Annotated in this window: 55 protein-coding genes; 31 read left to right on the forward strand and 24 right to left on the reverse strand. The window is 57.6% G+C overall.

The window, feature by feature from the left end; all coding sequences use genetic code 11:
- The 7 genes from tnpB to AC1D2P_RS12770 form a co-directional block, all read right to left on the reverse strand.
- On the reverse strand, positions 1-142 hold a 142-nt coding region (tnpB, locus tag AC1D2P_RS12740), incomplete at its 3' end, for an IS66 family insertion sequence element accessory protein TnpB (protein WP_019689103.1).
- Between the two features lie 280 nt (positions 143-422).
- Positions 423-2,177 (reverse strand): DUF7024 domain-containing protein, encoded by a 1,755-nt coding sequence (locus AC1D2P_RS12745; protein WP_477758472.1) that lies wholly within the window; start codon positions 2,175-2,177, stop codon positions 423-425.
- Positions 2,178-2,573: 396 nt separating this feature from the next.
- Positions 2,574-3,749, reverse strand: coding sequence for a hypothetical protein (locus tag AC1D2P_RS12750; RefSeq protein ID WP_477758473.1), 1,176 nt, complete (start codon positions 3,747-3,749; stop codon positions 2,574-2,576).
- Between the two features lie 860 nt (positions 3,750-4,609).
- Positions 4,610-5,020 (reverse strand): GtrA family protein, encoded by a 411-nt coding sequence (locus tag AC1D2P_RS12755; RefSeq protein ID WP_477758474.1) that lies wholly within the window; start codon positions 5,018-5,020, stop codon positions 4,610-4,612.
- The gene (locus tag AC1D2P_RS12760) at positions 5,017-5,973 is read right to left on the reverse strand and encodes a WxcM-like domain-containing protein (protein WP_477758475.1); all 957 of its coding nucleotides are present in this window, start codon (positions 5,971-5,973) and stop codon (positions 5,017-5,019) included. The genes AC1D2P_RS12755 and AC1D2P_RS12760 overlap by 4 nt, the downstream gene beginning before the upstream one ends.
- Positions 5,966-6,910 carry a glycosyltransferase family 2 protein gene (locus AC1D2P_RS12765; RefSeq protein ID WP_477758476.1) on the reverse strand — a complete coding sequence of 315 codons (945 nt, stop codon included), beginning with the start codon at positions 6,908-6,910 and terminating at the stop codon, positions 5,966-5,968. The genes AC1D2P_RS12760 and AC1D2P_RS12765 overlap by 8 nt, the downstream gene beginning before the upstream one ends.
- Positions 6,907-8,004 (reverse strand): DegT/DnrJ/EryC1/StrS family aminotransferase, encoded by a 1,098-nt coding sequence (locus tag AC1D2P_RS12770; RefSeq protein WP_477758477.1) that lies wholly within the window; start codon positions 8,002-8,004, stop codon positions 6,907-6,909. Before AC1D2P_RS12770 ends, AC1D2P_RS12765 begins: the two co-directional genes overlap by 4 nt.
- A 400-nt stretch (positions 8,005-8,404) precedes the next feature.
- Between AC1D2P_RS12770 and AC1D2P_RS12775 the strand changes: the two genes are divergently transcribed.
- From AC1D2P_RS12775 to fabF, 6 genes are all read left to right on the forward strand, one after another.
- Entirely contained in the window at positions 8,405-9,376 is a 972-nt protein-coding gene (locus tag AC1D2P_RS12775; RefSeq protein WP_477758478.1) for a UDP-glucose 4-epimerase family protein, read from the forward strand.
- Complete coding sequence (locus AC1D2P_RS12780) at positions 9,373-10,395, forward strand: MraY family glycosyltransferase (RefSeq protein WP_109787145.1); 1,023 nt, start codon at positions 9,373-9,375, stop codon at positions 10,393-10,395. Before AC1D2P_RS12775 ends, AC1D2P_RS12780 begins: the two co-directional genes overlap by 4 nt.
- A gap of 107 nt (positions 10,396-10,502) precedes the next feature.
- Entirely contained in the window at positions 10,503-12,497 is a 1,995-nt protein-coding gene (locus AC1D2P_RS12785) for a polysaccharide biosynthesis protein (RefSeq protein ID WP_109787144.1), read from the forward strand.
- Between the two features lie 112 nt (positions 12,498-12,609).
- Positions 12,610-12,945: a ComEA family DNA-binding protein gene (locus tag AC1D2P_RS12790; protein ID WP_477811458.1), complete on the forward strand. Its 336-nt coding sequence runs from the start codon at positions 12,610-12,612 to the stop codon at positions 12,943-12,945.
- A 205-nt stretch (positions 12,946-13,150) separates the two neighbouring features.
- Positions 13,151-13,945 carry an SDR family NAD(P)-dependent oxidoreductase gene (locus AC1D2P_RS12795; RefSeq protein ID WP_109787142.1) on the forward strand — a complete coding sequence of 265 codons (795 nt, stop codon included), beginning with the start codon at positions 13,151-13,153 and terminating at the stop codon, positions 13,943-13,945.
- A gap of 32 nt (positions 13,946-13,977) precedes the next feature.
- A complete protein-coding gene (gene fabF, locus AC1D2P_RS12800) occupies positions 13,978-15,252 on the forward strand; it encodes a beta-ketoacyl-ACP synthase II (RefSeq protein ID WP_477758480.1) in 1,275 nt (424 codons plus the stop codon).
- Here the strand turns inward: fabF and AC1D2P_RS12805 are convergent.
- Positions 15,249-15,806 (reverse strand): TetR/AcrR family transcriptional regulator, encoded by a 558-nt coding sequence (locus AC1D2P_RS12805; RefSeq protein ID WP_077431588.1) that lies wholly within the window; start codon positions 15,804-15,806, stop codon positions 15,249-15,251. The two genes, fabF and AC1D2P_RS12805, sit on opposite strands and share 4 nt — an antisense overlap.
- 175 nt (positions 15,807-15,981) lie before the next feature.
- Between AC1D2P_RS12805 and AC1D2P_RS12810 the strand changes: the two genes are divergently transcribed.
- The gene (locus AC1D2P_RS12810) at positions 15,982-16,635 is read left to right on the forward strand and encodes a GntR family transcriptional regulator (RefSeq protein WP_223522757.1); all 654 of its coding nucleotides are present in this window, start codon (positions 15,982-15,984) and stop codon (positions 16,633-16,635) included.
- 15 nt (positions 16,636-16,650) lie between these two features.
- Positions 16,651-17,502, forward strand: coding sequence for an urea carboxylase-associated family protein (locus AC1D2P_RS12815; RefSeq protein WP_046031775.1), 852 nt, complete (start codon positions 16,651-16,653; stop codon positions 17,500-17,502).
- 45 nt (positions 17,503-17,547) lie between these two features.
- Here the strand turns inward: AC1D2P_RS12815 and AC1D2P_RS12820 are convergent, their stop codons facing one another.
- Both AC1D2P_RS12820 and eat read right to left on the reverse strand, forming a co-directional pair.
- Positions 17,548-17,715 carry a DUF2897 family protein gene (locus AC1D2P_RS12820; protein ID WP_077431589.1) on the reverse strand — a complete coding sequence of 56 codons (168 nt, stop codon included), beginning with the start codon at positions 17,713-17,715 and terminating at the stop codon, positions 17,548-17,550.
- 124 nt (positions 17,716-17,839) lie between these two features.
- Positions 17,840-19,204: an ethanolamine permease gene (eat, locus tag AC1D2P_RS12825; protein WP_077431590.1), complete on the reverse strand. Its 1,365-nt coding sequence runs from the start codon at positions 19,202-19,204 to the stop codon at positions 17,840-17,842.
- A gap of 424 nt (positions 19,205-19,628) precedes the next feature.
- Between eat and kdpF the strand changes: the two genes are divergently transcribed.
- From kdpF to AC1D2P_RS12855, 6 genes are all read left to right on the forward strand, one after another.
- Entirely contained in the window at positions 19,629-19,718 is a 90-nt protein-coding gene (gene kdpF / locus AC1D2P_RS12830) for a K(+)-transporting ATPase subunit F (protein WP_007899818.1), read from the forward strand.
- 8 nt (positions 19,719-19,726) lie between these two features.
- Positions 19,727-21,421: a potassium-transporting ATPase subunit KdpA gene (kdpA, locus tag AC1D2P_RS12835; protein WP_109787140.1), complete on the forward strand. Its 1,695-nt coding sequence runs from the start codon at positions 19,727-19,729 to the stop codon at positions 21,419-21,421.
- A gap of 10 nt (positions 21,422-21,431) precedes the next feature.
- A complete protein-coding gene (gene kdpB, locus AC1D2P_RS12840; protein ID WP_046031778.1) occupies positions 21,432-23,489 on the forward strand; it encodes a potassium-transporting ATPase subunit KdpB in 2,058 nt (685 codons plus the stop codon).
- 143 nt (positions 23,490-23,632) lie between these two features.
- Complete coding sequence (kdpC, locus tag AC1D2P_RS12845) at positions 23,633-24,178, forward strand: potassium-transporting ATPase subunit KdpC (RefSeq protein ID WP_046031779.1); 546 nt, start codon at positions 23,633-23,635, stop codon at positions 24,176-24,178.
- 128 nt (positions 24,179-24,306) lie between these two features.
- Positions 24,307-26,958 (forward strand): sensor histidine kinase, encoded by a 2,652-nt coding sequence (locus AC1D2P_RS12850; RefSeq protein WP_223522759.1) that lies wholly within the window; start codon positions 24,307-24,309, stop codon positions 26,956-26,958.
- Positions 26,959-27,007: 49 nt separating this feature from the next.
- Complete coding sequence (locus tag AC1D2P_RS12855; RefSeq protein WP_046031781.1) at positions 27,008-27,697, forward strand: response regulator; 690 nt, start codon at positions 27,008-27,010, stop codon at positions 27,695-27,697.
- Between the two features lie 45 nt (positions 27,698-27,742).
- Here the strand turns inward: AC1D2P_RS12855 and AC1D2P_RS12860 are convergent, their stop codons facing one another.
- A complete protein-coding gene (locus AC1D2P_RS12860) occupies positions 27,743-28,783 on the reverse strand; it encodes a patatin-like phospholipase family protein (RefSeq protein ID WP_046031782.1) in 1,041 nt (346 codons plus the stop codon).
- Positions 28,784-29,008: 225 nt separating this feature from the next.
- On the opposite strand from AC1D2P_RS12860, the gene AC1D2P_RS12865 reads away from it, so the two are divergent.
- The 3 genes from AC1D2P_RS12865 (at position 29,009) to AC1D2P_RS12875 (ending at position 31,147) form a co-directional block, all read left to right on the forward strand.
- On the forward strand, positions 29,009-29,287 hold the full coding sequence (locus tag AC1D2P_RS12865; protein WP_046031783.1) for a hypothetical protein: 279 nt from the start codon (positions 29,009-29,011) through the stop codon (positions 29,285-29,287).
- Between the two features lie 46 nt (positions 29,288-29,333).
- The gene (locus AC1D2P_RS12870) at positions 29,334-30,101 is read left to right on the forward strand and encodes a CHAD domain-containing protein (RefSeq protein WP_046031784.1); all 768 of its coding nucleotides are present in this window, start codon (positions 29,334-29,336) and stop codon (positions 30,099-30,101) included.
- A 248-nt stretch (positions 30,102-30,349) separates the two neighbouring features.
- Positions 30,350-31,147: an acyl-CoA thioesterase gene (locus AC1D2P_RS12875; RefSeq protein WP_477758481.1), complete on the forward strand. Its 798-nt coding sequence runs from the start codon at positions 30,350-30,352 to the stop codon at positions 31,145-31,147.
- Here AC1D2P_RS12875 and AC1D2P_RS12880 read toward each other — a convergent pair whose 3' ends face one another.
- From AC1D2P_RS12880 to AC1D2P_RS12890, 3 genes are all read right to left on the reverse strand, one after another.
- Complete coding sequence (locus AC1D2P_RS12880; RefSeq protein ID WP_046031786.1) at positions 31,148-31,513, reverse strand: DUF962 domain-containing protein; 366 nt, start codon at positions 31,511-31,513, stop codon at positions 31,148-31,150.
- Between the two features lie 242 nt (positions 31,514-31,755).
- Positions 31,756-33,237 carry a methyl-accepting chemotaxis protein gene (locus AC1D2P_RS12885; RefSeq protein WP_077431593.1) on the reverse strand — a complete coding sequence of 494 codons (1,482 nt, stop codon included), beginning with the start codon at positions 33,235-33,237 and terminating at the stop codon, positions 31,756-31,758.
- Between the two features lie 118 nt (positions 33,238-33,355).
- Positions 33,356-34,165, reverse strand: a complete 810-nt coding sequence (locus AC1D2P_RS12890; protein WP_046031788.1) for a TatD family hydrolase — start codon at positions 34,163-34,165, stop codon at positions 33,356-33,358.
- 234 nt (positions 34,166-34,399) lie between these two features.
- Between AC1D2P_RS12890 and AC1D2P_RS12895 the strand changes: the two genes are divergently transcribed.
- The 3 genes from AC1D2P_RS12895 (at position 34,400) to AC1D2P_RS12905 (ending at position 36,916) form a co-directional block, all read left to right on the forward strand.
- Positions 34,400-35,821: an MltF family protein gene (locus tag AC1D2P_RS12895; RefSeq protein WP_046031789.1), complete on the forward strand. Its 1,422-nt coding sequence runs from the start codon at positions 34,400-34,402 to the stop codon at positions 35,819-35,821.
- Positions 35,822-35,924: 103 nt separating this feature from the next.
- Positions 35,925-36,359: a DoxX family protein gene (locus tag AC1D2P_RS12900; RefSeq protein WP_109787135.1), complete on the forward strand. Its 435-nt coding sequence runs from the start codon at positions 35,925-35,927 to the stop codon at positions 36,357-36,359.
- Between the two features lie 248 nt (positions 36,360-36,607).
- A complete protein-coding gene (locus AC1D2P_RS12905) occupies positions 36,608-36,916 on the forward strand; it encodes a hypothetical protein (protein ID WP_046031791.1) in 309 nt (102 codons plus the stop codon).
- Positions 36,917-36,919: 3 nt separating this feature from the next.
- Here the strand turns inward: AC1D2P_RS12905 and greB are convergent, their stop codons facing one another.
- From greB to AC1D2P_RS12920, 3 genes are read right to left on the reverse strand one after another with little or no spacing between them, the layout of a single operon-like run.
- Positions 36,920-37,417 (reverse strand): transcription elongation factor GreB, encoded by a 498-nt coding sequence (gene greB / locus AC1D2P_RS12910; RefSeq protein WP_477758482.1) that lies wholly within the window; start codon positions 37,415-37,417, stop codon positions 36,920-36,922.
- Between the two features lie 34 nt (positions 37,418-37,451).
- The gene (locus AC1D2P_RS12915; protein ID WP_477758483.1) at positions 37,452-39,956 is read right to left on the reverse strand and encodes an ABC transporter permease; all 2,505 of its coding nucleotides are present in this window, start codon (positions 39,954-39,956) and stop codon (positions 37,452-37,454) included.
- Positions 39,956-40,639 (reverse strand): ABC transporter ATP-binding protein, encoded by a 684-nt coding sequence (locus AC1D2P_RS12920; RefSeq protein WP_046031793.1) that lies wholly within the window; start codon positions 40,637-40,639, stop codon positions 39,956-39,958. The genes AC1D2P_RS12915 and AC1D2P_RS12920 overlap by 1 nt, the downstream gene beginning before the upstream one ends.
- Positions 40,640-40,649: 10 nt before the next feature.
- Between AC1D2P_RS12920 and AC1D2P_RS12925 the strand changes: the two genes are divergently transcribed.
- From AC1D2P_RS12925 to AC1D2P_RS12935, 3 genes are all read left to right on the forward strand, one after another.
- Positions 40,650-41,255, forward strand: a complete 606-nt coding sequence (locus tag AC1D2P_RS12925; RefSeq protein WP_258666677.1) for an arylesterase — start codon at positions 40,650-40,652, stop codon at positions 41,253-41,255.
- Positions 41,256-41,311: 56 nt separating this feature from the next.
- On the forward strand, positions 41,312-41,605 hold the full coding sequence (locus AC1D2P_RS12930) for a hypothetical protein (protein ID WP_003226812.1): 294 nt from the start codon (positions 41,312-41,314) through the stop codon (positions 41,603-41,605).
- 99 nt (positions 41,606-41,704) lie between these two features.
- A complete protein-coding gene (locus AC1D2P_RS12935; RefSeq protein ID WP_046031795.1) occupies positions 41,705-42,676 on the forward strand; it encodes a L,D-transpeptidase family protein in 972 nt (323 codons plus the stop codon).
- A gap of 124 nt (positions 42,677-42,800) precedes the next feature.
- Here the strand turns inward: AC1D2P_RS12935 and oprI are convergent, their stop codons facing one another.
- Positions 42,801-43,052, reverse strand: coding sequence for an outer membrane lipoprotei OprI (gene oprI / locus AC1D2P_RS12940; RefSeq protein WP_003199355.1), 252 nt, complete (start codon positions 43,050-43,052; stop codon positions 42,801-42,803).
- Between the two features lie 640 nt (positions 43,053-43,692).
- Here oprI and AC1D2P_RS12945 point away from each other — a divergent pair.
- Positions 43,693-43,974, forward strand: a complete 282-nt coding sequence (locus tag AC1D2P_RS12945; protein ID WP_046031797.1) for a GNAT family N-acetyltransferase — start codon at positions 43,693-43,695, stop codon at positions 43,972-43,974.
- A gap of 65 nt (positions 43,975-44,039) precedes the next feature.
- Here AC1D2P_RS12945 and AC1D2P_RS12950 read toward each other — a convergent pair whose 3' ends face one another.
- Together AC1D2P_RS12950 and AC1D2P_RS12955 are read right to left on the reverse strand one after the other, a co-directional pair.
- Positions 44,040-45,116, reverse strand: a complete 1,077-nt coding sequence (locus AC1D2P_RS12950; RefSeq protein WP_477811459.1) for a 3-deoxy-7-phosphoheptulonate synthase — start codon at positions 45,114-45,116, stop codon at positions 44,040-44,042.
- A gap of 118 nt (positions 45,117-45,234) precedes the next feature.
- Positions 45,235-45,678: a PilZ domain-containing protein gene (locus AC1D2P_RS12955; protein ID WP_046031799.1), complete on the reverse strand. Its 444-nt coding sequence runs from the start codon at positions 45,676-45,678 to the stop codon at positions 45,235-45,237.
- Here AC1D2P_RS12955 and AC1D2P_RS12960 point away from each other — a divergent pair.
- From AC1D2P_RS12960 to cysB, 5 genes are all read left to right on the forward strand, one after another.
- The gene (locus tag AC1D2P_RS12960; protein ID WP_046031800.1) at positions 45,677-46,063 is read left to right on the forward strand and encodes a YbbN family protein; all 387 of its coding nucleotides are present in this window, start codon (positions 45,677-45,679) and stop codon (positions 46,061-46,063) included. The two genes, AC1D2P_RS12955 and AC1D2P_RS12960, sit on opposite strands and share 2 nt — an antisense overlap.
- A complete protein-coding gene (locus tag AC1D2P_RS12965; RefSeq protein WP_477758484.1) occupies positions 46,060-47,016 on the forward strand; it encodes a putative 2-dehydropantoate 2-reductase in 957 nt (318 codons plus the stop codon). Before AC1D2P_RS12960 ends, AC1D2P_RS12965 begins: the two co-directional genes overlap by 4 nt.
- Before the next feature lie 24 nt (positions 47,017-47,040).
- Entirely contained in the window at positions 47,041-47,946 is a 906-nt protein-coding gene (locus AC1D2P_RS12970) for a 5'-nucleotidase (RefSeq protein WP_109787132.1), read from the forward strand.
- Positions 47,947-48,040: 94 nt separating this feature from the next.
- The gene (locus AC1D2P_RS12975; protein WP_109787131.1) at positions 48,041-48,544 is read left to right on the forward strand and encodes a universal stress protein; all 504 of its coding nucleotides are present in this window, start codon (positions 48,041-48,043) and stop codon (positions 48,542-48,544) included.
- Between the two features lie 113 nt (positions 48,545-48,657).
- Positions 48,658-49,632, forward strand: a complete 975-nt coding sequence (gene cysB / locus AC1D2P_RS12980) for an HTH-type transcriptional regulator CysB (RefSeq protein WP_046031804.1) — start codon at positions 48,658-48,660, stop codon at positions 49,630-49,632.
- On the opposite strand, the gene AC1D2P_RS12985 is transcribed toward cysB, so the two are convergent.
- Together AC1D2P_RS12985 and AC1D2P_RS12990 are read right to left on the reverse strand one after the other, a co-directional pair.
- A complete protein-coding gene (locus AC1D2P_RS12985) occupies positions 49,629-50,111 on the reverse strand; it encodes a GreA/GreB family elongation factor (protein WP_109787130.1) in 483 nt (160 codons plus the stop codon). The two genes, cysB and AC1D2P_RS12985, sit on opposite strands and share 4 nt — an antisense overlap.
- 2 nt (positions 50,112-50,113) lie before the next feature.
- The gene (locus tag AC1D2P_RS12990; RefSeq protein WP_477811460.1) at positions 50,114-50,521 is read right to left on the reverse strand and encodes a hypothetical protein; all 408 of its coding nucleotides are present in this window, start codon (positions 50,519-50,521) and stop codon (positions 50,114-50,116) included.
- A gap of 124 nt (positions 50,522-50,645) precedes the next feature.
- Here AC1D2P_RS12990 and earP point away from each other — a divergent pair, with 124 nt between their 5' ends.
- Positions 50,646-51,788: an elongation factor P maturation arginine rhamnosyltransferase EarP gene (earP, locus tag AC1D2P_RS12995; protein WP_109787129.1), complete on the forward strand. Its 1,143-nt coding sequence runs from the start codon at positions 50,646-50,648 to the stop codon at positions 51,786-51,788.
- Between the two features lie 48 nt (positions 51,789-51,836).
- Positions 51,837-52,406 carry an elongation factor P gene (locus AC1D2P_RS13000; protein WP_046031806.1) on the forward strand — a complete coding sequence of 190 codons (570 nt, stop codon included), beginning with the start codon at positions 51,837-51,839 and terminating at the stop codon, positions 52,404-52,406.
- Positions 52,407-52,571: 165 nt separating this feature from the next.
- On the opposite strand, the gene AC1D2P_RS13005 is transcribed toward AC1D2P_RS13000, so the two are convergent.
- Both AC1D2P_RS13005 and AC1D2P_RS13010 read right to left on the reverse strand, forming a co-directional pair.
- Positions 52,572-53,585, reverse strand: coding sequence for an alpha/beta hydrolase (locus tag AC1D2P_RS13005; protein WP_223522771.1), 1,014 nt, complete (start codon positions 53,583-53,585; stop codon positions 52,572-52,574).
- A 33-nt stretch (positions 53,586-53,618) separates the two neighbouring features.
- A complete protein-coding gene (locus AC1D2P_RS13010; protein ID WP_046031808.1) occupies positions 53,619-54,038 on the reverse strand; it encodes an organic hydroperoxide resistance protein in 420 nt (139 codons plus the stop codon).
- Positions 54,039-54,381 lie beyond the last annotated feature (343 nt).

Below are 54,381 nucleotides of genomic sequence, written 5' to 3' on the forward strand. Positions count from 1 at the left end.
GGAAGACGAAAAGCACAGGGTCGAATACAGCGACTTTGATATCCAGTTCGACCAGCGCGGCAAGGCCATCAATGGATTTTCGAAAGTCCACGGGTTTGGGGTAGAGATAGACTTTTTCGACTTTGGCATCGGGTCGCATCATGGCGGGCTGGCTCCTGAGGGAATCGGGAGCAAAGCATCCGGGATCAACTAAGCGCTTTGAATGTGGGGTTCATGGAGCGCTTACGCTATTTTTAACGGACTGCTCGTGTTCAGGAAAAGGAGTTGTATGGTTCGTCTTTGTTGAGGGGGAGGGGTTTTTGGCCGTTGAAATACTTAGGCTCGTGTGCGGGTTTTTATTTTTTTGATATCGACTAGAGAGGTGTTTAACTTTGCGTTGTATGAAGACAACATCCTTGTTGTCATCAGTTTGGGCTTGGCGCTTATTGCTGCAAAGAAGGTATTCTGAAAAGCACTACGTTCGCGTCGGAGCGTATCATTTCGGGAGCACCGAGCAGCTTAGTGAAATCCGCGATAAGAGATTCGGCGCCATCGTTGTATCCGCGTCGATCAATATAGATGGCAGAGAACCCTAAGCGTCGAACTTCTTCAAGTTGCTCGGAAGCGGTTTTTTTTTCTAGCGCTCTGTAAAAAAGGTCGCCTTCTCGGCCCATCATTCCCCCAAAGCTCCAATGTAGTGTCTTAGAGCTAAAGAATGCTGCACCGAGTGAATACACGGAAAGTTTGTTTTTGCTTGCTGACTCGGGAAATCCAAAGTAGGGCAGTTGATAAATTGCGGAGCCAGGTGGAAGTGCTTTCTCGATTTGCTTGATGAATGTCGAGTCTACTTTATATGATGCAAACGACTCATTCACTATCGAGCGGTAAGAGGTCGGCGTCTGATCGAGAATCCCGATAATAAGGATTGTGATTGACAATATTAGAGGTGTGTATTTGGCGCGATCATACAGTTTGTTAAGGTAAGAGTTTCCGTGCAGCGTTACTGCTAACGCTAGCAGGCAACCGAAATTAACAAAAATAGCAATGCGATCCCAGCCTCTGATGGCGGGCGTTACGAACATTGCAAACAAGACGCTGAAACCACCGGGAGAAGCCGTTAGTATTACTGCAAGAACAAGAACGGCTGCTAAGCCTATGCGGGCATCTATCACTCTGCCAGCAAGTGCGCCGATAATAGCGAACATAGCTACCAATAAACCTAATATGCCGATCACTCCAATGGAGGACGTGGTATTTGAAAGCGGAAATGTTCTTTGGTATGACCGTGTGAATTCGGAAAGGCCAGCGATTCTATGGTCTGGTTGAGGAAGGAGCAGGTGAATTGTTTTTAAGCTATAAATTTCGCTCTCTACTGCAAGTCGTTGAGCTACTTCAGGGTTGGGGGTGTGAGTGAGGCGATGAATTATGTTGGGGGTAAGATTGGCAGCCACACCAATAAAAATTGCTAATGAAAACAGAAGTCCTCTGAGGGGTGGTTTTGAAGATGTCTCTCGAATACCACCATATATACCGCTAATCATGATAATGATCGCGCCAAAAAAAGCGTAGTAAACGCCGAAAGAACTTAACAGTGCAACAACGACAATGAAAGATGCGATGCCAGTTGGTTTGCGGAAATCGAAAAGTGCGATGCCGTTCGAGAGTTTGTATCCGTAGTAATAAAATATGGGTACGCAAAAATACCAGGTATATAACAAGTGTCCGTAGAGGAAGCGTGCAAAATGAAATGGGGCGAATGTAAAAAGCATGGCGAAACAAAATGCATATGTTTTTCTTATTTGGAAGTATCTAAGTACAATGAAGGAGGCTAGAAATGCTGTAGGGAAGCTAAGTATGAAATGTAAGTTTACTGCTGGTATGGCGCCACCGGTGGCGATGCCAAGTATTTTATATATTAGAAAGTTTCCGGTGTCGGACCCAGGATAGTCCAAGAAGTTAGAGCCAAAAGGAAAGCCGCTTCTTGGGTTGTCAAATATCCATCCTTCAATTGCTCTCTGTGCCAGCCATTCGATTGCCAGTCCGTCTCCGGAGTAGAGATACGGTTTATGTATCGATATCGGTAAAAAGTTTGGCCAGCCAAACAGAACGAGACTTGCGAGGATGATAGAGGCTATGCCGCCCGCAAGTGCGTACTTCCACTCTGAGCGAGTTATAAGCCAAAGGCTTTGATTATACATATAACCTACCTGGTTTTAAATTTAGTGATGTTCTTTGTTTGGGTGACATGGCTAATCCTGCCGTTGTTGCTTTTTAACTTAATAGGGGCAGAGGTTTGTAATAGCTCTCCTGTGCCCATGAATCTTGTTTTGGGAGAGGGCTGGTCAGGCTAGTAGCGCATTCCGCGCTACAGTTACTGTTCGAGAGACTAACTATGGTCTGACCATAAAAACTCTGTCGTCAGTGGTTTTGCCTGGCTAGTTTCACCCAATCCAATCTGGCAGAAAGTCCGTAAAATTGATCATTCACTCCTGATACAAGCTCTATGACATTTCCTCCGGTCTGGAGTATATCCGTATTTATGCTGCCGCTGAAGCTGCCATAGGGACTCCACTGCACCGAAATCAAGTTCCCATTCACCAGGACCTGCATTTCATCGCGAATTTTTCGCTGGTGAATGCAGCGAATAGACCGCTGATGAAATAATCTCCGGGCGTTGGAGTCAGGTCCAAGTAGAGAGATGCGCGTGACGCATTTTTCCAGGCTGAGGAAGTATCGGAAAGCCCACTATGTTCCCACTCGGTGTTACGCCATCCAGACCCCGCGATAGGGACGTCTAGGCTCCACCAGGTGCCAAAATCCCAGAAGTATTCATCATTGTGTTCTTGGCGACTGAATTTGAAGAAATTAAACCCGGGAGTTGTTTCGGTGATGCCTCGGAAACGCGCGCTCATAGGGAGGGGGTTTGAGGCGAGGTCTCGGCGGTAGGCTTCAAGTTTTGGGCTGGCCGGCGTTGTCTCTGCTCTGCCGACGGCAACGGTGATCACGTCTGGTTTGGATAATTTTTTACTTGGCTGCTGAGTTGATGGTTCGACATCGCGGCCGCTTACTGAGGTGGGAAAGTTGAATGTCCAGCCTTCAGAGGTTTCTTCACAGGTTCCATTGCGCATCAGTGGGTCGGGCTGTTGCCACTCATGGCTAGGCATATAGCAAACTTCGACTGTGTCGACAGGTTTACCATAGAGGTAGTAAAGAGTCTCTACAAAATTGGGAGTCAGGAACATCCAATCATGGTTCAATGTGTTGGAGTAGTCGAGAATTACAAGGGCTTTATTAGTCGCATTACCGTCAAAGTTATGTACGATGTCTTTCAGTACAAATTGCTGTTTTTTCGAAATTTCAATGTAGTGTTGGAACTGAAATAGTTGGGCAGCCAGGCCGGTGAAGATGAGTACAGCGGTCAGCGCCGCAGTGACGATTTTCGTGCAGCGATCTACGATCAAAAACAGCGCCAAAAAGAACAGTGTGGCTCCTGGTGCTGTATGGAGGAATGTCCGCTGGCTGACCGTCATGTACATAATATTGAAAATGAACGGTAGATATCCAAGGCAGATTAGAACTACGCCCACGACAAGCATGCGGCTCAGTATTGCCCATTGTCGATTGGTTTCACAGCGTTGGGGAGTGGCTGTTGTTGATTTTCGGGCTACAAAAAAGATCAACGTAAGCAGGATGGTCGTAGCAATGGCGAGGTACCAATAGCTGCTTATTTCGGTGCGAGTAATTTCAATTGCATCAATCCATCCCCCCACTATGCTTCGTGCTAACCCAAGGCTGAAAATTTAGGGTAGTACATTGTTAGCGAGCTAAGAGCGCTGTCACCTACAACGGCACTTTGATAGGTTCGAACAAGTGGTGCGGTGTGGATCACGTAGCTAAGTTAAGCGAGGACTCTCGTGGCCCAGATTAGGTGTTGTCCATAAAAGGTTTTTATATTTGGGATAATGTTTTTGAAGCCGATCTGGATGAAGATTGCTAATGCGGGAAATGTAGCGAGCATTAATGAAACTTCATTCATAGCACAGCCGGCAGCCAGAAACATACTGCTTAGTGTGCTCAAGGTGAAAGACCGGACTTGGTTTTTTTGATCAAGGGCATGCAGAAAAATGACGCTTGCCAGTAAAGTCAGGCTTAAGGACCAGTTTATGTGAAGCGATCTGAATGAAAGCTGCATAGTGTCGGCGGGGAAAATTATTACTAGAATGCTGGCCAACATCCCCCATCTCAACGCGCCGGTGATTCGGGTCGTTATGATGCTAAGCGCCCACCCTTTGATGACAAGCGCAATAATCAGTAATACGTGCCAGTAATTAAAAGTGTTCGGGTCTAGGATGTATGCAAGGGCGTGAGGGAAAATGGTCAGGGTTCGCAGCGCATGCGCGGGCATTGCGCTGGATACATCTGTTAGGAAAAGCACGCCAATACGGCTGAATAGGCCAATAACGTCCCATTCCTCGAGCAATCCGGTCAGTGCGAAACCAAATGGTAGCCATATGAACAGGACCGTTAGTAACGCGGGCCGAAATGCGCCAGCCAGTTTAATGTTTTCCCATTATGTGACGGCGACGTCGCGGTGGACGCCGGTTTAGTGGGAGCTGTCATTGGTCGACCGTTAATCCTTCGAGGGCTTTATCTTGCGAGTGGCCTTCAGAACGACTTTATTTAAAAGGTAGCTAGAAGGCAGGAGTAGCAAGATGACCAGTATCGGGGCAATGGCCTTGTTAATATGCCAGTGTTCAACCAGAAGATTGAGCAGCATGGCCCCGAAGAGGTATTGCACAAGATAGATGGTCGGGTAGATGGCCATGCCGATCAACGACTGCTCTACCTTGAATACGACTTTCGAGTTGAAAAAATAAGCGAAGACTATTCCCGTCACATAGGCGATGGCATAGGCGGCTTGATAGTCGATCAGATAACTCAAAAGCAAGTAGAGGCAATACGTGAGCCCGGTATTGAGTCCGCCACCGATAAGGAAGCTGATCCAGCGGCGAACTCGGGGATTGTTTTTCAGGGCTATCACAACGGGGCTTTTTTACTGGTGAGTTTGATGAATTCGGAATAATCCCTGATGTAGTCGTCAGCCTCGTAGTAGTCCGAGGTGAATACCAGCAGCACAGCGTCTTCAGAGTATTTGTACTGAATACCCCATGTCAGAGGTGGCAGGTAGATCCCTTTGTTCGGTGCATCTAGCAGGACTTCGGCCCGGTTGGTGCCGTCATCAGCAACCACTGCGCAACTGCCTTTGACGCAAATCAGGAACTGGTGGCATTTGTGGTGAGCGTGTTCGCCACGAGTCTTCTGGCTCGGCACGTTGAATACCAAGAAATACCTTTTCGGTGCGAACGGGATTTCTTTGTGAAACTCGCCGACCGATAGATCGCCCCGCATGTCCGTAATGTATTTGAACTGATGCGTGGTCACATCGCCAACGCCAATCCTGACAACAGCGTCGTTTTGCTCGTCGGTTTTTTGCGCAGGGCTCTTGGCTGCATCACTGAATGCAGAGTTTTCCACGTAACCGGTAATTCTTGCCGGCGAACCAGTAACGATAGCGTAGGGAGGTACCGACTTGGTGACCACTGCGCCTGCACCAACCATGGCCCCGGTGCCGATGGTGATGCCCGGAAGAATGACCGCGCCGCCGCCAATAGAAGCGCCATCTTCAATCACGGTTTGTGAAAATGACTCCGGATATACTTTCGAGCGCGGAAATTTATCATTGGTGAACGTGGCATTGGGGCCGATGAACACATCGGAACCGATCCGCAGCCCATCCCAGACGAAGACCCCGGACTTGATGGTCGTGCGATCGCCGATGACGACATCGTTTTCGATCAAGGAGTGCGAGCACACGTTCACGTCGTCGCCAATGACAGCATCCGGGAAGACCACTACGTACTGCCAAATGCGAGTGTTTTTACCAATACTCTTGCTTTTGACGTCAGCGCTGGCGTGGATGAAGGGATCAGTCAATTGGATGCTCCTTGTTGTCGAGTTTCATGCACACAATAGCCAGTGGCCGTTGCTTGCTGTTTTCGTATGCTCGCCAGGCATAGGTGCCTACCAGTCCGAGTCCGAGTAAATTCAATGTTCCCAGCAGCAGGACGACGAGCATTGTAGCTGCGTAGCCCGGTACCTCAATGGCGCCCGAAAGGCGGGCAATGATGACCATCATGCCGATGAACAACGAAATGATCGAACCGATTGCCCCCATCCGGGTCAGCAATCGGATCGGGTAGTCGGTGAACGCGAAAACGCTGTCCATCATGTATTCCAGCTTTTTCTTGAACGTCCACGCTGACTTGCCTTCGAGACGGGTTTGCCGTTCGTACTCGATGAACTTACGCCGAAAACCCAGCCAGAAGATCAGGGCAATCAGCGAGGAGCGGGACTCGTTCAGTTTTAACAGTTGCTCGCGGAATGCTTTGTTGCAGCCGAAAATGTCTACTCCGCCCGCGGGCATGTCGTGCACGACCAGGCGACGGTATAGGCCCCAGAAGATCGAGGAAGCCATGCGACTGGACAGCGGGTCTTGCCGCGCATTACGCGTGCCGATGGCCACGTCGCATTCATCATTTGACAAAGACTTGAAGAAGCTGATCAACAGTTCCGGCGGCTCCTGCAGGTCGGCTGCCATCACGCCAAAATAATCACCTTTCGCTGCCATCAGGCCGGTACGAATGGCGGGGAATGAACCAAAGTTTCTTGAGTGAGCGAGTAGTTGTGCAGAGAAATTCATCGTGCCGAGTGCTTTTTTGAGCAGGGCAAACGAATCATCGGGACTGCCGTCCACTACAAAAACCACCTCGAGTTGATTCTCGAGGGTCTCGTTCATGTCCGTCAGTGCCTGGATCAGCCTGGGTATCGAATCAGCGTTTTTGTAGACTGGAACAATAACGGAAAATCTCATGCGTCCCATCCATTGACGGCTGCAATGACGTTGCTGACTTCTTTGTCGGTCATTTCCGGATAGCAAGGCAGTGTCAGAATTACCGACGCCAGATGCTCTGTATTTTTGAGTGAGAAGTCTGCGAACTGCTGGCCAAATATCGGCTGCTTGTAATCAGGAATAGGGTAATGAACATCTGATGCGATTTGGACCTCGCGCAGATGCTGATGCAGGGCCGCTCTTTTAGTCGACTGGATGACATACAAATGTGCAACCGAAGCCTTGCCCTGTTCTTGCGGGTGTTTGACTTCGCTGTGGTTGATCTCGGTGCGATAGCGCGTTGCAATCTCTCGGCGGCGGGCGTTTCCTTCATCGAGGTGCGGAAGGAATTCCAGCAGGATAGCGGCTTGCATCTCATCCAGTCGGCTGTTTCGAGCACCCGCCAGTTCAACGCAGTACTTGGAAGACCAACCGTATTGGCGTAGTTGAGACACACGCTGGGCGATTTCAGATGAGTTGGTGACAACTGCGCCGCCGTCGCCCAAAGCGCCAAGGTTTTTAGTTGGATAGAAACTGAAGCTGGAGGCGTCGCCGAATGTACCGACGCGCTTGCCATGACGCTCTGCGCCGTGGGCTTGGGCGCAATCTTCCAGAAGGGCAATTTTTTGCAATGTGCAGTAGGCGGCAATTTCCTGAATGTCAGGGATGGCCAAGCCGTACAGGTGAGTGACTACGACCGCCTTGGCTCCCGAGGCAATAGCTTTTTTTACGCTCTCAAGATTCACAACCTGCGTGTCAGGCTCAACGTCCATGAACACCGGGCTCGCGCCGATCGCCAGAATAGAAGTGGTGGTATACATGCTGGCGTTTGCGACCGTTGCAACCTGGTCGCCTTTATCAACACCCAAGGCCTTTAGTGCCAACTCGATTGCATCAGTGCCGTTGGCAACGGTAATGCAGTGGCGGGCGTTCAAATATTCAGCGAAGGCGGCTTCGAAACGTTTAACCTCTGGCCCCAAGATCACCCAGCCACTCGCGACGACGCGCTGAATCGACGCATTTATCTGAGTCTGGAATTTGCTGATCTTCGCTGCGAGGTTGTTGATTTGCTGCATGGGGCTCTCCGTTTCGAAGCAAAAAACGTATAAGTTATAATTTTTTAGCGGCAATCGCCGAAAATGTAGGTATGGAGTAGGCCTTGCCATGGATAGATAGCTGTTCCACTCCTTTTTCCGCATGGATTCTATCCCGAGCCCGAGCCAGCTCCAACCGGCAATGCGGAAATAACCTAACCCAGGGCCGACCGTCGTTCGCGGGTAGTGGGGTGTGCTCGATGACGTGCGGATCGGCAGCTGTATCCGGTATTCAAAGTGGCTAACGGTACGCCAATTCAATAAACTATCGGCCCCACGCCTTTTTCTGGTTCCATTTTTCATCGTCGGCGCGGTTGCTTGCCTGTCGTGATATTTAGCCAAGGTCGAGGCAACCAGGTTTACGTATTCCAAAAGGTCGCCAATGAGCACCAAGACATTTATGGTTACTGGCGGTAGTGGCTTTGTGGGAGGAGCGCTGATCAATCAATTGGTCTCGCTCTCGGGAGTATCGGTTATAGCGCCTGTCAGAAATCCTGCCACGAAGTTTCCGCCAGGGGTTCTGCCGATTCTAGTTCCCAATGTTGATGCGGAGTCTGATTGGAGTCAGGCACTGAAAGGCGTCGATGTCGTTATTCATTGCGCTGGACGTGTTCATGTCATGAACGAGGTCGCGACGGATCCATTGGCCGCGTTTCGCCAGACCAATGTTGAGGGCACTTTGCGTCTTGCTCATCAGGCAATCACTGCCGGTGTCAGGCGATTTGTCTTTATCAGCTCAATTAAAGTGAACGGAGAGGGGCGTGCGCGCGGGGAAACCTATAGTGCCGATGATGTTCCTGCTCCGGTCGATCCTTACGGAGTTTCGAAACTTGAGGCTGAGCAAGCGTTATTGGCGCTGGCAATAACGACAGGCCTGGAGGTAGTTATTGTTCGCCCAGTGCTGGTGTATGGGCCAGGTGTCAAAGCCAATTTCCTCAGTATGATGCGCTGGCTTAATCGCGGCGTGCCGCTTCCGTTTGGTGCTGTGCGCAACACTCGCAGTCTTGTCGCAATCGATAATCTGGTGGACCTTATCCTCACCTGTTCTCACCATCCGGCCGCAATCAATCAAGTGTTCCTGGCCAGTGACGGTGAGGATGTATCGACTACACAATTAATACGCAAGTTGGCCGCCGCGCTTGGCAAGTCGCCCATCTTGGTGCCGGTACCCGTCTGGCTAATGACTTCCGTAGCGGCGTTGCTGGGACGGCAAGCACTTTCGCAGCGTATTTTCGGCTCCTTGCAAGTTGATATAAGTAAAAATCGACAATTATTGAACTGGGTTCCTCCTGTTAGCCTTGACCACGCCTTGAGTCGGACGGCGCAACATTTTCTGGATTATCACACCTTATGATTGACGGATGGTTCATCCCGCTAGTTGGTTTGGTCTCATTCTTCCTGACCTCTGCTTTGCGGCGGTACGCATTGTCCCGCAGCCTTATAGATATTCCCAACGCCCGAAGTTCTCATTCGGTACCGACTCCTCGAGGTGGTGGCGTTGCAATTGTTCTGGCATTCACTTTGGCACTTGGGCTTTTGCTCTCGGCCAACCTGGTCACTCTTTTTGAATTTTGCGCAATTGCCGGTGCCGGTGCTTTGGTCGCGGTCATCGGATTTGTTGATGACCACGGGCACATCGCGGCTCGCTGGCGGTTATTGGGACATTTTTGTGCCGCGTCTTGGCTGTTGTTATGGTTGGGGGGATTGCCTGCGGTCCCATTTTTTGGGGGGGTAATCGATCTCGGCTGGCTGGGTCATGTGTTTGCAGTGTTTTATTTGGTGTGGCTGCTTAATCTCTATAATTTCATGGACGGAATAGACGGCATTGCTGGTGTCGAGGCTATTTGTGTCTGTCTCGGTGCTTGTCTGCTGTATTGGATTGGCGGCACGCCTCAGCTTATTTGGGCACCCTTGCTTTTGTCGGTGGCGGTGGCAGGTTTTCTGTACTGGAATTTCCCCCCCGCCAGAATTTTCATGGGCGATGCGGGAAGTGGATTTCTGGGCATTGTTCTGGGGGGGTTGTCGCTGCAAGCCGCCTCGGTTTCTGCCAACCTGCTCTGGGGCTGGCTGATCTTGCTAGGTGTTTTCATCGTCGATGCCTCATACACCTTGTTTCGTCGTCTACTCAGGGGCGACAAAATTTACGAAGCGCACAGAAGTCATGCCTATCAGGTTGCCTCTCGTCGGTTTGGCAGCCATTTAGCGGTTACTATGGCGGTTGGAGCGATCAATGTGCTTTGGTTGTTGCCTATATCGGTGTGCGTCACGCGCTATGGTCTGGATGGTAGTCTCGGTCTGGTTCTGGGCTATGCTCCACTGCTGGTTCTGACGATCAAGTTTCGTGCGGGAGAGCTGGAAAAGGCTTCCATATAGAACTGGATAACAGTTCTGTCATTTAGGTTTAGAGTGAAAGCGATACGCCTGCAGTTTCACCGTGGCGATTCAGTTGAAGGGAGAGAACTGAGGTGGTTGAAGAGTTTATGGTTAAGGTGAGGGAGTATCTTTTAGGGCTTCCCAGACGCAAAAAACGACTGATCCAGGTCAGTACTGACATTATTTTGGTCTGGGTCGCACTGTGGTTGGCGTTCATCGTCCGTTTGGGTATTGATGACATGTACAACCCCGTCAAAGTCCATTTCTGGCTCTTTGTCTGTGCCCCCTTCGTCGCCATCCCTCTGTTCATTCGCTTCGGCATGTACCGCGCGGTCATGCGCTATTTCGGCAACGACGCGTTGATTGCCATTATCAAGGCAGTGAGCCTGTCTTCGTTAATCCTTGTGGTCGTCGTTTACTGGTACAGCAACCATGAAGCCGTGGTGCCGCGGTCTATCATCTTCAACTACTGGTGGCTGAGCCTTGTCATCATTGGTGGGTTGCGACTGTGCATGCGCCAGTACTTTATGGGCGACTGGTTCGCTGCCGCTCAACATGTACCTTTTACCAACCGTGATGATGGTCTGACCAAGGTTGCCATTTACGGTGCGGGCGTTGCCGGGAATCAATTGGTTGCTGCATTGCGTATGGGGCGAGTCATGCGGCCCGTGGCATTCATCGATGATGATGCAAGTATTGCGGATCGCTCTATCTCAGGCCTTCAGGTCTACAAACCCAAGCACATTCAACAAATGATCGACGTCACGGGAGCACAGGAAATTCTCTTGGCGCTGCCTTCATCGACCCGTGCGCGGCGCAGGGAAATTCTCAATCTGCTCGAGGGTTATCCACTCCATATACGAAGCGTTCCGAATTTCACCGACCTGGCCAGCGGCCGGGTCAAGGTTGAAGACATTCAAGAGGTGGATATCGCTGACTTGCTGGGCCGGGATTCAGTGCCTGCACAGCCGGATTTACTTGCGCGCTGTATCAAAGGCAAGACTGTAATGGTGACTGGCGCCGGCGGGTCTATCGGTTCAGAGCTTTGCAGGCAGATTTTTGCGCTGGGGCCGACCACGCTTTTGCTGTTTGAACACAGTGAGTTCAATCTTTACAGCATTCTTTCAGAGTTGGAGCAGCGTGGCTGTCGTGAGGCAGTGCCGGTCAAGTTGTTGCCGATTCTGGGCTCTATTCGCCATCAGGACAAACTCCTGGATGTGATGAAGACCTGGCGCGTAGATACCGTTTATCACGCGGCTGCCTACAAGCATGTGCCCATGGTCGAGCACAACATCGCCGAAGGCGTTCTGAACAATGTGATCGGTACGCTCAATACGGCCCAGGCGGCATTGCAGTCGGGGGTTTCCAACTTCGTGTTGATCTCCACTGACAAGGCAGTCCGCCCGACCAATGTTATGGGCAGCACCAAGCGCCTGGCCGAATTGACGCTTCAGGCCCTGAGTCGTGAGATTGCGCCTGTTTTGTTTGGCGACAGGTCCAATGTGTCTCGGGTCAATAAAACCCGCTTCACTATGGTGCGATTCGGCAATGTACTGGGCTCCTCCGGTTCTGTGATTCCGTTGTTCCACGGTCAAATCAGATCGGGCGGCCCGTTGACCGTCACCCACCCGAAAATCACCCGCTACTTCATGACCATTCCCGAAGCCGCACAACTGGTTATCCAGGCCGGCTCCATGGGGCAGGGCGGCGATGTATTCGTGCTCGACATGGGTGAGCCAGTAAAAATTGTCGAACTGGCAGAGAAGATGATTCACTTGTCAGGCTTGAGCATCCGGTCAGAAAGGAATCCGCAGGGCGATATTTCCATTGAGTTTACGGGGCTTCGTCCAGGCGAGAAACTGTACGAGGAGTTGCTGATCGGTGACAACGTGTCGGCTACCCAACATCCAATGATCATGAGTGCTAACGAAGACCACCTGCCATGGGACGTGCTCAAAGGGCGCTTGACCGAGCTGCTGGTTGCCGTAGAACAGGACGACTATTCTCGTGTCCGCCAGCTCCTGCGCGAAACCGTCAGCGGCTACACCCCTGACGGCGAAATCGTCGACTGGATCTACCAGCAACGCCGTCTCGAACCCTGATTGTTTCACATCCTGCAATAGACACATTTTTGACAGTTCCACCACATCGCCTAAGTTTGGAGAGCAGCTTCGGAAAAGCTGCTTTCTCAAACGATGTCATGGAGCTTCAATTATGCGTACTGGCTATTTCTACTCCCTGGTTTTTGCCCTGCTTACCAGCGCTTCTGTTGCCACCATTGCCGCGCCTGCGGCAAAACCGGAAGCTGTCACCCCTCCGTTGGTACTGGACGTTTCCGCCAAGGCGCAATCTGGCAAAGTCGATCTCAATGAAGCCGATGCCCCGACACTGCAGCGTGAGCTGTCCGGCATCGGTGAGGCCAAAGCCAAGGCGATTGTTGCTTATCGTGAGAGTAATGGGCCATTTTCATCCGTAGATGAACTGTTGGAAGTGARGGGGATAGGTAAAGCGATACTGGACAAGAACCGCGAAAAACTTCAAGTGAACTAAGCTTGTAACTCAACGCCAGAGGCCGGTCATTGACCGGCCTTTTTGCATTCTGGCGACTGTAGAGGTGAGAAGCATTTCATCGTCCAGTAAAAAATTATGTCTATCATATTGCTCTTAAATTATGCCTATAATCCATTTGTCATGCGCCACGACGTGCTGGCATTTAGACGCTAACTTCCCTCAAGCCTCTCCCAGGAGCACAGTCATGACTTCTCCCCAGTCCCAAGGTACGGCCCTCGTCACCGGAGCGTCTTCCGGTATCGGTGCGATTTACGCTGAGCGGTTGGCAGCGCGTGGTTTTGATTTGCTTTTGGTGGCTCGCGATGAGCAGCGGCTGGAGGCTGCGGCGAGTAAATTGCGCGCCGAACATGGCGTTCAGGTGGAGGTGCTCAAGGCAGACCTGACGCAAAAGGATGATGTGTTGAAGATCGAGCAGCGTCTTCGCAGCGATTCAAGTATCAGCCTGTTGCTGAATAACGCTGGCGTCGCGGCAGATGGGCTGCTGGCGAATTCAGATATGGAACAGCTGGAGAAGTTGATTCAACTGAATGTCACCACGGTCACTCGATTGGCATCGGCGGCAGCCGCCAGTTTTGCCAAGGCAGGTCGGGGGGCGATCATCAATATCGCGTCGGTGGTGGCCTTGTTTCCAGAGCGCTTCAATGCGACCTACAGTGCCAGTAAAGCTTATGTGTTAAGCCTGACACAGTCCCTGAATGCCGAACTGGACGGGACCGGGGTCAAGGTTCAGGCCGTGTTGCCCGGCGTTACGCGTACCGAGATCTGGGAACGTTCAGGTATCGACGCTAGCCAGATTCCGGCGGACATGGTCATGGAAGCAGGTGAAATGGTCGATGCCGCCTTGTCGGGGCTGGACCAGGGTGAGTTGATCACCATTCCTTCGTTGCCAAACGCGTCCGAGTGGGACGACTTTGTAAAGGCCCGCCTGGTAATGGCGCCCAATCTTTCCAAAAGTAAGGCCGCCGCACGTTACAAATGAGGCACCTTCCATCGGCTTGAGGTAATAACGGCATGAGTGATCGTCGAGTAGTTGTAACCGGCATGGGCCTGGTGTCTCCGCTGGGTAGCGGTGTGGAGACTGTCTGGGAGCGTCTGCTGGCTGGGCGTTCGGGATTACGAAATTTGCCGGACGAGGTGGTCGCCGATCTGCCGGCGAAGGTTGGCGGAGTGGTGCCGACGTTGGCGGAGGATGCCGAGGCGGGTTTTGACCCGGATCGAGCGACACCCCCCAAAGAGCAGAAGAAGATGGACCGCTTCATTCTGTTTGCCATGGAGGCCGCGCGCCAAGCGTTGGAGCAAGCCAGTTGGCAAGCGCTGGAAGCACAAGCTCAGGAACGCACGGCTACTATTATCGGTTCGGGTGTCGGTGGGTTCGGTGCCATTGCCGATGCGGTGCGTACCACCGACAGTCGTGGTCCACGACGATTGTCGCCCTTCACCATTCCTTCGTTTCTGGTCAATCTCGCGGCGGGACATGTGTCGATCCAGCACGGATTCAAGGGCCCGCTGGGCGCCCCGGTGACGGCATGTGCGGCCGGGGTGCAAGCGATCGGTGATGCCGCTCGGTTGATTCGTTGTGGTGAAGCGGACATTGCCGTGTGTGGCGGCGCCGAGGCTTCGATTGATCGGGTCAGCCTGGCCGGGTTCGCGGCGGCGCGGGCCTTGTCCAGCGGTTACAACGACACCCCGGAGCGCGCTTCCCGGCCGTTCGACAGTGGGCGTGACGGCTTTGTGATGGGCGAAGGCGCGGGCCTCCTGGTGATTGAATCGCTGGAGCATGCCTTGGCTCGCGGGGCGCAGCCGATAGCCGAGTTGGTCGGCTACGGCACCAGTGCCGACGCCTTTCACCTGACAGCAGGCCCCGAAGATGGCAATGGTGCGCGCCGAGCGATGTCGTTGGCGTTGGCGCAGGCCGGGATTTCACCGTCTCAGGTGCAGCATCTCAATGCACACGCAACTTCGACGCCGGTTGGCGATCTCGGCGAGTTGGCCGCGATCAAATCGTTGTTCGGTTCTGACAATAAGGTGGCGGTGACATCGACCAAGTCGGCGACGGGGCATTTGCTCGGTGCAGCCGGCGGGATTGAGGCGATTTTCACGTTATTGGCGATTCGCGATCAGATCGTGCCGGCCACCCTGAATTTCGAGAATCCGGACCCGGCGGCTCAAGGCGTGGACATCGTCCATGGTAAGGCGCGGCCAATGGCGATCGAGTATGCGTTGTCCAACGGCTTCGGGTTTGGCGGAGTCAACGCCAGTGTGCTGTTCAAGCGCTGGCAGGGTTAATCCTGTGATCGCTTGAGGTAGGCGCGAGTCACGTCGAGGATCCGCTGAGCCAGTTCCGGATTCTCGACACTGCGCGATAGCAGAAGCGCCCCGACCAGCGTCGACATGATGACAATGCTGTGGTCGGCGGCGTCATCTCGGTCCAGGGTTCCCTGGATTTGATCGAGCCGGGCGTGGAGCACCACATCACTGGTCGGGCTCGGCTGCCCGCGCAAGCCAAGTTCCGACGACATGGTTGGCAACGGGCAACCTTCTTGAGGTGAGGTCTGGTGCCATTCAGATAAGTAAGCGTCGATGAATGCGTCCAGCGGGCGATCCTGGGCGAATAGCTCGGCACATTTGACGTCGACCTGATCGCCAGCGGCCTGGAGCGCCTTTTCCACCAGTTCATCTTTCGATTTGAAGTGCGAATAAAAACCGCCGTGAGTCAACCCCAGCGCTTTCATGAGTGGTTGCAGGCCTGTCGCACCAATACCGTCACGACGAAATCGCGCCGAAGCTTCCTTGATGATGCGTTTGTGGGTCTGGGCTTTATGGTCCTGCGAGTAACGCATGTGAAATCTCCGCAACAATGCGCCATCTTAACCAATGAAAATTGAATGGTGACTGTACTTCTACTTCTAAAAAGCATGCAGATGCGTCCAACTCCGTCCTGAGTGCGACAAAAACATGGCATGAATAGTGATTACTCGGTAACTGGAGATTGTTGAACAATCAAGGGCGAAGAGCATGAGCAACGGACAGTCCCTGGCCGACCAGATCACATTGGAATTGCGCGCCGACATCATTGGCGGTCGTTTGCTACCCGGCATGGCATTGGTCGAAAACGATCTTGTGCTTGCCTACAGCGCGTCCCGCAACACGATCCGCGAAGCCTTGCATCGGTTGGGGCAGGAAGGGTTGACCGTGTATGTACGCAACAAAGGTGTGAGGGTGCGCAGGCTCGGTGTCAAGGATGTGGTGGACCTGTTCAAGGTCCGTCGCACTCTGGAGTTACAGGCCATCAACGTCAGTCAGCCGTTGGGCGATGACCAGTCCGACCAAATGCTCCTGGCCCTTGAAGCTACTGAATTGGCCAGGGAGCGCGAGGACTGGCGTGCGGTCGGCACCTACAGCCTGGCGTTTCATCAACACATTGTCGGGTTGTTGCGCAGTCCACTATTCGATGAGTTCTTCACCAACGTTGTCGCGCAATTGCGCCTGGTGTTTTTCGTCGCCCCCGATGAGTCGCGTTTTCAATCACCCTGGCTTGCGCGTGACCAGCAGATCCATCAATTGCTGGCCGAAGGCGACCAGCGTGCGGCGATGGAGGCCATGAGCCTTTATCTCGACGACTCCGAACACCTCCTGTTGCAAATGCTTGCCTCTTCATCCCATCACTGATCGAGGACTCGTGCCATGTACAAAGACTATCCGGCGGCCTATCAAGTCAGCAAAGGCTCGGCACTGCAGGTGGACAAGCCGTTCTACGAACGGATTCGTGACGCAAAGGAGGGGCGCACACTGATCGAGCAGTTCGAAGTACCCATCCGCACCGGCCGCGCCTGGAACGTGCCGGCAGGTCATGTGTTTCGGGTGACCACACCGGTGGGCCCGCAAGTGGGAGACTTCAATGTGTGGAATGCACACGACCCACGGGAGCGCTTGTGGGCGGCGCGAACCCGTCAATTGCAAGGTGCCCACGTCAGCACCCATGACCGGCTCTGGTCGAACCTGCCTTTTTTGCGCCCTTTGGTGACCATTACCGACGACAGCCTGGCCAGTTATGGCATCGACGAACATGGCGGGCGCTTGCACGATTTACTCGGCACCCGCTGCGATCCTTATGTGAACAAAATGCTCACTGGCGAGGACTTTCATCATCACTGCCACTCCAACCTGACCCGCGCCGTGTTGCCACATGGCCTGACCGAGTTCGACGTGCACGACGTGCTGAATATTTTCCAGTGCACGGGCCTGAACCACGACGACCTGTACTTCATGAAAGCCTGTCCGGCGCAGAAGGGCGATTACCTGGAGTTTTTTGCCGAGATCGATTTGCTATGCGCACTCTCGACCTGCCCCGGCGGTGACCTGTCGCTGGCCATGTGGGGGCCGGATGCGCAGGATCCGCTGACCGTGTGCCGGCCACTGGGCGTGGAGATTTATCGGTTGGAGGATTCGTTGTTGCAAGGCTGGAGCCAGCCGGAGCGTGCGGCCTACAAGGGGCTGCATGGCTTGCACATCGCCAAGGCCGATTGGGAGCAGTAGACACGTAAAACCCTGTCATTCACTGAGAATGACAGGGTTTTTGGTTTAACGGTCCTGCGCTTCCTTGGCATCCATTTCCGCATTGCGTTCAGCGACGCGTTTACGTTGTTCGTCGCTCAGTTCGACCTTGTTGGCGGTGTCGCGCAACATCATCAATCCGCCAACGATCGAGCCGATGGCAACGATCAGAATCAACCAGGCATACCAGGGCATAGGGCTCTCCTTGAGGGCAGGCCGATTGACGGAGATCGTCAATCGATCGTGCATACCACTTTGAGYGATGAGGTTTCGCCGTGGTTCCATTCTATGCCTGATCTGGCCAGTGCACCTGCGCCGTTTATAGCCCGGTCAACATGGCGTCCGCCGGTGCATCCGCGCGCAACTGCGCGGTCATCAGGAAGTACACGAAACCCACCGCCATGAAACCGAGGAAAATCAGTCCGATCAAGGTGTTGAACCAGGCCATCGCCACCAGGCAGACCACTGCCAGCAACAACGCGATCATCGGCACCAGCGGATAGCACGGCGCGCGGAAAGTGCGTTCCAGGTTCGGTTCGGTTTTACGCAACTTGAACAGGCTGAGCATGCTCATGATGTACATCACGATCGCGCCGAACACCGCCATGGTGATCATCGCCGCGGTCAGCGTCATGCCACCGAGGTTGATCAGGCCATCGCTGTAAATCGCGGCGATACCGATCACGCCGCCCACGATAATGGCTCGATGCGGGGTCTGGAAACGCGACAGTTTGGCCAGGGAGGCCGGCAGATAACCGGCCCGGGCCAACGCGAAGAACTGCCGTGAGTAGCCGAGAATGATCCCGTGGAAACTGGCCACCAGGCCGAACAGGCCGATCCACACCAGCATGTGCAACCATCCGGAGCTTTCGCCGACTACGGTTTTCATGGCTTGCGGCAGTGGATCGTTGATGTTCGACAGGGTGCGCCAGTCACCCACGCCGCCAGCAAAAAACATCACGCCCATGGCCAGCAATACCAGGGTCAGAATGCCGCTGATGTAGGCTTTTGGAATCGTGCGTTTCGGGTCCTTGGCTTCTTCGGCCGCCATGGCTGCGCCTTCGATGGCGAGAAAGAACCAGATGGCGAAAGGGATTGCCGCGAACATCCCGGCTATTGCCGGGGCGCCAAACACGTCGGAACCGGCCCAGCCATTCAACGCGAAGTTACTGAAGCTGAACGCCGGGGCGACCACACCCATGAACACCAGCAGTTCTGCCACGGCCAATACGCAGACGACCAGCTCGAAGGTGGCCGCGAGTTTCACCCCGAGAATGTTCAGGCCCATGAACACAATGTACGCGCCGACCGCTGCGTGCTTAGGGTCCAGCGCCGGGAATTGCACGTTCAGATACGCACCAATCGCCAAGGCAATCGCTGGCGGCGCGAAGACGAATTCGATCAGCGTCGCCAGCCCGGCGATCAATCCGCCTTTTTCACCAAAGGCGCGACGACTGTAGGCAAACGGGCCGCCGGCATGGGGAATCGCCGTGGTCAGCTCGGTGAAACTGAAGATGAAGCAGGTGTACATGGTGGCGACCATAAAAGAAGTCACCAGAAAGCCCAATGTCCCCGCCACGCCCCAGCCGTAACTCCAGCCAAAGTACTCGCCGGAAATCACCAGCCCGACGGCGATTCCCCACAGGTGCAACGTGCCCAACGTGGGTTTGAGTTGTGTGTTCATGCGCTTGCTCCCTGAACGGTTTGGAATGCTCGGGGGAGGGCGTGTGCAGCGGGCGTGCCAGTGTTGTGATGGCAGTCGTAAAGCGCAAAAAGGTGTCGTATGGGGGATGTTCGCCACCGTATGAGCGTTTTTTATGCGCCAGTTGAGGGCGTTGTCGTCTGATCTGCCGTCATCGCGGGCAAGCCCGGCTCCCACAGGATTTGAGCCAACCGCATCATCTGGTTCCACCGCTGAACCTGTGGGAGCCGGGCTTGCCCGCGATGAGGCCCGTCGAGACACCGAAAAAACGGCCTGTAACAAACCCATAAACCCACTCTTTACGCTTTCTTTATGCCCCGCACACACCCTCGATCTCGTTCCTTTACAGCCTTCCTTCCGACAATGACTCCACACGCGGCAATACGCCGTAACACGGAGAACTTCCATGAGCGTTCTGGACGGAGTGTCACTGCTACTGGCAGTGGGGCTGTTCATTTATCTGTTGGTTGCGCTGTTGCGCGCGGACCGGAACTAGGAGCGGCTATGCACAGTTATGACTATTGGCTGATCCTCGCGTTTTTCGCGGTGGTATTGGTCCCGGCGCCGTTTCTGGGGCGCTTCTACTACAAGGTAATGGAAGGTCAGCGCACGTGGCTGACACCGATTCTCGGGCCGGTGGAGCGCGGCTGTTATCGCGTGGCCGGCGTTGATCCGCAGGTTGAACAGAGCTGGCAGAAATACACGCTGGCCTTGCTCGCCTTCAATCTTGCGGGCTTCTTGCTGTTGTTCGCAATCCTGTTGTTCCAGGATCACCTGCCGCTGAACCCGCAAAACCTGCCGGGTCAGGAGTGGACATTGGCGTTCAACACCGCCATCAGCTTCATGACCAACACCAACTGGCAGGCCTACAGCGGTGAAGCGTCGCTGAGCTACTTGAGTCAGATGGCCGGCCTCACCGTGCAGAACTTCGTCAGCGCCGCCACCGGCCTGGCGGTATTGGTTGCGCTGTGTCGCGGTATTGGTCGCAAGTCGACCAAGACCCTGGGCAACTTCTGGGTCGACATGACCCGCGCCACCCTCTACGGCTTGTTGCCGCTGTGCCTGCTGCTGGCGCTGTACCTGGTCTGGCAGGGCGTGCCGCAAACCTTCGCGCAGTACGTGAATGCCGTGACGATGCAAGGTGTCGATCAGGTGATCCCGCTCGGTCCTGCCGCCAGCCAGATTGCGATCAAACAACTGGGCACCAACGGTGGCGGCTTCTTCGGCGTCAACTCGGCGCACCCGTTCGAGAACCCGACGGCGTGGAGCAACTTGTTCGAAGTGGGATCGATCATCCTGATCCCGGTCGCGCTGGTATTCACCTTCGGCCACTACGTCAAAGACCTGCGTCAGAGCCGCGCGATCATCGCCTGCATGCTGGCGCTGTTCCTGATTGGCGGCGCGACTTCGCTGTGGGCCGAGTACCAACCTAACCCTGCGCTGAACAACGTCGCCGTCGAACAGACCGCGCCGCTGGAAGGCAAGGAAGCGCGTTTCGGCACCACCGCCACAGTGCTGTGGTCAGTGACCACCACGGCGGCGTCCAACGGTTCGGTCAACGGCATGCATGACAGCCTTAATCCGCTGAGCGGCATGGTCGCGCTGGTCAACATGATGGTCGGCGAAGTGATCTTCGGCGGTGTCGGCGCTGGCCTCTACGGCATGTTGCTGAACGTGTTGATCGCGGTGTTCCTCGCCGGCCTGATGATCGGGCGCACGCCGGAATACCTCGGCAAAAAACTGCAAGCCAAAGAAGTGCAGTTGCTGGTGGTGACGTTGCTGGTGATGCCGGTCGGCGTGCTGGTGCTCGGCGCGATTGCGGCGAGCTTGCCCGGTCCTGTCGCCGCCGTCAGCAACCCCGGTCCGCACGGTTTCAGCCAATTGCTTTACGCCTACACCTCGGCCAGCGCCAACAACGGTTCTGCGTTCGGTGGCTTCGGCGCCAACACCCCGTTCCACAACCTGATGCTGGGGCTTGGCATGTTGATCGGTCGCTTCGGTTACATCCTCCCGGTACTGGCCCTGGCCGGCAGCCTGGCGATGAAGAAATCCGCACCGATCGGCCCGAACAGCTTCCCGACCCATGGCCCGCTGTTTGTGACGTTGTTGACCGTGACCATTTTGCTCGTGGGTGGTTTGACCTTCTTGCCGACGTTGGCGCTGGGTCCGATTGCCGAACACTTGAGCTTGGGCTTCTGAGGAATCAATGATGAATATGCCCGCAACTAAAGCCGCTGCCGTCAAGGCGCCGGAACAACCGAAAACCGCAATCTCGGCCCTCTGGCGACCGGCGCTGGTGCAAGCCTTCGTCAAGCTCGACCCACGCCAATTGCAGCGTGCGCCGGTGATGCTGGTGGTCGAACTGACGGCCATCCTGACCACTGTGCTGTGCTTCATTCCCGACAGCAGCGTGCCGACCTTTGTCGCCGCGCAAATCGCCTTGTGGCTGTGGTTCACCGTGCTGTTCGCCAACTTCGCCGAAGCCTTGGCCGAAGGTCGCGGCAAGGCCCGCGCCGACAGCCTCAAGGCCGGCAGCGAAGGCTTGAGCGCCCGTCGTAAAACCAGCAACGGCACATTCCAGGTCGTGCCGGCCACGAATCTGCGCAAGGGCGATGTGGTGCGCGTCGAAGCGGGGGAAATGATCCCCGGTGACGGCGAGGTCATTGAAGGCATCGCTGCAGTCAACGAAGCGGCGATTACCGGTGAATCCGCACCGGTGATTCGTGAGTCCGGGGGTGACCGCTCGGCCGTCACCGGCAACACTCGCCTGGTGTCCGACTGGCTGCTGGTGAAGATCACCGCCAACCCCGGCGAGTCGACGCTGGACCGTATGATCGCGTTGGTCGAAGGCGCCAAACGCCAGAAGACACCCAACGAAGTCGCGCTCGATATTTTGCTGATCGGCCTGACCCTGATCTTTCTGCTGGTGGTCGTCACCCTGCAACCGTTCGCCCACTTTGCCAATGGCAGCCTGCCGCTGGTATTCCTCGTGGCGTTATTGGTCACGCTGATCCCGACCACCATTGGCGGTTTGCTGTCCGCCATCGGCATCGCCGGGATGGACCGTCTGGTGCGCTTGAACGTGATCGCCAAGTCCGGTCGGGCCGTGGAAGCGGCGGGGGACGTGCACGTCCTGTTGCTGGACAAGACCGGCACCATCACCTTCGGCAACCGTCGTTGCACGGCGGTGCATCCGGCACCGGGTGTCAACGCCAGGGAACTGGCCGAGGGCGCGTTGTTCGCTTCGCTGGCCGATGACACGGCGGAAGGTAAATCCATCGTCGAGTACCTGCGCGGCACTCAGCCTCAACCTGAACCCGCCACCGAATTGCTGACGGCCGTACCGTTCAGCGCTGAAACCCGCTTGTCCGGTGTCGACTATCAGGGCCGCGTGTATCGCAAGGGCGCGGTGGATTCGCTGCTGGCGTTTCTCGACCTGAAGCGCGCCGACCTGGCCGCGCCGCTGTCCCGGGAAATCGACAAAATCGCGCAGAGCGGCGGCACCCCGTTGCTGGTCTGCGCCGACGGTAAATTGCTCGGCGTGATTCACCTCAAGGACGTGGTTAAACCCGGCATCCGTGAGCGTTTCGCCGAGCTGCGCAAACTGGGGATTCGCACGGTCATGGTGACCGGCGACAACCCGCTGACCGCCGCCGCGATTGCCGCCGAAGCGGGCGTCGATGACGTGTTGGCCGAAGCCACACCGGAGAAAAAACTCGCGCGAATCCGCCATGAGCAAAACGACGGTCGCCTGGTCGCCATGTGCGGCGACGGTGCCAACGACGCCCCGGCCCTGGCCCAGGCGGACGTTGGTATGGCGATGAACGACGGTACACAAGCGGCGCGCGAAGCGGCGAATATGGTCGACCTCGACAGCGACCCGACCAAGCTGCTGGACGTGGTGCAGATCGGCAAGGAATTGCTGGTGACGCGCGGTGCGCTGACGACGTTTTCCATTGCCAACGACGTGGCCAAATACTTCGCGATTTTGCCGGCGCTGTTTGCCTCGATCTATCCGCAACTGGGTGTGCTGAACGTCATGCACCTGACCAGTCCGCAGAGCGCGATTCTGTCGGCCATCGTATTCAACGCCCTGATCATCGTGGTGCTGATTCCTCTGGCATTGCGCGGCGTACGCGTGCAGGCGGCCAGTGCGGCGGCGTTGCTGCGACGCAATCTGCTGATTTATGGGCTGGGCGGGATCGTGGTGCCGTTCGTGGGCATCAAGGCGATCGACATGCTGCTGACGGCGTTGCATCTGGTTTGACCGTGGCGAGCGCTTCGCGCTCGATCGCGGGCAAGCCTTGCACCTGCGACGCCAACCCGTAGGAGCAAAGCTTGCTCGCGATGAATGCACCACGGCGCAGCTGAATAAACGCTGACTTGTTCACTGATTACGAGGATTTTGAAATGACCACAATGATACGTCCGGCCTTGAGCCTGCTGGTGCTGATGACCCTGATTACCGGCGTTGCCTACCCATTGGTTGTCACCGGCGTCGCGCAGGTCGCGTTCCCTGATCAAGCCAATGGCAGTCTGGTGCGCGATGCCGACGGCAAGGTCCGGGGTTCGTCGCTGATTGCCCAGGACTTTGTCGGTGACGCCTGGTTCCACCCGCGTCCATCGGCCGGTGCCTTTGCCACGGTGTCGAGCGGCGCCAGCAACCTGTCGCCGAGCAATCCGGCGCTGGCCACTCGGGTGATCGACGAGGCCAACAAGCTTCTGGTGCCAGGGCAGGGACCCGTACCGTTGGCCTTGCTGACCACCTCGGGCAGCGGCCTCGATCCGCACTTGCCACCGGCCGCGATTGCCTATCAACTGGCGCGAGTTGCCGCAGCGCGTAATCTGCCGGTGTCTACGCTGCAACAATTGTTGGACGCGCACATTGAACAGCCGTTGGTGGGGCCGCCGGTGGTGAATGTGTTGGCGCTGAATATTGCGCTGGAAAAGTTGTAAATCGGTGGCGCTGTCAATCGCGGGCAAGCCCGCTCCCACATTGGAATGTATACCCTTTGTGGGAGCGGGCTTGCCCGCGATGACGGTAGAAAGGTCACCCCATCAACACCTGAATAAAGAGAGCAAGCATGAGTGACTCCGGCCGCGCCGACGCGCTGTTAGCAGACCTGCCCCGCGATGGTCGAGGCCGGCTCAAGGTCTTCCTCGGCGCCGCGCCCGGGGTCGGCAAAACCTACGCCATGTTGCAAGCGGCGCACACTCAATTGCGCCAGGGTGTGAAGGTCATCGCCGGTGTGGTCGAAACCCATGGCCGCGCCGAAACCGAAGCGCTGCTCGGCGGTTTGCCGCAGCAGCCGTTGGTGCGTTCGGAATACCGTGGCGTAATGCTTGAAGAAATGGACCTCGATGGTTTGCTCGCAGCCAAACCGAAACTGGTGCTGGTCGATGAGCTGGCCCACAGCAACGCCCCCGGCAGCCGCCATACCAAACGCTGGCAAGACATCCAGGAATTGCTCGCCGCCGGCATCGATGTCTTCACCACGGTCAACGTCCAGCACCTCGAAAGTCTCAATGACCAGGTCCGTGGTATCACCGGCGTACAGGTTCGTGAAACCCTGCCGGACTGGGTGCTGCAAGAGGCCTACGAACTGCTGCTGATCGACCTGCCTCCGCGCGAGCTGCTTGAGCGCTTGCGTGACGGCAAAGTCTACGTGCCGGAGCAGGCGCGAGCGGCCATCGATGCGTTTTTTACCCAGACCAACCTGACCGCCCTGCGCGAAATGGCGATGCAAACCGCCGCCGCCCAGGTCGACAACGACCTGGCCCAGGGTTATCGCCAACTCGGTCAGGCGGCGCCAGCGGTGCGTGGGCGATTGCTGGTCGGCGTCGATGGCGATGCACAGGCCGAGCGCCTGGTGCGCCACGCCAGCCGCGTTGCCCAGCGCCGGCATTTGCCGTGGAGCCTGGTGCATGTCGACAACGGCAGCGTGCGCGACGAGCAATCGCGCCTGCGCCTGCAAAGTGCCCAGCAACTGGCCGAACGCCTCGGTGGCGAGGTGGTGTTGCTGCGGGCAGGCGAGGTCGCGAAAACGCTGATCCAGCACGCCGCCGAACGCCGCGCCAGCCTGGTGTTGGTTGGCCAGTCCCGGCAACGTTTACGTCGGCGGTTGTTCGGCGGCGGCTTGGCGTCACGCCTGCTGCGTGATGCGCGCGGGCTGGAAATCAACGTCCTCGACAGTGCTCACACACCGCATCAGCCGCGCCAGCGGTCGGCGCAGACGCTGGTGTGGTTCGACTACGCACTGGCGGTGGTGGCAACGGTGTTGGCCAGTGCGCTGGCCTGGGGCGTGGCGAGTCTTTTGCCGCTGCCCAATATCTCGCTGGTGTTTCTCGCCGCCGTATTGCTGGTGGCGGTGCGCAGCAGCCTCGGCCCGGCGCTGGCCTGTGCGGCGCTGTCGTTTTTGACCTATGACTTCCTGTTCATCCCACCGAATTTTTCCTTCGCCATCCAGCGCGAAGAAGACGTGCTGACCTTGCTGTTCTTCCTGCTGATGGCGGCGCTCACCGGCAACCTCGCGGCCCGGCAACGGCGGCAATTGCAGGCGCTGCGTGACACTCAGGAAGAGACCACCGAACTGCTCGACCTGTCGCGCAAACTGACCGCCGCCACTGACCGTCAAGCCGTGGTCAGCGCCGCCGCACAACACCTCAATGGCTGGAGTGACCTGCAATTGTGCCTGCTCAATCAAGACGGGCAGGGTGGCTGGAAAGTTGAAACCGGCGGCCCGCTGGAGTTTTCCGAAGCCGAGCGCGCGGCCGCCGATTGGGCCTGGCAGCACGATCAACCCGCCGGTGCAGGCACCGGAACATTGCCAATGGGGCGTTGGTGGTGGTGGCCGTTGTCGGTGGAAGACGGGCCGTTGGCGTTGCTCGGCGTGTGCGCCAAAGAAGGCCAGACTTTAAGTGGCCAACGTCGGCGTTTGTTGACCGCGTTGAGCCAGCCGCTGGCGCAGGCGCTGGCCCGTGCGCAACTGGCCGAGGACCTCGAAGCGGCGCGACTGCATGGCGAAACCGAGCAACTGCGCAGTGCACTGTTGGCCTCGGTGTCCCACGATTTGCGCACACCGCTGACGTCCATGCGCGGTAGCATCGACAGCCTGTTGGCCCTCGGTGAAGCCATTCCACTGGAGGATCGCCAGGAATTGCTCGAAGGCACCCGCGACGAAGCCGAGCGCCTGGATCGCTATATCCAGAACTTGCTGGACATGACCCGCCTCGGTCACGGCGCGCTGAAACTGGCGCGCGATTGGGTGTCACCGGCCGACATTGTCGGCAGTTCGCTCAATCGACTGCGCGCAGTGCTGACGCCATTGCAGGTCAGCACTGAAGTGCCGGCAGAGTTGCCATTGCTGTTCGTCCACGCGGCGCTGATCGAACAGGCACTGGTCAACGTATTGGAAAACGCTGCACGATTCTCACCGGCGCATGGGCGTTTGCAGTTGCGCGCCGGGGCCGACGACAGTGAGCTGTTTTTCTCGGTGAGTGATGAAGGGCCGGGGATTCCGCAGGAAGAGCGGGCGAAGATTTTCGACATGTTCTACACCGCCGCGCGCGGTGATCGGGGCGGGCAGGGCACCGGGCTGGGGCTGGCGATTTGTCAGGGGATGGTGGGAGCGCATGGTGGGCGCATCAGCGTCGGCGATGGCATCGATGGGCGTGGGACCTGCATCACCCTTCACTTGCCGTTGCAGGAACAGCCTGCATTTGAGGGTGAGCGATGAAAGTGAAGCCTGATACCCTTTGGACATCTTCACGCCGCGATCAGAAACCATGAGCCAGACCGCGACCATTTTGGTCATCGACGATGAACCGCAAATCCGTAAATTCCTGCGTATCAGCCTGGTCTCCCAAGGCTATAAAGTGCTGGAAGCCGGCACCGGCACCGAAGGCCTGGCGCAAGCCGCGCTGAACAAACCGGACTTGCTGGTACTCGACCTCGGTCTGCCCGACATGGACGGCCAGCAAGTGCTGCGCGAGTTTCGCGAATGGTCGACAGTGCCGGTGCTGGTGCTGTCGGTACGCGCCAGTGAAGGGCAGAAAGTCGAGGCACTGGATGGCGGTGCCAATGACTACGTGACCAAGCCGTTTGGTATTCAAGAGTTTCTGGCACGGGTGCGCGCCTTGTTGCGTCAGGCACCGGTCGGGGAGGCTCAGCAAGCGGCGTTGACGTTCGGTCCGTTGACCGTTGACCTGGCGTATCGACGGGTGCTGCTCGATGGCAGCGAAGTCGCGTTGACCCGCAAGGAGTACGCAGTGCTGGCGCAGCTGGCGCGACATCCGGGGCGGGTGATTACGCAGCAGCAGTTACTCAAGGATATCTGGGGGCCGACCCATACCGAGGACAGTCATTACCTGCGGATTGTGGTGGGGCATTTACGCCAGAAGCTGGCGGATGATCCAACACAACCGCGGTTTATCGTGACCGAGGCGGGGGTTGGGTATCGGTTGCTTGATACCTGATCGCTGATCGTTCCCACGCAGCGCGTGAGAACAATCCTCAGAATCTCAGGGCTCGCGCTCATTCTCATAGCGGTCCAGCGTATCCCGCGCAATCTCCCGTCCCAGCGCGATCAGCTCCGGCGCCTTGTAGAACTCGAAAAACCGGCAGACCCGCTTCGGCACGTTGATCAGAATATCCGGTGGGTAACCGGCGATCTTGTACTGCGCCAGCGACGTTTGCATCACCTCGAAACTCTGGTTGATCAGGTCAAGCAGCGAGGCCGGGCCGACGTTGTCGATGATGAATGAGCCGGTGGCCGATTTCGGCGCACCGTCGCGTTCAGGGGCCGCGGCCGGTTGCTGCGCTGCGGGCTCGGCAGATTCGACCCAAGGGTTGATCTCGGCCGCTTCTGCCATCAGAGCTTCCTTCTCCAGCAGCAGCAATTGTTCGGCCTGTTTGCGGCGGAAGGGCAATTTGGAACCCAGCGAATTGATCAGGCTGTCGAAGCGGGTCTTGAACGCCGCCGGGCGCTGAATGACCGGCAGTTGATAATGGCGCTGGTTGGTGGAGTTGAGATTGACCGCGATGATCAGGTCGCAATGACTCGACACCACCGGCACGATCGGTAAAGGGTTGAGAATGCCGCCATCGACGAGCATCCGGTTGCCCTGCATCACCGGGGTGAAGAGGCTGGGGATCGCCGCCGAGGCGCGCATGGCCTGGTGCAGGCAGCCTTCCTGGAACCAGATTTCCTGCTGGTTGGTCAGGTCCGTGGCCACGGCCGTGTAAGGAATGCGCAGGTCTTCGATATTGATCTCGCCGACGATCTTGCGGATCTGCCCGAAGACCTTCTCACCGCGAATCGCGCCAAGCCGAAAGCTGACGTCCACCAGGCGCAACACATCGAGGTAATCCAGGCTTTCGATCCAGTTGCGATACTCGTCAAGTTTGCCAGCGGCATAAATCCCGCCAACCACCGCGCCCATGGAACAACCGGCGATGCAGGCGATGTCGTAGCCACGCCGTTCGATCTCTTCAATGACACCGATATGGGCATAGCCTCGGGCTCCACCTGAGCCCAGTACCAGTGCGATACGCTTTTTCATGAATCGCCCTCGTCTGACAAGGTTCAACAATGCACCCATTGAAGGGCGGGCTTCAATCGCCAAGGTCGCTCGATGGGCCGGGCGCGTCGTTTTTTCGACACTCCGTGGCGGCACATGGCTATTCTTCGCACGCTATAGTTTTGTTTGCCTTGTGTGGCCAAGGCACTTTTCACGTGCCGGACCGTCATACCTGCACGACTGTTGACCTATCTTGAGGTGGTATTGATGAAAGCCTGGATTTGCGTACCTTTGATTGCCCTGGCGCTCGCCGGTTGTGCCGGTAAAACGGCTTACCGCGAAAGCTGTGGAAGCCAGATCGATGCGGCGTGGCATGAGCTAGACTTGGCCAAGGCCGAAGGTTTCGCCGGGACCGTCAGCTACTCCAAGGCTCTGTCGTTGCTGACCGGTGCCAAGACCCAGCAACAATTCGAAGCTTACGAAGGCTGTGCCAGCAAGGCCCAGAAAGCACGGTTCTATATTCGTGAGTCTCGTGCCGGCCGTTGAAGGCATGACGTAGGCAAGAGGGGAAGTTCGACTCAGGGAGCAAGCGATGTCTGATTTGGTTGATCGGTTGGTGGCTCATGTCCTGGGCCTTGAAGTCCGCTTGTTGGCCTGTCAGGCACGCTTGAGTGCTCGCACTGACCCTGAAGCGTTACACGACCTGCGCACCACGGTTCGCCATTTGCGCAGCCTGTTGCGACCCTTGCGTGGGCTGCCCGGCGTCGAGCAGGTAGAGGCAGCGGCGGCGCGGGTCGGCGAACTGACCACGCCGTTGCGCGATCGTGAAGTACTGGCGGCCTATTTGCTTGAACACGGTCAGTCCGAAGCCGCACATTGGCGGTTGGCGCAAATGGTCGAGGCTTATCCGGCGGTGGCGGTCAGCCCCGAGCTGGCGCAGCTGCTGATGATCTTCGACGCCTTTCCGCGTTTTTTACGCGCGTCCCAGCGTCAGGGTTTGCTCAAGGGTTTGCGTAAGCGCATCGAAAAACGCTTGGGCAAACAGTGGAAGAAACTGGACGTGGCGTTGCACGATCCAGCCCATGACCGACACCGTTTGCGCCTGTTGATCAAGCGTGTGCGCTATGGCATCGAAGCCTATCCCGAGCTCGACCGTTTGCCGAAGTCCGCGTTGTCCCGATTGAAGTCGGCGCAGAGTGCCTTGGGTGATTGGCACGACAGCTGGCAATGGCTGGCCAGGGCGCAAGAGGAAGCTGATTTGCAGCCGTGTGTCGCCGTCTGGAAAACCACCTTGGCCGAGGCCGAAAGCCGCGCCGATCGCGTTCTCGACAAACTCAGCGCCCGCTGTTTCAAATCCTGAAAGCACAACCGATCAAAAATGTGGGAGCGGGCTTGCCCGCGATGGCGGCAGCACAGACACCTTAATAGTGACTGTCAGACCGCTATCGCGGGCAAGCCCGCTCCCACATTTGTTTTGTGTCGGGTGTGCAATCCGTGTTCGCACCAGTCACGGCCCTTCTGTCAGTGCTTTTGGCCGGAATAAGTGCTGTATCCACGTCGCTGGCTGGTTAAGATCCCTCTCTACTTTTTTCCGTCTCTGAGGTTTTCATGCGCTTTTGCGATCTGCTCGACGCCGTCCGCCGACAACCGCTGGAGCTGTCTATTCCGGCCGGATGGGCGCAGGGGCGTGCCAGTTTCGGTGGCCTGGTGGCGGCGTTGCAATACGAAGCCATGCGCGCAAAAGTCCCGGCAGACCGGCCGGTGCGTTCGCTGGCGATCACCTTTGTCGGCCCCGTTGAGCCTGACGTGCCTGTCAGCTTTGAAGTCGATGTATTGCGCGAAGGTAAGGCTGTCAGCCAGGTGCTCGGCCGGGCGATGCAGAAGGGGCAAGTGGTGACGTTGATTCAGGGCAGCTTTGGTGCCTCGCGGCCTTCCGAAGTGGCGATCGCGGCAAAACCGGCACCCGACATGAAGCACTGGGACGAATGCCAGGAGTTGCCCTTCATTCCCGGCGTGATTCCAGAGTTCATGCAGCATCTGGCGATGCGCTGGGCGGTAGGTGGTATGCCGTTCACCGGCAACGACTCTCGCGAAATGGGCGGCTGGGTGCGTTTGCGTGGGGACGTGAAGGAGGAGGCTGTCACTGAGTCACATATTCTCGCGCTGGTGGACGCCTGGCCGCCGTCCTTGTTGCCTCATTTGAAAAAGCCGGCAATGGGCAGCACGCTGACCTGGACCATCGAATTCGTCCAGCCATTGCTGCCATTGAGCACACTGGACTGGTGTAAATACCGGGTGGAAACCGAGCACGGCGCAGACGGCTACGGCCATGCGGCTGCAAAACTCTGGAGCGCGGACGGTCAGTTGATCGCCATGAGCCGGCAGACGGTCACGATTTTCGCCTGATCAGTGCCGACGGTGGCGCTCACGCCAGGCGCGCCACCAGCCGCCGCTCAGAAAAAACCGTGGGAACGTCAGGAACTGCTCGACCAGCAAGCGTGAGACCGCGTCTTTGCGATCACTGAACGGCTCGGAGGCTTGCGCCTCCAGACGGTGACCGTGACGTTGCAGGGCCAGGGCCGCGAACAGGCCGACCACACCGATGGCGATGTTTGCCAGGCTCAGGTTGAACACACCGGAAACAATCAATAGAAACGCCACAATGAACAGCGGCACGGCAATCAGGTGCAGCACCAGGTTGGTCGGGTGCTGATGATTGTTGGGGTACGCTCGCCATTGCCAGGCGGGTAGGTTGGGGTGACGTTTGCCCATGTTGGAACTCCTCAATCCGTGTTGACCATATGATTGAAGAATAGGCGGGGGGAGGACGGTCGGCGAATCGAGGTTGGCTATAGGGTTAATAGGTGGGCATGGCCAGGTTTGATGTGCCCCGGCTGACGCTATCGTCGGATCGCCGCCCGGACCAAGCCCGCTCCCACAGTGTATGTGTGTTGTCACCTAACGAGTGGTCACTGAAATCACATGTGGGAGCGGGCGTGCCCGCGATGGGGCCCTTACAATTTGAGCTGTCCGATCGCCTTACTCAATTCCCCGGCCAACGCCGCGAGTTCATGACTGGTGGTGGCTGAGTTTATGGTCTGCTGCACGGTGTTCTCCGTCACATCCCGAATACTCACCACCGCCCGGTTCATCTCTTCCGCCACATGGCTCTGCTGTTCGGCTGCCACCGCAATCTGCGTGTTGCTTTCACGCATCTGCGCCACGGCGCCGGTGATCTCCGCCAGCGCGGCGCCGGCCTCTTGAGCCTGCTGCACGCAGTCGTCGGCCTTGAAGGAGCTTTCCTGCATGAAGTCCACCGCGTCCCGGGTCCCGGCCTGCAAGGCGGACACCATCAAGGTGATCTCGTCGGTGGAGGTCTGGACGCTTTTGGCCAGGTTGCGCACCTCATCGGCGACGACGGCAAAGCCCCGGCCCATTTCACCGGCCCGTGCCGCCTCGATGGCCGCATTCAGGGCCAGCAGGTTTGTTTGCTCGGCGATGCTGTGAATCACGCTGACCACACCGTTGATTTTCTGGCTGTCCTCGGCCAGACGTTGAATCATCTCGGCCGTCTGCTGCACGCCGCTGGACAGCCCGGCAATCGACTTCTGTACCCTGATGACCACTTCCTGCCCGCTGCCGGCCAGGGTGTCGGCGGTTTGCGAGAGGTCGCGGGTCGCGCCGGCATGCTGGGCGATGTGGTGGACCGTCGCGGTCATTTCGTTGATCGCCGTGGCGGCCTGATCGGTTTCGCTTTGCTGGCCGAGCATGCCGTGGCGCACGTCGTTCATGCTTGAGGCCAGGCGTGCGGCGCCGATATCCAATTGCCGAGCCGTGCTGGCGACGGTGGTTACCACCCGTTGGTAACCGGCCTGCATCGCGTTGAAGGCATGCGCCATCTGCCCGACTTCGTCCTTGCTAGCCAGTGGCACACGGGCTGACAGGTCGCCGGTTTTCTCGACGTGAAGCATCACATCTTTCAGAGTGTTGAGCTGACTCAGCAGGAAGCGGATGAGCAGTTGCGATGCACCCAGCATTGCCAGCATCAGGATAAAAACGGCGACTGCGTAGTGGGTGAATCGCTCGCTGAATACCTGGTTCAGGCTCGGGCCAAAAGCGAGCAGCGCCACCTGCTGGCCATCGGGACGAGCGAACACTTCGGCGCCCATCAACGGGTTATCACCGAACAGCGGCATTGAGTTGATCTCGACCCAGCCATGGCTGTCCGTCAGTTCCAGCAGCGGCTGACCGTTCAGCAGCGGCGCCTGCCCGCGCCCGAAGGTCAACAGGTTGTCGGCCTTGGGTAGCGGTTGCCCGGATGGCCAGGCGCTGAGCAATCGCACTTGCGCCTGAGCGCTCGCCTGAGCGGCATGACTGCGCGCCTGTTGTTCGAGCTGCACGGCGTACAGCACCAGCAACAGGGTCGTGAAGAAGGCAACCGCGTTGACCGCCCAAAATTTGTATTTCAGCGAGATGTTGCTAAGCCAGGCACCCATGGAGGTCTTCTCTGATAGCGGAAACAGCATTGGCAAGGTGCCAGCATTGTGTCGCTATCGAGGGGTTCTGCATTTGATATGGATCAACAACCCTCACCGTCCCCTGTAGGAGTGGTGGTTACTGGGCGATGGTGGGCAGACCGAAGAATGCTCGTGCACAGGCGGTGCTGTGGGCGGCGAGATCTTCTTCGCTTTCCCCGCGATGCAACGCCACTTCCCGTAAAACTTCAGTCAAATACGCCGGTTCATTACGTCCATTTTTTGGCTTGGGCCGCAGGCTGCGTGGCAGCAGATACGGAGCATCGCTCTCCAGCATCAAGCGTCCGCGCTTGATCTCCTTCACCAACGGATGCAGGTGCGTGCCGCGGCGTTCATCGCAGATCCAGCCGGTGATACCGATGTGCAAATCCAGATCGAGGTAGCTGAACAAGGCTTTCTTTTCGCCGGTGAAGCAATGCACCACGGCGGCCGGCAATTGGTCACGGTAATCACGCAGGATTTCCAGCAGTCGCTGACTGGCGTCGCGCTCATGCAGGAACACCGGCAACTGCAACTCGACTGCCATCGCCAGGTGTTCTTCCAGGACTTTTTCCTGCTGTGGGCGGGGCGAGAAATCACGATTGAAATCCAGCCCGCATTCACCCACGGCCACCACGTTCGGCTCCTTGAGCAAACTGCGCAGACGCTGCGCGCTGTCAGCATTCCAGTCAGTCGCCGCATGGGGGTGAATGCCAGCAGTGGCGAACAGCCGTTGAGCTGTTTCGTCCAGTTGTTGGCACAGCTCCAGGGCTTGTTCACTGCCCTCGACATTGGTGCCGGTCAGTACCAATTGGCAGACCCCCGCAGCATACGCGCGGTCGAGTACGGCCTGGTGTTTGTCGGCAAAACTGGGGTTGGTCAGGTTGACGCCGATATCGATGAGTTGCATGGTGCTACCTCGGACCAAAGGCCGGAAAGCATATCAGAGCTGTAGATTTATAAGAAAAGCCAAGAACTACAACGAGTTGAAGCTGTCTCTTGATGCCGCGAGACAGGTCAGGGTGGTCAAGGTGCCATTACTGTGCCAGTCTTTCGCACTTTGCCAGCGCTCATGGCGCTCTGTTTCTGTCGTTCGATTCCATGAAACTTGAGGAGTCGGCCCAGTATTCTTTCCGGAGAGTGGATGATACGTCCCTCGATATTGCTATTGCTGTGCTGTTCGTTGCTGCTGCCGATGCCGGCGGTTGCGCGTCTGGCCGGGCCGCTGCAAGCCGTGCCGGCGGCGCAGGTGCGCGACCTGGCAGAAATACGCAGCAGCCGCATATTGCGGGTGCTGGTCAACCAGAGCCGCAACAGCTCCGGCGAAGTCCAGGGCCAGGCCATCGGTGTCGAATACCACCGCTTGCGCGCCTTCGAGCAATACCTCAACGGTCATGCCCGTGACGGTCAGGAAGTCACCCTCAAGATCATCCCCAAAGCCAAGGATCAATTGCTCGGTGCCCTGCAGCGTGGAGAGGGGGATCTGGTCGCACCGGGGGAGTTGCTTGATTTACAGCCGGGCCACGCAGTCAGCAGCAGTGAGCCGATCGCCAGCAACATCCCGTTGGTGCTGGTGGGGATTAAAGGCGAGCGTCGCTACACCAAGGTCGAACAACTCTCCGGCAAAACCCTGGCGTTGCCCACGGGCAGTGCGGCCGGGGATGCGGTGAGCCAGATCAATTCCAAACTCGCACTGCACAAGCTGGCACCGATTACGATCGAGTGGGTCGATCCCAGTCTTGCCGTCGAAGATGTGCTGGAGATGGTTCAAGGCGGGATCTTTCACCTGACCATCGTCGAGCAACCGATTGCCGAGCGCTGGGGCAAGATCCTGCCCAAATTGCGCTTCGACAAACAGGTGCTGATCAGCGACCCGGGCGAAGAGTTCTGGTTTGTGCGCCGCGATGCGGCAATGTTGCGGGCAAGCATCGATCGGTTTTTGACGACGTACAAGAAGCCTTCAGACCAGGACGTGGCGTTTCTGCGGATCTATCGGCGTCTGTACCAAGTGCACTATCCACTGGCCAAGGCCGATCGCCAACGCCTGGAAAAACTGCGGCCGGTGCTGCAGAAACACGCCGATGCCCAAGGCATGGACTGGTTGAACCTGGCGGCGCTGGCGTTCAAGGAGTCAGCCTTGCAGCCCAATGCCCGCGGCAGTGGCGGTCCCACCGGCCTGATGCAAATCACCCCGTCCGCCGCCCAGCGGGTCGGGGTCAACAACATTCAGGAGCTCGACGCCAATGTCCAGGCCGGTGCCAAGTACCTAGCCATGATCCGTCGCAAGTTCTTCGCCAGCCCCAAACTCAACGAACGTGAGCGCATGGCGTTTGTACTGGCGGCCTACAACATTGGCCCGGAGCGGGTTCAGGGAATGCGCGCCGAAGCCCGGCGGCGTGGACTTAACCCTAATCAATGGTTTTTCCAGGTCGAGCGCATTGCCATGGAGCAGGTGGGAATGGGACCCGTCAGCTACGTTAATAGCGTCAACAAGTACTACTTGGCATTCGATCGTGAGAGGGAATCGCTGGAGCCGCAGGGGCAAAAAGTTGTTTCTCGTAAATGATCGACTAAGCTGATTGTTATGGCGCAATTATTGCGCTTTTAGCATTCGTTTTATCGATTAATATGGCGCCCGACGAACACACACTGACAATGGATGACACAGCATGAGCTCACTGATCAACAAGGTACTGTTTACCCGCGCCGGTTTCGGCCTGACCGCCATACGGATCGTTGTCGGGATCATTTTTGCGGCTCATGGCGCACAGAAGCTCTTCGGCATGTTTGGTGGCTACGGCATCGCCGGCACCGCGCAATACATGGAAAGCGTGGGCCTTGCACCGGGTCATCTGATGGCGATTCTGGCCGGGGGGACGGAGTTCTTTGGCGGTCTGGCCCTGATTATCGGTCTGCTGACACGTCCTGCGGCGCTGGGGCTGACCATCCTCTCGCTGGTTGCGATTTTCTCCGTGCATATCCACAACGGCTTGTTCATGGCCAACAACGGCTATGAATTCGCCCTGGCCCTGCTCGGTGGCAGTATCGCGGTATTGATCGAAGGTGCCGGCAAGCTGTCGCTGGACGGTGCCATCACCGACTGACCGCTCTGGCTCAACTAAAAGGCCCGCACTGCGCGGGCCTTTTTTGTTGCGCGTGATTCTTGACACTGCTGTGTCGGCTTCTCTAGGATGCTGCTCATGCGCCGATTTAAACAGCTACTTGCGGGGCGCCAGGTGACTCATTCAGTTGCCGATAGAAGCTTGAAACAGGCTTCGAAATACCGCTAAAGCGCTGGTTCGGTGTTGCCTCTCACCTGCCATGCAGACTTTTGAGGCAGAGACACGACTCGATGAACGCACTTAGCCCTGTTGTACGTCCCGCGCCGATCACGGCACATCTCACCCAGCGCAATCCAAAAATCCTGCTTGGCGGTCAACATCAGCCGACACTTCTGCGTTATCTCGATGGCTGGCCACGCCGTACCGGCGGCCCTGCGGCATTTCTGATCCAGTTTGTCGAAGACGGTGAATCGCTGGCTCGATTTGCCAACGACAGCTTTGATCTGGCAGTGATTCAATCGCCGAGTCTTGAAGATGCCCCTGAAGTGATCAGGCAACTGACCCGCGTTGCCCGGCAAGGTTTGATTACCCGACGCTAAGGTTCAAAGGTACTCAATCGCCACGATATACACGCATTGCTCACCGGTAGGTGTCTGGACGCGAACTTCGGCGTCCAGCGCCTTGCCGATCAGCGCGCGAGCGAGCGGTGAGTCGATGCTGATCAGCCCCAGTTTCAGGTCTAGCTCGTCCGGGCCGACGATGCGGTAGCGCGACTCTTTGCCGTCCTCGCCTTCGATGGTGACCCAGGCGCCAAAATAGACTTTGTTCGGGTCGCTGGGTTTCTCGCTAACCACTTTGAGCGCTTCCAGCCGTTTGGTGAGGAAGCGCACACGGCTGTCTATTTCGCGCAGCATTTTTTTGCCGTAGGTGTATTCCGCGTTCTCGGAACGATCACCTTGAGCCGCGGCCTCGCTCACAGACTGCGTTACTTGCGGTCGCCGTACATGCCAAAGTTCGTGAAACTCGGCCCGCATCCGCGCTTCCCCTTCGGGGGTGATCAGCGCGGTGCCAGCGGTGCGGGGAGGGCGATAGCGGCTCATGACAACTTCTTGTGATGGAGAAGCCTTGAGTCTATCAACCCTCGCGCAACACTGTCAGTGGGCTGGCGTTCAAGGCTCGACGCGTACCGAACACACCGGCGCCGCCAATCAGCACTGCGCCGATCAATGGCAGCACCAACAACCACGGATGCGGATGCCACGGCAGGTCGAAGGCATAGCGGTAGAGCACCAGGCTCACCAGTTCCGACCCCAGTGCTGCCAATAGCCCGCTGACTGCGCCGAGTAATCCGAACTCGATCCGTCGGGCTTTCACCAGCAATTGCCGTTCGGCCCCCAGTGCTCGTAACAGGGCGCCTTGGCGAATGCGTTCATCGAGTGTTGCCTGCAAGCCGGAAAACAACACCGCCATCCCCGCTGCCAGTACAAACAGCAACACATATTCCACCGCCAGCGTGACTTGGGCGAGGATGCTGCGTAGCTGCTGCAGCAAGGCTTCGACTTGCAGAATGGTGACCGCCGGGAAGCTGCGCGACAGGTCGACAATCTGCTGGTCATGCCCGGCCGCCAGATAGAAACTGGTCAGGTAGGTCGCTGGCAAATCCTTCAGAGTGCCGGGCTGGAAGATCATGAAAAAGTTTGGCTGGAAGTTGTCCCAGTTGATGTCTCGCAGGCTGGTGACTTTCGCTTCACGGTTGACCCCGCCCACGGTAAACACCATGTGATCGCCGAGCTTGAGCTTTAGGCTTTCGGCGACTTTGCCTTCAACAGAAACGCCAGGTACTGCTTCGGGTGCCTGTTCGCTCCACCAGTTGCCCGCCGTCAGTTTGTTACCTGCCGGCAAGTCGGCCGCCCAGGTCAGGCTCAGGTCGCGCTGAATCGCTCGATCACCCGCCGAATCCTTGCTGACGATGTCTTGCACGGGCACGTCATTGATGCTGATCAGTCTCCCTGGCACCACGGGATAGAGCGGCGCGGACTGCGCCGACAGTTCGATCAGGCGATCAGTAAAGGCCTGTTTGTCCGCCGGCAGAATGTTCAGCGCAAAATAGTTCGGCGCATTTTTCGGCAGTTGATTTTGCCAGGTATCCAGCAGTTCGCCCCGCAGCAACGCGATCAGCGCCATGGACAGTAGAATCAGGCCGAAAGCCAAGGCTTGTCCCGCGGCCGCCAATGGATGACGCAGCAGTTGGCCGAGCCCTAGGCGCCAGGGTAGCGAAGCACGGGCCAGCAGCCGCCGTAGGCTTTTCAGCAGCAGCAGGAGCAAGCCGCCGAGCACCAGCGCGGCGATCACGCCACCGCCGAGCAGAGCGAAGGTCAGCACCAGGTCGAGGCTCAGGCGCCACATGATCAGGCCTAGGGCACCCAACGCAGCGCCATAAACCATCCAGGTGCTGGAGGGGATCGGCAGCATGTCCCGACGCAGTACCCGCAGCGGTGGCACGCGACCGAGTGCGGCGAGCGGCGGCAAGGCGAAACCGGCCAGCGCCACCAGCCCTGTACCGATCCCGGCGATGGCCGGCAGCAGACCTCCCGGTGGCACATCGGTCGGTAACAAGTCATGCAGCAGTGCAAACAGCCCAAGTTGTGCCAGCCAGCCCAGGAGAGCGCCACTGAGGCTGGCGAGCAGTCCCAGTACCGTCAACTGCAAACTGAACAGCACCATGGTTTCCCGGCGCGACAGGCCCAGGCAGCGCAGCAAGGCACTGGCATCGAATCGGCGGGTAGCGAAGCGTGTTGCCGACAGCGCGACTGCCACGCCGGACAAAAGAACGGCCACCAGGCTCGCCATGTTGAGGTAGCGCTCGGCCTTGCCCAATGCGCCGCCAATCTGTCGGTTGCCGTCGCGGGCATCCTGCAGCCGCTGGTTGGCGGCCAGTCCTGGCTTGATCAATTGACGATAGGTTTCCAGCGCCTCGGCTTTGCCGCGCCAGAGTTCACGGTAGCTGACCCGGCTACCCGGTTGCACCACACCGGTGGCGGTTAGGTCGTCGAGGTTGATCAGCACGCGTGGTGTCAGGCTGTAGAAGTTGCCCGCCCGGTCGGGTTCGTAGGACAGCACGCGTGCCAGCTTCAGGGTTTTCAGGCCGACGTCGATGCTGTCGCCGATCTTCAGGTCCAGTGCTGTCAGCAAGCGCGCTTCGACCCAGGCTTCACCGGGTTTTGGTCCGCCACCGGGTTCTTCCGGGGCAAAGGGTGTCGGGGCGCTTTTCAGTTCGCCGCGCAGTGGGTAGACCGCGTCGGCCGCCTTGATGCTGGACAGTTGAATGCCATTGTCGGTGGCGATGACGCTGGAGAACTCCACCACTTGAGCGTGTTCGAGCCCTAATTCCAGGCCACTGTTGATCTGTTCGGGACGCGCCGGTGAGCTGCCTTCGAGCAGCAGGTCGGCACCGAGAAACTCGGTGGCGCGCAACATCATGGCGCCGTTCAGGCGGGCGCCGAAGTAACCGATGGCGGTGCTCGCCGCTACGGCCACCAGCAAGGCGAAGAACAACACCCGCAATTCACCGGCGCGGGCGTCGCGCAGCAGTTGGCGGATGGCAAGACTGAACAGGCGCAACAGCGGCAGGCGTGCCATCAAGGCTCCAGAGGGGCGACCAGCAGGCCGGCTTCAAGGCGGATCAGACGCCGGCAGCGATGTGCCAGGCGTTCGTCGTGCGTCACGAGCACCAGCGTCGTGCCGCGCTCCTGATTGAGTTCGAACAACAGATCGCTGATGCGCTCGCCGGTGTGGCTGTCGAGGTTGCCGGTGGGTTCATCGGCAAACAGCACGTCGGGTTCGGCGGCAAACGCCCGGGCAATCGCCACACGTTGCTGTTCACCCCCCGAGAGCTGGCGCGGCGAGTGCGTGAGGCGCTGGCCCAGGCCGACCCGTTGCAGCAATTCGGTGGCGCGCTCGCGGGCGTCTTTGCGGCCATCGAGTTCCAGCGGCAACATGACGTTTTCCAACGCGTTGAGGCTGTCGAGCAGCTGAAAGGACTGGAAAACAAAACCGACATGCTCGGCCCGGATGCGTGCACGTTGATCCTCGTCGAGTGCGCTCAGCCCTTGCCCGGCCAGCGTGACTTCGCCGCTGCTGGGCAGGTCGAGGCCGGCCAGCAGGCCGAGGAGGGTGGATTTGCCGGAACCGGAGGCGCCGACGATGGCCAGGCTGTCGCCCTTGTTCAGTTCCAGGCTGAGTTCGTGCAGGATAGTCAGTTCACCTTCCGCGCTGGGGACCACTTTGCTGAGGTTCTTCGCGGTGAGAATGCTTGCGCCCATGGAGAATCCGATGCGTGTGTGGTTTTTGAGTGCTGGCCTGGCCTTGATGTGCATGGCCCAGAACGCAGCGGCGGGTACTGTCCTGATCGTTGGCGATAGTATCAGCGCCGGTTTCGGGCTGGATACCCGGTTGGGGTGGGTCTCACTGCTTGAACAACGGCTCAAGCGCGAAGGTTTCGACGACAAAGTGATCAATGCGTCCATCAGCGGCGACACCAGTGCCGGAGGCCAGGCACGCCTGCCCGCGCTGCTTGCAGAGCATAAGCCTGAGTTGGTCATCCTTGAGTTGGGCGGCAATGACGGTCTGCGTGGATTGCTTCCGACGCAATTGCAACAAAACCTTGCGGCGATGATCGACAACTCTCAGGACAGCGGTGCCAAGGTGTTGCTGTTGGGCATGCAATTGCCACCCAATTACGGCGTTCGTTACACCGAGGCCTTTGCCAAGGTCTACAGCAACCTGGCCAATGAGAAGAAAATCCCGCTGGTGCCGTTTTTTCTCGACGGTGTGGGCGGTCATCCAGACCTGATGCAGGCCGACGGCATACACCCGGCGGCCGGGGCTCAGGACAAGTTGCTGGAAAATGTCTGGCCTACGCTAAAACCACTGTTATGAGACTTTTCTAGAAGCAGGCTTTCGGCTAAGGTGGCGCCCCCGATTTGGAGCCCCCGATGCCGCGTCCCGCCTGGTCACTTTTTGCCTACCAACTGATCGAGCCTGACGAACAGCTGGATCTGTTCGCCTGCCAGGAAGTGCGGGTGCATCTGGTGACGCGTCAGCTGGAACTGGGCGGCTCGGCGGACCGAACTTTGTGCGGCAGCCTGTTGCCGGCACAGCCACGCTGGTCGAGCGTCGACCGTCGTGTGTTTCAGGACCAGCGACTGTGCTCGCTGTGCCGAGCCATTCTGGAATCGCAAAAGCGCGGCACTTCGCCCATCTGGCCAGAGCTGCGATTCGAGCTCTAAGGCGTCAAGGATAGCTTGCTATCGACCAACTCCCCGAATTTACGGGCGGCGGTGTACAATCGCGCTTTTACCCTAGTCGACCTGCGAAGGACTTTCCGGATGTTGCCGCGTTTTCCTGCCGTTACCCGCTGCCTGACTCTTGCTGCGTTGTTTGCGGCCGGTCCAGTTGCAGCATTGGAGTTTCCCCTGCCACCGCCCGGTGAAGACATCATCGGTCAGGTGCAAGTGATCAAGGCCAAATACGAAGATACCTTCGCCGACCTTGGTACCGCCTACGACCTGGGCTACACGGAAATGGTCGCGGCCAACCCTGGAGTTGATGCATGGTTGCCGGGCGCCGGCACCGAAATCATTCTGCCAACACGTTTCATCCTGCCACCGGGACCGCGTGAAGGCATCGTGATCAACCTGGCCGAGTACCGCCTCTACTACTACCCGAAAGGCAAGAACGTGGTGTACACGTTCCCGTTGGGTATCGGTCGTGAGGGTTGGGGTTCGCCGATTGCCCACACCAGCATCACCGCGAAGACGCCGAACCCGACCTGGACGCCTCCAGCGTCGATCAAGGCCGAGCACGCCGCCGACGGAGATCCGCTGCCTAATGTGGTGCCGGCAGGCCCAGACAACCCTCTGGGGCCGTTCAAGTTCACTCTGGGTACACCGGGCTACCTGATCCACGGCTCTAACAAGAAGTTTGGCATCGGCATGCGTACCAGTCATGGCTGCTTCCGCATGTTCAACAACAACGTGCTGGAAATGGCTGGCATGGTGCCGGTCGGTACGTCGGTGCGGATCATCAACGACCCGTACAAGTTCGGTGTGAGTGCCGGCAAGGTTTATCTGGAAGCGCACACGCCACTGGATGACAAGGGCAACCCTTCGGTGGTCGACAAGCACACTGCGGTTATCAACGCGATGCTCAAGCGTGAAGACATCACTAACAACCTACGTATGAATTGGGATGTGGTGCGCGACGTGGTCGCCGCTGAAGATGGCCTGCCGGTGGAAATCGCTGTGCCGAACGGGGCTGCGCCAATGATGTCGAGTGCACCGCTCGATCCATTGCAGTAAGGCTTGAAAGAAACCCGCCGACGCAGGTTGCGTCGGCGGGTTTTTTATTGCCGGAAGAAAACACCCGGCAACAAAAAAGCCGACCCATAAAATGGGTCGGCTTGATAACAATCCCGAGGGATTATTACTTGCGGCTAGCTTTGTCCAGCATGCGCAGAGCACGCTCGTTAGCTTCGTCAGCAGTCTGTTGTGCTTTTTGAGCAGCAGCCAGAGCTTCATCAGCTTTACGGTAAGCTTCGTCTGCACGAGCTTGGGAGCGAGCTGCTGCGTCTTCAGTAGCGGTCAGACGTGCTTCTGTTTCTTTCGATGCGCTGCTGCAACCGGTAGCCAGAACTGCGGCCAGAGCCAGAGCAGAGAATTTCAGAACGTTGTTCATCGTGTTCCCCTTCAAGGACTTTCAATTAAGTAGCTGTCTCCTCAGAGTGAGGAAATAGCCGGCGTACATACTACTCATTACTACTCGTAAGTAAACTGACGTAACGCAAGAAGCAAAAAAAATTGTAGGCGTTGATTCTTTTTCGAGCAACTTTTAACTGCATTGTTTAAAAAATATCCAGCTACGAGGCCCGAGCCTGAGCGAAGCGGTGAGGAAAAGTTCCCGGCACTCACGGCGTTTTTTTTCAGTCTTGGCTAAAGTCTGGCTAGATGAACTCGTCCATACTTTCGTTCGAATTTTGCGCAGCAGCCCTCATAATCTTTATCCATGTAGAGGTGACTTTAAAATCGCGGGTTCGTCTTAAGTCTCAACATCCGGCAATGTTCAGGCTTTCGACCCGCAAAGACCGCCGGTCGAGCCGTCCCTGCGTTCCCTGAAGCAGCACCCGCCAGTTGAGCATGATGACGAGCGTACCTTGAGCATTTTTGCCAATGGTGCCTACTATTTGATACGTGCTCGGTTGCGCGAGATCGGTGCAGTTCTTCTCGGTGTCCATTGGCACGGGGTGGCGTAGATGTTCCTTCGCCGGAAAAACATCGGTAAGGTAGGGGTCAGAATTCAAGACCCGCGAGGAGTAGTGATGAGCGAGGCGTTGTCCATCCACCATGACCAGGCTGGTCATCAGTTCGAGACCAGTGTGGACGGTCATCGTGCCTACCTGACCTATATGGATCTGGGGAAACAGACCCTGGATATCTATCGCACATTCGTGCCCAACGCATTGCGGGGACGCGGCATTGCAGCAGCCTTGACCGAGAAGGCGTTGGAGTACGCAGACGAAATGGGTTACACCGTCATTCCATCGTGCTCCTACGTTGAGCGCTACATGGAGCGTCACCAACGGCACGCTGCCAAGCTGTGATCAAAACGAACGCATAAAAAAACGCCAGGTTTAAGCCTGGCGTTTTTGTGTGCGCTAAACGTTGATCAGTTGCGGTCACGTTTTGGCAGCACGTCCTTGAGCTTGGCATGCATGCTGCGCAAGGTGTTTTCGGTGGCGGACCAGTCGATGCAGGCGTCGGTGATCGATACGCCGTATTGCAGGTCGGCGARGTCTTTCGGGATGGCCTGGCAGCCCCAGTTCAGGTGACTCTCGACCATCAAGCCGATGATCGACTTGTTGCCTTCCAGAATCTGGTTGGCGACGTTCTCCATCACCAGTGGTTGCAGGGCCGGGTCCTTGTTGGAGTTGGCGTGGCTGCAATCAACCATGATGTTTGGCTTGATCTTCGCCTTGTTCAGCGCTTGCTCGCAGAGCGCGACGCTGACCGAGTCATAGTTCGGCTTGCCGTTGCCGCCGCGCAAGACCACATGGCCGTAAGCGTTGCCCTTGGTGGTGACGATCGACACGCCACCCTCCTGGTTGATACCCAGGAAGCGGTGCGGGCTGGATACCGATTGCAGGGCGTTGATCGCCACTGTCAGGCCGCCGTCGGTGCCGTTCTTGAAGCCGACCGCCGAAGACAGGCCGGAAGCCATTTCGCGGTGGGTCTGGGATTCGGTGGTGCGTGCGCCGATGGCCGACCAGCTGATCAGGTCCTGCAAGTATTGCGGGGAGATCGGGTCGAGGGCTTCGGTGGCGGTCGGCAGGCCTTTTTCGGCCAGGTCCAGCAACAACTGGCGACCGATGTGCAAGCCGTCCTGGATCTTGAACGAGTCGTCCAGGTAGGGGTCGTTGATCAAGCCTTTCCAGCCGACGGTGGTGCGTGGCTTCTCGAAATACACGCGCATGACCAGATACAGGGTATCGGACACTTCGGCGGCGAGCACTTTCAGGCGCTCGGCGTATTCGTGGGCGGCCTTGATGTCGTGGATCGAGCAAGGCCCGATGACGACGAACAGGCGGTGGTCGGTGCCATCCAGAATGTTGCGAATGACTTCGCGGCCCTTGGTGACGGTGCGCAGGGCAGCGTCGCTCAGGGGGATATCGCGCTTGAGCTGATCAGGAGTGATCAGAGTCTCGTTGGAGGCGACGTTTAGGTCGTTGATCGGTAAATCAGCCATCGTTTACTCGTCAGGTCACGGGTGCCGGCCGCCAGCGAACCCGCGCGGCGGAGCACAGCAAATTAAGCGCGTCGGGGAGCCGAACCTTAGCGCGTTATCCGCCTGCTCGACAATGGGTTTAATCCAGCATTGGCTGCGCAAATGCCTTGCGTACGGTGTCGTGAGAGAACTCGTCGGCATGCTGCTGGACCCATTCGAGGGCCAGCGCCTGAATACCCTGTAAGTCGTCATGCGCGTCATGCAGGCGGCAATAGCGTTCGATCTGGCACACCTGCTCGCCCATCCGGGCGCTGAACAGCATCTGTTCATCGACGAAGGCAATGCCCACCAGATAGCCGCGTTTGCGTCGCAGGCACCAGGCTACATAGCCCAGATAACGCATGTCGGGGTTCAAGGTGGGCATGCGCACTTCCAGCGCCGTGCCGTGGCGCCAGGCCCGGTGATAATTGCAAGCCATGCCCCCGAGGCTGATAGTGTGCAAGCGCTGTCGCGAGATGCACTCATGCGTCAGTAACGTTAATTCGACGGGCACATCGTCAGGATGAGGAATAAAACGTCCCATGAACACGGACTCCCTGTGTCGGCCATCTGACATTGTTTCCCCCAGTATAGTGGTCGAATTGGAACTGACCGATTTCGATGCCGACCAACGGCTGCTGGCGATGAGCGGCGTATCCCTGGTGATTTTCACCAGCGTCGGTTGCGCCAGTTGCCGATTTGCCCGTGAGCAACTGCCAGGGCTCGATCTAAACGTTGATCGACTGTGCTGGATCGATGCCGGGAACAATGGCGGGGTGGTCGAGCGTTATCAGGTTTTTCATTTGCCAGCGCTGTTTGTCGTGCGCGACGGCGAGTTTTTCGGGGCACTAAAATCGCGCCTGACCGGTACCGAACTCAATGAAGCGGTCGGGCGGGCGCTGATGAAAACAGCAGAGGAGTTGCCATGATGGGGGCAGTCACCAAGCCGACAATCGGTGTAATCGGAACCGGTGCAATCGGCGGGTTCTACGGGATGATGCTGGCGCGTGCCGGTTTCGATGTGCACTTCTTGCTGCGCAGTGAGTTTTCAGCGGTGGCCGAGCGTGGGCTGCAACTCGACAGCGCGGTTCATGGCGCGCAGACATTGAACCCGGTGCAGGCCTATTCGTCGGCCGAAGACATGCCGCCCTGCGACTGGTTGCTGGTGGGCGCAAAAACCACCAGCAACGCGGACCTGGCACCGGCGATCCTTCAAGCCGCAGCACCCAACGCCAAGGTGTTGGTGTTGCAAAATGGCCTGGACGTTGAAGACAGTCTGCGTGAGAGGCTTCCCGATTCGCTGCATGTGCTCGGTGGGCTCTGTTATATCTGCGTACATCGCGAGGGTCCGGGTGTCATTACCCATCAAGCCCTTGGCGCGGTGCATGTCGGTTACCACAGCGGCCTCGCGGCCGATGAGTTAACGCGCACCGCAATTGTCGAGGAGGGTGTTGGCCTGTTCCGTACGGCCGGCATCGATTCCCAGGCCATGGCTAACCTGCACCAGGCGCGCTGGCAAAAACTGGTCTGGAATATCCCTTACAACGGCCTGTCGGTGTTGCTGGGAGCCAGCACCACGCCTTTGATGGCCGATGCCGACAGCCGGGAACTGATCAAGGCCTTGATGGCCGAAGTGGTTCTGGGGGCAACCGCCTGTGGACACGACGTGCCGGCCGGTTACGCCGACCATCTGTTCATGGTGACCGAGAAAATGCCGGATTACTGGCCGAGCATGTACCACGATTTTCTGCACAAACGACCGCTGGAGCTGGCCGCGATTTACGCACGGCCCCTGGCGGCGGCCAAAGCGGCGGGGTGCGAGTTACCGCTTATCGAGGCCTTGTATCGCAGTTTGAGTTTTATCGATCGACGTAACACCTGAGTCGATCAATCTGGGGGGAAGGGCATGGTAAAGGGCATAGACGACAAACTGGTGCTGGCGATTTCTTCGCGAGCACTGTTCGACCTGAGCGAGAGCCACAAGGTTTACCTGTCGAGTGGCGTCGAGGCTTACCGGCAATATCAGATTGAACACGAAGACGAAATCCTCGAGCCCGGTGATGCCTTCCCTCTGGTGCAAAAACTCCTGAACCTCAATACCCATCTCGGCCGCTCACGGGTCGAGGTGATCCTGGTGTCGCGCAACAGCGCCGACACCGGTTTGCGGGTGTTTAACTCGATTCACCATTATGGGCTGGCGATTTCTCGTGCGGCGTTTGTCGGCGGGCGCAGTCCTTATCCGTATCTCAAAGCCTTTGGCTGCGACCTGTTTCTGTCGACGCATGCCGAAGACGTGCGCAGTGCGCTGGACGCCGGTTTCGCGGCAGCAACCATTTTGTCGGGCGGTGCCAGCCGCGCGGCCAGCGATGAATTGCGGATTGCCTTCGACGGTGATGCGGTGCTGTTTTCCGACGAGTCGGAGCGTGTCTACCAGTCTGGTGGCCTGGAAGCGTTTCAGGCCAGCGAGCGCGAAGCCGCCCGTGAGCCGTTGCGCGGAGGGCCGTTCAAAGGCTTCCTGGCAGCTCTCAATCTGTTGCAGCGCGAGTTTCCCGACGACGACTGCCCGATTCGCACGGCGTTGGTCACCGCGCGTTCGGCGCCGGCCCATGAGCGAGTCATTCGCACGTTGCGCGAATGGGACATCCGGCTGGACGAGTCGCTGTTTCTGGGTGGCCTGACCAAATCGGCCTTTCTCGAAGCCTTTGCCGCCGACGTGTTTTTCGACGATCAGGCCGGTCACTGCGAATTGGCCCGCGAAGTCGTCGCCACCGGTCATGTCCCGCATGGCATAAGCAACGAGCAAAAGATTTAAGCCCATCGTTCAACGCGTTACGCAGAGCATCGCACTCGCCAAGGCACTGCTAAGCTGAATCAATCTCCACCATGTTGGCTCGCGAGGAGGTCATATGATTCGGTCGATGCTGTATGCCACTGACCTCGGCCTGTACGCACCGTTTGTAATGCAGCACGCCTTGGCGCTGGCGCGGACATTCAATGCCGATTTGTATGTGGTGCATGCGGTTGAACCTATGGGCCTGTTTGCCGAGTCGGTGCTTCAGAGTTACCTCGATGAGCAGGCGTTGAACGAATTTCACAGCCAGGGACTGAGCACGGTGATTGCCAGTATCGAGCAGCGGGTGCTCGACAGTTTTCGCGAAGAGTTGGGGGACGAAGGGGAGCAGGACCTGGCGCGGATTCAAGCCGTGCGGGTGCTACAGGGGGATCCGTCGCAAGTGATTCTCGACCAGGCGCAGAAACTCTCGGTGGATTTACTGATCGTAGGTAGTCACAGCCATGGTGCCGGCGCGGAAACGCCTTTGGGCAGGACCGCCGCACGCGTGTTGCAGCTGGCGAGAGTGCCGGTTTATCTGGTGCCGCTGGTGGAGCGTCGCCGCCAAGGTGATCGCTAGAACACGAATAGTGGCAATTTGACAAAAAAGTTCTAGATTTATTCTTCACGCCATTAATATAGTTATATACCGTCGCTGATGCCCGTGGCGTCTACCTGCTTTGAGGGATTCATATGAAGCTTCAACAATTGCGCTACATCTGGGAAGTGGCGCACCACGACCTCAACGTTTCCGCTACCGCCCAAAGCCTTTACACCTCGCAACCGGGTATCAGCAAGCAGATCCGTCTGCTGGAAGACGAATTGGGGGTTGAGGTTTTCGCTCGCAGCGGCAAGCACCTGACCCGTGTCACCCCGGCCGGCGAACGCATCATCACGACCGCTGGCGAGATTTTGCGCAAGGTTGAAAGCATCAAGCAGATCGCCCAGGAATTCTCCAACGAGAAGAAGGGCACCCTGTCGATCGCCACCACGCATACCCAGGCGCGTTATGCGTTGCCGCCGGTGATCAGCAGTTTCATCAAGCAGTATCCGGACGTTGCCCTGCACATGCACCAGGGTTCGCCGATGCAGATCGCTGAAATGGCCGCTGACGGCACTGTGGATTTCGCCATCGCCACCGAAGCACTGGAGTTGTTCGGCGACCTGGTGATGATGCCGTGCTATCGCTGGAACCGCTGCGTCGTAGTGCCCCAAGGCCACCCGTTGACCAAGCTGTCGAAGCTGACCCTCGAAGCGCTCGCCGAATACCCGATCGTGACTTACGTGTTCGGTTTTACCGGCCGCTCGAAACTCGACGAAGCGTTCAGCCATCGCGGCCTGACACCCAAAGTGGTATTCACCGCCGCCGACGCTGACGTCATCAAGACGTATGTGCGCCTGGGCCTGGGCGTGGGTATCGTGGCGAAAATGGCGGTCGATGCCAAACTCGACAGCGATCTGGTGGTGCTCGATGCCAGTGAGCTGTTCGAATCCAGCATCACCAAGATCGGCTTCCGTCGCGGCACTTTCCTGCGTGGCTTCATGTGCGACTTCATCGAGAAATTTGCCCCGCACCTGACTCGCGAAGTCATGGCTAAAGCCATTGCGTGCCACAACAAGCAAGAACTGGAAGAGCTGTTCGACGGCGTCGAACTACCGGTTCACTAGACCACCTCTGTAACAGAAAACTGTTGCCGGGCACCCGCCACCAGAATCTCCACGTCATCCCCTTCGTATTTGCCCAGCAGGCTTTTGCCCAGCGGCGAACGGGGGGTGATGACGGTAATCCATTGCCCCACCAGATCGACCTTCAGACCAGCGGCATCGGGGGCCAGAAATAGCCATTGCTCGCGGCCTTTTTCGTCTTCCAGGCCAAGCAATGCGCCGACCTCGATGCCGCGCTGATCGTCATAGGGGCGCAATGTCAGGTTCTGGCACAGCGTCAGTGACTGCCTGATTTCTTCCACCCGTCTGGCCTGTCCGGCCGCCAGATAGGAGGCTTCCAGGCCCAGGGTGTCGTACTTGTTTTCGGCGATGTTCTCTTCGTGGGTCGCGGTTTCGTACGCGGTTTGCGCGGCACGTTCGGCGATGTCGAGATCAACCCGCAGCTTGTCGAGAATCAATTGGTGGACGGTCTGTTTGTTCATGGTCAATCGCAAAACTGCAGGACATTGGCGCGGCTTTTTTCGCTCGGCGCGGTATGGTCCTGTTGCAGCCAGAACTGGCATTTTGGATTGGACAGATTGCGGCTGCTGCTGCGGGCCTGATCCATGCGTACCTGCTGCTCGTTCTTGCGCAGGTTCTCTTCATATTGTTCGAACAGCGGGCTCTGCGGCGGAATGTCCGGTACCGGTTGCACCACGGGCGGTTTGGCCAATTGCTCCACGGCGGCGGCCACTGGCGCCAGTTGCTCGCTGAAAAACAGGCGAGAGACGAGCCAGCAGGTCAGCGCGATGGCGAGAAATCCCAGCCACAATCCGAGGGCAATGCTGCCGATCAGTTGCAAGGCATTAGGCTGGATCTGCAACGTGCGGCGCGGAGTGGGACRAAAGGGCATGGCTGCCTCCTGGCGGATGGTCGCGGGATAGTGGCGATTGTCGCACGAAGATTAATCGCCGTCGGCTCTTCTGCGCGAGGTAATTTATGCGGACAATTGGTGCCTTTGCCAACGGGAATCCGCAATGCCTGAACTGAAAACCCGCTGGGATATTTTTTGCACCGTGGTCGACAACTTTGGCGACATCGGCGTGACCTGGCGCCTGGCACGACAGCTGGTGGCCGAGTACCCGGTCGACGTGCGTTTGTGGGTCGATGACCTGCGCGCCTTCGAACGCCTGTGCCCCCAGATCGATATCCATGCGGCGCAGCAATCGCAGGCCGGTGTCGACGTGCGCCAATGGCCGGCAGCGTGGTTGGCCACCGAGGCGGCGGATGTGGTCATCGCCGCGTTCGCCTGCCAGTTGCCAAGTGCCTACATGGACGCCATGGCCGCACGGGAAAAACCGCCGCTGTGGATGAATCTCGACTATCTGAGCGCCGAGGATTGGGTGAGCGGTTGCCACGGTTTACCGTCGGTGAAATACAAAACGGTGCAGAAGTACTTCTTCTTCCCGGGATTCCACAAGGGCACCGGTGGTTTGTTGCGTGAAAAAGGATTGCTTGAGCGTCGACGGCAGTTTCAGCAAAGTCGCGAGGCGCAACGAGAATTCCTTCAAGGCCTGGGGATAGATCCGGCCCCGAATGCCCAACTGATTTCGCTGTTTGCCTATGAAAATACCGGGCTGTCGAGTTGGCTGGACGTGATGGCGGCTGATCCGTTACCTACGCATTTGCTGGTGCCCGAAGGGCGCATTCTCGGCGATGTCGAACGCTGGCTCGGTATTGAAGGGTTGGCAGCAGGCGCTCTGCATGTCCGCGACGGATTGACCGTTCAGGTGCTGCCGTTCGTCCGACAGGATCAATACGATCATTTGCTCTGGTGCTGCGATTTCAACGCTGTGCGTGGTGAAGATTCATTCGTCCGCGCTCAGTGGGCGGGCCGGCCAATGCTCTGGCACATCTATCAGCAGGAGGAAGACATCCACCTGGACAAGCTTGAAGCCTTTCTCGAGGTGTACACAAAAGGCCTGTCCGCCCCTGCCAGCGAGGCGATCAGCGGTCTTTGGCGCGCGTGGAATGCGGGGCATGATATGTCCGGCCACTGGCGCATGGCCCGTAAACACTGGCCAGAGCTGCAAAAACACGCCGAGGCGTGGTGTCTGGAACAAGCCTTGCAGGCTGATCTTGCCGCAGCGCTGGTACAGTTTTATGTAAATTGGATATGATACGCGGCCTAGATTTTTGTAAATCCCATCCAAATTCGGATATTCGTAATGAAAACTGGTAAAGAACTGAAACCCGGGATGGTGATCCGTCTCGAAAACGATCCTTGGCTGGTTCAGAAAGCTGAATTCACCAAGTCGGGTCGTAACAGCGCGATCATGAAGACCAAGCTKAAAAACCTGCTGACCGGTTACAAGACTGAAATCGTTTACAGCGCCGACGACAAACTGGACGACGTAATCCTCGACCGTAAAGAAGCGACCCTGTCCTTCATCAGCGGCGACGCCTACACGTTCATGGACACCACTGACTACACCATGTACGAGCTGAACGCTGAAGACATCGAAGCCGTTCTGCCTTTCGTTGAAGAAGGCATGACCGATGTTTGCGAAGCGATCTTCTTCGAAGAGCGTCTGGTTTCCGTAGAACTGCCGACCACTATCGTGCGTCAGGTTGACTACACCGAAGGTTCCGCTCGCGGTGACACTTCCGGCAAGGTGATGAAGCCTGCCAAACTGAAGAACGGTACCGAGCTGTCGGTTGCTGACTTCATCGAAATCGGCGACATGATCGAGATCGATACCCGCGAAGGCGGTTCCTACAAAGGCCGTGCTAAATAAGCACTGCTTCAGGAATGAAAAAGCCCGGCCATTGAGCCGGGTTTTTTTATGCCTGAAAGGTGAAGATCATAAGATTCGCAGCCTCGTTTCACTCGACAGCTCCTACAAGGAAATGCAAAACCCATGTAGGAGCTGTCGAGCGAAGCGAGGCTGCGATGCTTTACTTCATTTCAAATGTTGCTTGAGTTCTTGCGACGCCTGCAGCATCGCGGAGCGCACCGCTGGCACCTGACTCACCACGTTAAGCAAACCGTAGTCGTGGATCATGCCGTTGTAGCGAACCGACGTGACCGGCACCCCGGCCTCATCGAGTTTACGGGCGTAAGCTTCACCTTCATCGCGCAGAACGTCGGCGCCCGCTGTCTGCACCAGCGCAGGTGGCAAGCCCTTCAGTTGTGCGGTGGTAGCCCGCAACGGCGAGGCGTAAATCTCATTACGCTGCTTGGCGTCGGTGGTGTAGTTGTCCCAGAACCACTTCATCATGTTTTTGGTGAGGAAGTGCCCCTCGGCGAACTGGTTGTAAGACGCCGTCTCGAAGCTCGCATCCGTCACCGGCCACAACAACACCTGGTATTTGATAGCCGGCGAGCCCTTGTCTTTGGCCATCAGCGCAACGACTGCCGCCATGTTGCCACCGACACTGTTGCCGGCCACGGCCAGGCGTTTGCCGTCGACGTTGATCTCTTTACCGTGCTCGGCCACCCATTGGGTCGCCGCATAAGCCTGATTGATCGCCACCGGGTAGTGCGCTTCCGGGGACGGGGTGTAATTGACGAACACCGCCGCAGCCCCTGAGCCGACTACCAGATCACGGACCAGTCGTTCGTGAGTCGGGAAGTCCCCCAATACCCAGCCACCGCCGTGGAAGAACATGAACACTGGCAACTCGCCCTTGACTCCGGCCGGCCGGACGATGGTCAGGCGCAGCGGTTGGCCGTCGACTTGAATGGTCTTCTCGCTGACATCGGCTTTTGGCAGCGTCAGTTTTACCCCGGATTGCGCACCCACCAGTACGGCGCGCGCGTCTTTGGGGGTGAGCTGTTCCATCGGTTTGCCGGTGCCGGCATTCAGAACGTCGAGGAATGCCTGGGTGTTGTGTTCAACACCCTCGCCCGCGAACGCGTTACCGATGGACAGGGCGAGAAGGGTGCCGGTCAAGACTTTGCTGAAAGTGTTCATGTTCGTTTCCTGTACGGGCCTTGGGATCAACGGTTAGACGGTAACGTGCAGGCGCACATCGACGTTGCCACGGGTGGCGTTGGAGTACGGGCAGACCTGGTGGGCGGCGTCGACCAGGGCTTGCGCATCGGCTTGTTCCAGGCCTGGCAGGCTGATGTGCAGGTCGATGTCCAGGCCGAAACCGCCAGGGATTTGGCCGATGCCGACATGGGCAGTGATCGAGGCGTCGTTCGGGATGCTGCGTTTGGTCTGGCTGGCGACGAACTTCAGTGCGCCGATGAAGCAGGCGGAGTAGCCGGCTGCGAACAGTTGTTCAGGGTTAGTCGCTGCGCCGCCGGCACCACCGAGTTCTTTCGGGGTGGCAAGTTTGACGTCGAGGATGTTGTCGCTGGAAACAGCACGACCATCACGGCCACCGGTGGAAGTTGCGATTGCGGTGTAGAGAGTTTGCATGGTGTGAGCCTCATTTTGGTTTGGGTGTTTTGCGCTAAATATTTGCGCGCTAAGTAAGTGCGAGGTGAATGTATCGCGCGAATATTTAGTGCGCAAGATAAAATTTTGAAAAAGTTGTGTTCGAAATTTTGGCGGATGATGTGAAGGGCCGAGCTAGAGCTTTGGAGGCGGGATTTTCAGGGCTGAAAATTTTTTCTGGGAGGGGGGCGAACGTGGCTGGAAGGGTCGCCACAAAACCAATGTGGGAGATTCTATGTTGCAGGGGAACCCTGCAGCCTTAAATTTGGCTGGTATTCGCTCTGGTTTTTCATGAGAGCGAATGCCACCCGGCATAGCTTGCGGG

It is taken from the genome of Pseudomonas sp. P1_F1_2 (assembly GCF_056405815.1).

What these genes read in the sequence shown, in the direction of transcription:
- kdpC (WP_046031779.1), top strand. Translation starts at nt 23,633, where the DNA reads ATGACCACAATGATACGTCCGGCCTTGAGCCTGCTGGTGCTGATGACC.
- kdpF (WP_007899818.1), top strand. Translation starts at nt 19,629, where the DNA reads ATGAGCGTTCTGGACGGAGTGTCACTGCTACTGGCAGTGGGGCTGTTC.
- AC1D2P_RS12930 (WP_003226812.1), top strand. Translation starts at nt 41,312, where the DNA reads ATGCCGCGTCCCGCCTGGTCACTTTTTGCCTACCAACTGATCGAGCCT.
- AC1D2P_RS12920 (WP_046031793.1), bottom strand. Translation starts at nt 40,639, where the DNA reads ATGGGCGCAAGCATTCTCACCGCGAAGAACCTCAGCAAAGTGGTCCCC.
- AC1D2P_RS13010 (WP_046031808.1), bottom strand. Translation starts at nt 54,038, where the DNA reads ATGCAAACTCTCTACACCGCAATCGCAACTTCCACCGGTGGCCGTGAT.
- AC1D2P_RS12795 (WP_109787142.1), top strand. Translation starts at nt 13,151, where the DNA reads ATGACTTCTCCCCAGTCCCAAGGTACGGCCCTCGTCACCGGAGCGTCT.
- AC1D2P_RS12955 (WP_046031799.1), bottom strand. Translation starts at nt 45,678, where the DNA reads ATGGGACGTTTTATTCCTCATCCTGACGATGTGCCCGTCGAATTAACG.
- AC1D2P_RS12960 (WP_046031800.1), top strand. Translation starts at nt 45,677, where the DNA reads ATGAACACGGACTCCCTGTGTCGGCCATCTGACATTGTTTCCCCCAGT.
- greB (WP_477758482.1), bottom strand. Translation starts at nt 37,417, where the DNA reads ATGAGCCGCTATCGCCCTCCCCGCACCGCTGGCACCGCGCTGATCACC.
- AC1D2P_RS12770 (WP_477758477.1), bottom strand. Translation starts at nt 8,004, where the DNA reads ATGCAGCAAATCAACAACCTCGCAGCGAAGATCAGCAAATTCCAGACT.
- AC1D2P_RS13005 (WP_223522771.1), bottom strand. Translation starts at nt 53,585, where the DNA reads ATGAACACTTTCAGCAAAGTCTTGACCGGCACCCTTCTCGCCCTGTCC.
- AC1D2P_RS12865 (WP_046031783.1), top strand. Translation starts at nt 29,009, where the DNA reads ATGAAAGCCTGGATTTGCGTACCTTTGATTGCCCTGGCGCTCGCCGGT.
- AC1D2P_RS12965 (WP_477758484.1), top strand. Translation starts at nt 46,060, where the DNA reads ATGATGGGGGCAGTCACCAAGCCGACAATCGGTGTAATCGGAACCGGT.
- AC1D2P_RS12890 (WP_046031788.1), bottom strand. Translation starts at nt 34,165, where the DNA reads ATGCAACTCATCGATATCGGCGTCAACCTGACCAACCCCAGTTTTGCC.
- AC1D2P_RS12895 (WP_046031789.1), top strand. Translation starts at nt 34,400, where the DNA reads ATGATACGTCCCTCGATATTGCTATTGCTGTGCTGTTCGTTGCTGCTG.
- kdpA (WP_109787140.1), top strand. Translation starts at nt 19,727, where the DNA reads ATGCACAGTTATGACTATTGGCTGATCCTCGCGTTTTTCGCGGTGGTA.
- AC1D2P_RS12925 (WP_258666677.1), top strand. Translation starts at nt 40,650, where the DNA reads ATGCGTGTGTGGTTTTTGAGTGCTGGCCTGGCCTTGATGTGCATGGCC.
- AC1D2P_RS12970 (WP_109787132.1), top strand. Translation starts at nt 47,041, where the DNA reads ATGGTAAAGGGCATAGACGACAAACTGGTGCTGGCGATTTCTTCGCGA.
- oprI (WP_003199355.1), bottom strand. Translation starts at nt 43,052, where the DNA reads ATGAACAACGTTCTGAAATTCTCTGCTCTGGCTCTGGCCGCAGTTCTG.
- AC1D2P_RS12985 (WP_109787130.1), bottom strand. Translation starts at nt 50,111, where the DNA reads ATGAACAAACAGACCGTCCACCAATTGATTCTCGACAAGCTGCGGGTT.
- AC1D2P_RS12820 (WP_077431589.1), bottom strand. Translation starts at nt 17,715, where the DNA reads ATGCCCTGGTATGCCTGGTTGATTCTGATCGTTGCCATCGGCTCGATC.
- AC1D2P_RS12815 (WP_046031775.1), top strand. Translation starts at nt 16,651, where the DNA reads ATGTACAAAGACTATCCGGCGGCCTATCAAGTCAGCAAAGGCTCGGCA.
- AC1D2P_RS12855 (WP_046031781.1), top strand. Translation starts at nt 27,008, where the DNA reads ATGAGCCAGACCGCGACCATTTTGGTCATCGACGATGAACCGCAAATC.
- AC1D2P_RS12870 (WP_046031784.1), top strand. Translation starts at nt 29,334, where the DNA reads ATGTCTGATTTGGTTGATCGGTTGGTGGCTCATGTCCTGGGCCTTGAA.
- kdpB (WP_046031778.1), top strand. Translation starts at nt 21,432, where the DNA reads ATGAATATGCCCGCAACTAAAGCCGCTGCCGTCAAGGCGCCGGAACAA.
- earP (WP_109787129.1), top strand. Translation starts at nt 50,646, where the DNA reads ATGCCTGAACTGAAAACCCGCTGGGATATTTTTTGCACCGTGGTCGAC.
- AC1D2P_RS12850 (WP_223522759.1), top strand. Translation starts at nt 24,307, where the DNA reads ATGAGTGACTCCGGCCGCGCCGACGCGCTGTTAGCAGACCTGCCCCGC.
- AC1D2P_RS12900 (WP_109787135.1), top strand. Translation starts at nt 35,925, where the DNA reads ATGAGCTCACTGATCAACAAGGTACTGTTTACCCGCGCCGGTTTCGGC.
- AC1D2P_RS12775 (WP_477758478.1), top strand. Translation starts at nt 8,405, where the DNA reads ATGAGCACCAAGACATTTATGGTTACTGGCGGTAGTGGCTTTGTGGGA.
- eat (WP_077431590.1), bottom strand. Translation starts at nt 19,204, where the DNA reads ATGAACACACAACTCAAACCCACGTTGGGCACGTTGCACCTGTGGGGA.
- AC1D2P_RS12745 (WP_477758472.1), bottom strand. Translation starts at nt 2,177, where the DNA reads ATGTATAATCAAAGCCTTTGGCTTATAACTCGCTCAGAGTGGAAGTAC.
- AC1D2P_RS12860 (WP_046031782.1), bottom strand. Translation starts at nt 28,783, where the DNA reads ATGAAAAAGCGTATCGCACTGGTACTGGGCTCAGGTGGAGCCCGAGGC.
- AC1D2P_RS12915 (WP_477758483.1), bottom strand. Translation starts at nt 39,956, where the DNA reads ATGGCACGCCTGCCGCTGTTGCGCCTGTTCAGTCTTGCCATCCGCCAA.
- AC1D2P_RS12805 (WP_077431588.1), bottom strand. Translation starts at nt 15,806, where the DNA reads ATGCGTTACTCGCAGGACCATAAAGCCCAGACCCACAAACGCATCATC.
- fabF (WP_477758480.1), top strand. Translation starts at nt 13,978, where the DNA reads ATGAGTGATCGTCGAGTAGTTGTAACCGGCATGGGCCTGGTGTCTCCG.
- AC1D2P_RS12905 (WP_046031791.1), top strand. Translation starts at nt 36,608, where the DNA reads ATGAACGCACTTAGCCCTGTTGTACGTCCCGCGCCGATCACGGCACAT.
- AC1D2P_RS12885 (WP_077431593.1), bottom strand. Translation starts at nt 33,237, where the DNA reads ATGGGTGCCTGGCTTAGCAACATCTCGCTGAAATACAAATTTTGGGCG.
- AC1D2P_RS12935 (WP_046031795.1), top strand. Translation starts at nt 41,705, where the DNA reads ATGTTGCCGCGTTTTCCTGCCGTTACCCGCTGCCTGACTCTTGCTGCG.
- AC1D2P_RS12945 (WP_046031797.1), top strand. Translation starts at nt 43,693, where the DNA reads ATGAGCGAGGCGTTGTCCATCCACCATGACCAGGCTGGTCATCAGTTC.
- AC1D2P_RS12975 (WP_109787131.1), top strand. Translation starts at nt 48,041, where the DNA reads ATGATTCGGTCGATGCTGTATGCCACTGACCTCGGCCTGTACGCACCG.
- cysB (WP_046031804.1), top strand. Translation starts at nt 48,658, where the DNA reads ATGAAGCTTCAACAATTGCGCTACATCTGGGAAGTGGCGCACCACGAC.
- AC1D2P_RS12810 (WP_223522757.1), top strand. Translation starts at nt 15,982, where the DNA reads ATGAGCAACGGACAGTCCCTGGCCGACCAGATCACATTGGAATTGCGC.
- AC1D2P_RS12875 (WP_477758481.1), top strand. Translation starts at nt 30,350, where the DNA reads ATGCGCTTTTGCGATCTGCTCGACGCCGTCCGCCGACAACCGCTGGAG.
- AC1D2P_RS12780 (WP_109787145.1), top strand. Translation starts at nt 9,373, where the DNA reads ATGATTGACGGATGGTTCATCCCGCTAGTTGGTTTGGTCTCATTCTTC.
- AC1D2P_RS12880 (WP_046031786.1), bottom strand. Translation starts at nt 31,513, where the DNA reads ATGGGCAAACGTCACCCCAACCTACCCGCCTGGCAATGGCGAGCGTAC.
- AC1D2P_RS12785 (WP_109787144.1), top strand. Translation starts at nt 10,503, where the DNA reads ATGGTTAAGGTGAGGGAGTATCTTTTAGGGCTTCCCAGACGCAAAAAA.
- AC1D2P_RS12765 (WP_477758476.1), bottom strand. Translation starts at nt 6,910, where the DNA reads ATGAGATTTTCCGTTATTGTTCCAGTCTACAAAAACGCTGATTCGATA.